Raw genomic sequence first — 57671 nt, 5'->3', positions numbered from 1 at the left:
GCGTGCACAACAGCGGTCACTGGACCCAGGCCGGTGCCAGCGTCAGCCAGTTTGAAGCTCATTTACGTGCCGTGGCCAAGCTGCCGCTGGTGGAACCGCGAGTGAAAAACCTGAGCGTCATGGTCAACCTGGTGGGCGTAGACAAAGACGACGCCTGGCTCTCGGTACCCGGTGCCGAGCTGTACTGGTACGGCAAGGAAGTACGTCCCGGCCGCAAGGTGGGTCACATCAACTTCTGCCTCGACAACCATGCCGACACCAAGGCGGCGCTCGACCAGCTGCAGCCTATGCTACCCGGCCACTATGTGCAGGTACTGGACTGGCTGCGCAGCCAGCTCGACTAAACTCAAAAGCCCCGCACAAGCGGGGCTTTTTGTTGGTGAGTTGCGTAACGCGTGGGTATGTATCCTTGTACCTCACACCTTATATTCCAGAACGTTACCGGAACGCGAGATCTCTCAGCAGCAGGGCTATCTGCGGAAAGGCAATCAGCAAGACGGTCACCACCAGCAGGATCAGCAGGAACGGCGGTACCCCACGGATGACATCGATAAACGGACGCCTAAACACGGCGACGGCGGTAAAGATGTTACAGCCGAACGGAGGGGTGGCGGCGCCAATCGCGACCTGCAGGGTGATCAGTACGCCTACCAGCACGGGGTCAAGCCCGGCGGCCTTGATCAAGGGCGCGAAGATGGGCACCAGAATCAGGATCACCACCACCGAATCGACGAACATGCAGCCGATGAAAAAAGCGATGTTGATGGCCACCAGCGTCATGATGGGGCCCGCTTCATCCAGCCCTATTGCGGCGATAAGTTGCTGGGGGATCTGGGCGTAAGATAGAACCCAGGAAAAGGCGGCCCCGGCGGCGATCAGGATGAACACTACCGAGGTGACGGCGCTGGTGGACAGGGCGATATCAAAAATATCGCGAACCTTGATTGAACGAAAGACCACGACTTCCAGCAGCAAGGCATAAAGTACGCACACGGCTGCCGCTTCGGTGGGGCTGAAAATGCCGCCATAGATGCCACCGACCACGATGGCCGGAAACCCCAGCGGCCAGACAGCGCGGCGAATGGATACCAGGCGCTCCGCCCAGCTGGCACGGGGTTCAACGGGAATATTGTGCCGTTTGGCATACCAGATGCAGTAGAGTGAAAACAGCACTATGATCAGCAGCCCGGGCCCCAGACCGGCGATGAACAGCTCCGAGATCGAGGTGCCGGAGATGACGCCATAGATAATCATGCCGATGGATGGGGGGATCAGGTACGCCAGATCGGCGGCATTAACGATAAGGCCAATCGAAAAGGAATCGTTGTAACCGGCCTTCAGCATGCGTGGGCGCATGGCGCCGCCGACCGCAACCACAGTCGCCTGGGTTGAGCCGCACACGGCACCGAACAGGGCGCAGGCGGCGGTGACCGACACGGCCAGTCCGCCGCGGATGTGACCCATAAAGCGCATCACCACATCTACCAGCCTATCGGCCGAATGGCCCCGGGTGATGATATCGGCGGCGAGAATAAACATGGGCACGGCAATCAGGGCAGACGGTTTGACTCCGCCGATCATCTGTTGTACGACCATCTGCAGGCTCAGGTCCGGCATATAGAGAATAAAGGCCAGCATGGCCGCCGCCAGCAGCGGCATCATCATCGGGAAACCGGCCAACAGCAGCAGGATCATTACTCCCAGCATCATCATCGTCATGATTTATTCTCCTGATAGCCAAGTGGTTCACTCGTTGCTTTTACTGTCTGCTCTTGATCGGGGTTTTCAACCGTATGATCCTGTTGGTACAGATGCATTACTTCGGCAATCTCGGGGTCCAGATATTCATCCACCGTGGTGAACGAGATATAGACATGCTCATCGGACAGATTCAGGTTTCTGAATGCGGTCAATACATACTGAATGCCGGTGACGGCGAAACCGATCACCACCCAGATGTAGGTCAGGTAAAGGGGAAACTGCAGTGCAGGGGTAACCCGTCCGCGGCTGGCCAGCTTGGCGACGTACTCGAAGGCATACCAGGCGAGCATGAACATGGCCACCGCGGTCAGGGAGGCGATAACGATCATCAGCAGTTTCTTGTAGCGTGCCGACAACAGGTCATAGAGCGCAGACATGCGAATATGACGGCCCTTGCGGGTCACATACCCCAGCCCCATAAAGGTGATGATCACGATCAGGAATTCGTTGAGCTCTTCGGTGAAATAGATACTTTGCGAAAACAGGTAACGGCCAAACACATTGGCAATGGTGTTGGTGGCCATGATGATGATGCCCCAGCCAAGCACGTAGATCTCGGCTTTGCCGATGAGCTTGTCGGTAAGGGTCAACATTCTGGTCAGGGCGGTATATAAGGGCATCGGCTTGACCTCGGTCCGGGTAAGCGGAGTAAAAGACCAGCCCCCTTGCCGGGCAGGGAGCTGGCAACGGCAGGTTAATGTGTGGTCGTGTCGACCTCGGTCAGCAGTGCATCGAGCAGAACCTGTCCCCGTTCTCCGGTGATGTCGATATAGGCCGAGTGGGTGGCCTTGCTGCGTTCACGGAAGGCGGCGCGTTCTTCTGCGGTCAGCTCAATCATTCTGATATCGGGTTTGGCCGCCTTGATTTTGGCCAGCTTGTCTTCGTTGAACTGCTCGACCACGTCGTGCATGAAGTTCTGCATGCCGGCGGTGGTGTCGCGGATTAGCTGCTTGCGATTGGCGGGCAGGCTGTCATACCAGTCGGTGCCCGACATCACAGTGGTGACCAGCTCCTGCTCACCGGCCCAGATCATGTAGTCGGTGACTTCGTAAAACTTCATTTCTTCGATGGCCGGCACCGGGTTTATCTGGCCGTCGACCTGCTTGAGCTGCAGGGCACCATAGACTTCGCCAAAGGGCAGCGGAGTGGGGCTGGCACCCAGATCATCGTAAGCCTTGAGCAGAATGGGAGAGACCATGACGCGCATCTTGAAGTTATCGAAGTCGGCGGGGGTGCGAATTTCCCGGTTGGTGGTCCAGACCTGCGGGCCTTCGGAGTACATGGTGTGCAGTTTCAGGCCCTTGGCTTCAAAGTCCTTACCGAGTTCATCGTAAATCACCGGACTGGAACCCAGTAAATTGGCGGTAGCGTCCGAGTCTGAGGGCAGGGTATAAGTCAGCAGAAAAATCTGCGACTCGGGTACTATGGTGCCCAGGTTGCCCACCGAGACGTTGGCAAACTGCACTACGCTGTCGGCGACCTGTTCGACCAGCTCGGTGGGGGTACCCAGAGAGCCGAGGGGATAGATTTTGATGGTGACATCGCCGTTGGTCTTGTCTTCGATGCGCTTCTTGAACTCCTGAGCGTAGGCATCCATGATCGAACCGGGAATTTCCTCGATGGCAAACTTCCATTCTTCGGCCATGGCGAGGGCGGGGGTCAGGGCGACAGAGACTGAAAGTGCCAGTGCTTTCAGTTGTTTTTTAAATGCGGTCATGTTCATCATCTCCTTCGATTGCCAGGTTGTTTTCTTGTGACAATAATGTGAATCCATTCGTAACAATCGCAGTATTGCAAAGCGCCATGCATCCAAAAATATAAATTTTGATATGTATACATTTTAAAAATTAATGTATTTTCGGCGCAGGCCACACACTCCGGAGACGCAATGGCAAGCTACTCGATGAAACATATGCTGACCTTCTGCACCGTGGCGGAATACGGTGGCTTTGTCGGTGCCGAGTCGGTACTGGGCATGAGCCAGCCGGCGATCAGTACCCATATTCGTGACTTCGAGATTCGGCTCGGCTTTCAGCTGTGCCATCGTGGGCGCAGTGGCTTCAGCCTGACCGAGAAGGGGCAGCTGGTCTATCGCAAGTGTCGCGATATGCTGAACAACATTTCGGACTTTGAATCCGAGCTGGGCGAACTGCGCGACAAACTGACCGGAACGCTGCGGCTGGGCCTGATTGACAGCACCATTACCAATCACGACTTTCCCATCTCTGAAGCGATTCACCGTTTTTATGGCCGCAAGAACGACGTATCACTCAAATTGGTGGTGCTTCCTCCCGAAGAGCTGGAGCGGGAGCTGCTTAACGGCAACCTGCATATCGCGCTGGGCTTGTTTCATAACCGGCACAGCGGGCTGAGTTATCGGCACCTGTGCATGGAAGATCACGGTTTTTACTGTGGCCGCCGTCATCCGCTGTTTGGGCTGGCGAATGCCGACATCACCCTCGAGACCCTAAGACAATACCCGGTGTCTTCTCGTACCTATCTGCACCATGCCGAGCTGCAGGGGCTGATGAAAGCGTGGGATGTGGCCATGGTATCCAATATGGAAGCGCAGGCGATTCTGATCACCAGCGGCAGTTTTCTCGGTTTTCTGCCGACACATTACGCCAGGCAATGGGTCGAGCGCGGCGAAATGCGCGCCATCGATCATCTTGATCTGTCCTGGCAGTCGGAGTTCAGCATGGCGATGCGGGTGTCTCCCGCCCCGCAGGAGTTCGTCAGAATTTTTGCCGAAGACGTAGAAGCCACCATCAAGGCTGCCAGCCTCGGCAAGCCGGGAGAGCCCACCTGAGGCCGATGGCAGTTCATTCTGTATCATCTCATTCACATCTAACATCACAAAAATTAATATATACATAATAAATTTTATATTTTTTGATTTATGAGCCCCTGCAATACTGCCTTTCTCATTCGGCGCTCAGACCTTCATCGGCATTCGGGCGTTTTAGCAGACAAAGCACCGGTCGGTCAGGCCGTTGGTCAAACAGGGGTAGATACACTATGAGTGAAAATGCTTACGAAAAAGGTCGTTTGAACCTGCCGTTTGTTGGTTTTTGCACCTTCGGGAAGAAGAGAACCTGCGAAGACTGGGATAACATCAAGGCGGACGTTGCCTTTATGGGCGCGCCCTTCGACTGCGGTACCCAGTGGCGTTCAGGGGCTCGCATGGGGCCTCGTGCAGTCCGTGAAGCATCCACACTGTTTTCTTTCGGCCACGGTGGTGCGTATTCCTATGAAGAGGATCTGATGTACCTGGATGGCGTCGATATTGTGGATATCGGCGATGCGGACATGGTGCATACCAACACCGAAAAATCCCATGCCAATATCGAATACGGTGTGCGCAAGATACTGGAATCCGGTGCCTTGCCGGTGGTCGTCGGTGGCGACCACTCGGTCAATGCCCCTTGTATTCGCGCCTTCGAGGGCCGTGGACCCATTCATATCATTCAGATTGATGCCCATCTCGACTTCGTCGATGAGCGTCACGGTGTTCGCTTCGGTCACGGCAACCCGCTGCGTCGCGCCTCCGAGCAGGAGTTCGTTACCGGCATGACCCAGCTTGGCATCCGTAATGTCTCCTCGTCCAACCGGGCGGATCACAAGGCGGCAGAAGATGCCGGCTCTACCATACTGTCCGTGCGCGATGTACGCCGGCTGGGCGTGGAAGGGGTACTGGCGCTGATCCCCAAGGGGGTTAATTATTACATCACCATCGATATCGACGGTTTTGACCCCTCGATTGCCCCCGGTACCGGAACCCCGAGTCATGGTGGCTTCACGTATTATGAAGTGATGGAAATCCTGCAGGGAGTGGCGTTCGGTGGTGAGGTAGTGGGTATCGACTTGTGCGAAGTCGCCCCCGATTATGATCATACCGGCACCACCAGTGTGTTGGCGGCACAGGTATTGATGAATCTGATCGGTTATGTCTTCCACGGCCGTCAATTGCGTCAACAAAGCGCATAAAGAGGTTCTATGCCGGTGTAAGCACCGGCATTTTCTTTTTCTGCTGTTCGGTGCCAGTCGAATCTGCACTACATATATCTCAAACCTAGCCTCTCATCCCCAATACCGTCTTTCCCCGCTGTATCGCGCCAGCCCGACTTGTTATGCTGAGTATCCACTCTAATTGATACGGACAATCAACAATGGCAGTAGGCGCATTCACGCAATGGCTGGCCCGGCACAAGGGGCTGGGGTGGATCCTGTTTGTGGTGGTGGTGGCGCTGTTCTGGCTGTGGCGCGGCGAGGTGTATCAGGCGCGGGTGAACGAGCCCGAGATGGAAGGCACTGCCGCCCCCGGTCTGCCAGCGGTGGAAGTGACGCGCCTTGATGCCGAACCCTACCAACCCACACTGATGCTGCAGGGGCAGCTGCTGCCCCAACGTTCGCAGGTATTGCAGGCCCAGGTGAGCGGCACCGTGGTCGAGGTGCCCGAGCTGGGCGAGACCGCCGCCGAGGGCGAGTTGCTGCTTACCCTGAGTGACGACGGCCGCCGCGTGGAGCTGACCCGGGCCGACGCCGAGCTGACCTTGCGCCAGGCCGAAGTCACCGGCGCCGCGCGATTGCGCCGCAACCAGCTAATCTCCGAAACCGGCTATCTGTCGCTCAAATCCGCCACCGCCGCCGCCGAAGCGGAGTTGGCCGAGGCGCGATTGGCGGTCAGCCGTACCCGTATTGCCGCGCCCTTTGCCGGCAGCGTGGATGCCCGGCCGGTCGAGCAGGGAGACTTTGTGCAGGCGGGAGATGCGCTGCTGACGCTGGTGGACGTATCGACCCTCAAGCTGCATGCCGCCGTGCCGCAACAGCAGGTGGCCGGGTTGACGCCGGGGCTGCCGGTGACGGCGGTAATGCTGGACGGACGCGAGCTGAGCGGCCGGCTCAGCTTTGTGGCCCAGGCGGCCGACACCGCTACCCGAAGCTTCGCCCTGGAAGCCCGGCTCAATAACCCGCACGGCTGGCGAGTGGCCGGGGCCAGTGCCGGTTTGAATATCACTCTGCCGACCCGGCAAGCCTTTCGGCTGTCGCCGGCGTTGCTGGCGCTGGATGACAATGGCCGCACCGGCGTTTATCTGGTGGATGAGCAAGACCGGGCGAAGCTGGTGCCGGTGACGCTGCTCAGCATCAGCACCGATCAGGCCTGGGTCAGTGGTTTACCGCAACCGGCACGCATCATCACGCGCGGGGCCGGTTTCATGACCGATGGCGCCCCGGTGCGCATTTACGAGCCCCAGTCATGAGGGCGCTGATTGCCGCCGCTGTCTTTCGCAGCCGCGCCACCCTGATGGCCTTTGTGTTTTTGCTGCTCGGTGGGGTAGCTGCCTATCAGGCCATTCCCAAGGAAGCCAATCCCGACGTCACCATTCCCATGATGTATGTGTCGATGGCGCTGGAGGGCATCAGCCCGGAAGATGGCGAGCGGCTGCTGGTGCGGCCGATGGAGCAGGAGCTGCGCTCCCTGGAAGGGGTGAAGAAAATGACCTCTACCGCCAGCGAGGGCCATGCGTCGGTGATGCTGGAATTCGATGCGGGCTTCGATCCCAAACTGGCGCTGCAGGAAGTGCGTGAAAAGGTCGACTCGGCCCGCAGCAAGCTGCCGCAGGAAGCCGACGAACCGGTGGTGCACGAAATCAACGTTGCCCTGTTTCCGGTGTTGTCGGTGGCCTTGTCGGGGCCCTTGTCGGAAGCCGAGCTGGTGATGACCGCCCGGCGGCTGAAAGAAGAAATGGAAGGCATTCCCGAGGTGCTGGAAGTGGACATTGGCGGCGATCGGGAAGATCTGCTGGAAATACTGGTCGACCCCCAGGTGCTGGACAGCTTTGGCATCGACTACACGGCGCTGTTCAATCTGGTGTCGCGCAACAACCGGCTGGTGGCGGCGGGTAGCCTGGATACCGGCGCCGGTCGGCTGGCGATCAAGGTGCCCGGCGTGATTGAAGATCTGGACGACGTGCTGGGCCTGCCCATCAAGGTAAGTGGCGACCAGGTGGTGACCTTTGGCGATGTGGCCACCCTGCGGCGCACCTTCAAGGATCCGGCGGGGTTTGCCCGCATCAACGGTCAGCCCGGCGTGGTGTTGGAGGTCAGCAAGCGTGCCGGCGCCAACATCATCAACACCATAGAGCAGGTCAAGCAGTTGCTGGCGGAGGCGGCGCCCTTGCTGCCGCCGGGGCTGGAAGTGGACTACATCATGGATCAGTCGACCCAGGTGGAAACCCTGCTGTCGGATCTGCTCAACAACGTGCTTACCGCTGTGGTGCTGGTGTTGATTCTGATCCTCGCCACCATGGGCGCCCGCTCGGCGGTGATGGTGGGGCTGACCATTCCCGGTGCCTTTCTCGCCGGTATTCTGATCATCTGGTCCATCGGCTTTACCATGAACATCATAGTGCTGTTTTCGCTGATCCTGGTGGCCGGCATGCTGGTGGATGGCGCCATTGTGGTGTGCGAGCTGGCCGACCGCCATCTGCACCAGGGGCAGTCGCCCAAAGAGGCCTGGATTAATGCCGCCCACCGCATGAGCTGGCCGGTGATTGCCTCGACCGCCACCACCCTGGCGGTGTTTTTTCCGCTGCTGTTCTGGCCCGGGGTGGTGGGGGAGTTCATGAAATACCTGCCCGCCACCGTCATCATCTGCCTGCTGGCTTCCCTGGCCATGGCGCTGATATTTTTACCGACCATGGGCGGGGTCAGCCGGCACGGCGCACGCGCCCGCGAACCGGTGCGGGTGCCGGGGCTGGCCCGGTATCGAGCCTTGCTGAGCCGCTTGCTGCGCCGGCCGGGCCTGACCCTGGTGGCGACCCTGGTGCTGACCGCACTGGTATATGCGGGCTATGCCCGTTTCAATCATGGCGTCGAGTTTTTTCCCGACATCGAGCCCGACAGCGCCCAGCTGCAGGTGCGCGCCCGGGGTGACTTGTCGGTGTATGAAAAAGACGCCCTGCTGCGCGAAGTGGAGCAACGCCTGCGCGGCCTGAGTGAGGTAAAGGCGCTCTATGCCCGCAGCTTTGCCATGGCCGACAGCCAGATGGGCAGTGATGTGATTGGCGTGTTGCAGTTTCAGTTTACCGACTGGTATTTGCGTCGCCCGGCTTCCTCCATTAAAGACACCCTGCTGGCGCTGACCGACGACATTCCCGGCATAGTGCTGGAGTTTCGCCAGCAACAGATGGGCCCGGGCGGCGGCAAGCCGGTGGAAATTCGGCTGTCGGGTACCGACAACCGGGAGCTGGAGCAGGCCGCCGACGGCGTGCGTGCCGCCATGCAGACGCTGGGCGGCTTTATCGACATAGAAGACGACCGCAGTCTGCCCGGTATCGAGTGGCGACTCACGGTCAACCGGGAAGCGGCCGCCCGCATGGGGGCCGACGTGCTGAGCGTGGGCAATGCGGTACAGCTGGTGGCCAATGGTCTGAAACTGGCGAGCTACCGGCCCGAAGATGCCAACGACGAGGTCGACATTCGGGTGCGACTGCCGCAGCAGTGGCGCTCGCTCGACCAGCTATCCCGGCTGACGATCAATACCCCGCGCGGCCAGGTGCCGCTCAGCCAGTTTGTGACCCTGACCCCGGCGCCCAAAATCGGCACCCTGCACCGAGTAGACGGCCGGCGTACCCTGACCCTGCAGGCCGACATTGCCGAGGGCTTTCGGCTGGATGAACGGCTGGCCGCACTGGCCGACAATGCACCGAGGCTGCCGTCCGGCATCAGCCTCACGGTCGCCGGAGAAGACGCGGATCAGCGTGAAGCGGGGCAGTTTCTGACCAGCGCCTTTGGCGTGGCCATTCTGATGATGACCTTGATTCTGGTCACCCAGTTCAACAACCTGTATCAAACCGCCCTGGTGCTGTCGGCCATCGTGTTTTCTACCGCCGGGGTCTTGATAGGTTTGCTGCTGAACGGGCAGTCATTCGGTATCGTGATGGTGGGCATGGGGGTGATTGCCCTGGCGGGCATCGTGGTGAACAACAATATCGTGCTGATCGACACCTTCAACCAGTTGCGCAAGGACGGCATGAGCCCGACCGAAGCGGCGCTGGAAACCGGTTGCCTGCGTTTGCGCCCTGTGTTGCTGACCGCCATTACCACGGTGCTGGGGCTGATGCCGATGGTGCTGGGGGTTAACGTCGACCTGCTGGCGCCGAGCCTCGGTATCGGTGCCCCGTCCACTCAATGGTGGACCCAGCTGTCGAGCGCCATCGCCGGCGGCCTGGCCTTCGCTACCCTGCTGACCCTGCTGCTCACCCCCTGCATGCTGGTGCTGGGCGCGGGGAAAACAAGCCGTAAGCCGTAAGCTGTCAGCTGTAAGGGGTGTTGATGGTTGGTGCTGTGTTGTGCTTGTGGAAACCGCGTTGTTTTTTGAATGGATTCCGGGTCAAGCCCGGAATGACTCGGAGGGGCGTATAGCGCCGTGCCTACATTAGTCACTCTGGCGAAGGCCAGAGTCCATGACAGGCTGTATGGCCACCTGCAAAATGGACTCCGGCTTTTTTTCTTATAGCTTAAAGCTTATGGCTTCCAGCTTTGTTTACCCAAAGGCCGCCAATTGTTCGCTGAAGGGGGTGAGATCGCCGATGTGCCGGGCGACCCACTCCGGGTTGTAGTAGGTATCCAGGTAGCGCTCGCCGCCGTCGCACATCAGGGTGACCAGAGAGCCGCGCTCGCCCTTTTCCTGCATGCGTTTGGCCAGTTGCAGCACGCCCCACAGGTTGGTACCGGTCGAGCCGCCGGCCTTGCGGCCCAGAATATGCTCCAGCCAGTGAATGGTGGCGATGCTGGCGGCGTCCGGCACCTTGATCATCTCGTCGATCACCTCGGGCAGAAAAGACGCCTCCACCCGCGGCCGACCAATGCCTTCGATGCGGCCACCGGCCTGGCTGACCAGGCTGGCATCGCCGCTTTGGTAGCTGTCGTAGAACACCGAATTTTCCGGATCCACCACCACCAGCCGGGTGTCCAGCCCCAGATAACGCACATAGCGGCCCAGGGTGGCGGAAGTGCCGCCGGTGCCAGCGCTCATCACGATGGCCTTAGGCACCGGATGGGGCTCTTCGGCCAGCTGGCGAAAGATGCTCTCGGCAATGTTGTTGTTGCCGCGCCAGTCGGTGGCTCGCTCGGCAAAGGTGAACTGATCCATGTAATGGCCACCGCTTTCCCGCGCCAGTCGCTCGGCTTCGGAATAGACTTCGGCGGCGTGATCCACAAAATGGCACTGGCCGCCGAGGCGCACCACCTGCTCGACCTTCTTGCAGGTGGTATGGCGCGGCATCACGGCGGTAAAGGGCAGGCCCAGCAGCTTGGCGAAATAAGCCTCCGACACTGCGGTGCTGCCCGACGAGGCTTCCACTACCGGGGTGCCTTCGTTGATCTTGCCGCTGCAGATGGCGTGCAAAAACAGCGAGCGGGCCAGCCGATGCTTGAGGCTGCCGGTGGGATGGGTGCTTTCGTCTTTCAGGTAGATGTCGATGCCGTCGAGACCGGGAATGTCGAGCCGGTACAGATGGGTGTCGGAGGTGCGCAGCTGATCGCTGGACAGGGTCTTGAGGGCGGTGCGGGTCCAGTGGTTCATGGCAATGGCGTCCGTAATGAGAATATAGGGGAAGAACCGGGCGGCTCTGTGATGACAAAATTATATCCCCACTCAGGGCAAAAATTTTTCTATCTTTCCTGCTATGGTGTTATTTTTTAGAAAAATTTTCTCTTTATTAGGTTTTATCGATGGATATTTTCGACCGACAGATACTGGCCCTGTTGCAGCACAATGCCTCTTTGCCGCTGAAAGATCTGGCGGAGGCGGTCAACCTGTCGGTAACGCCGTGCTGGAAGCGGGTAAAAAAGCTGGAACAGGCAGGGTTTATTCGCGGTCGGGTGGCCCTGCTGGATGCCGACAAGCTGGGGCTGGGGCTGTCGGTGTTTGTGCAGATCAAAACCCAGCGCCACGACAGTCAGTGGCTGGCGCAATTTGCCGACACCGTGACCGCCTTTGAAGAGGTGGTGGAGTTTTACCGCATGTCCGGCGAGTGGGACTACATGCTGCGGGTGGTGGTGGCCGACATCGGCGCCTTCGATCGTTTCTACAAAAAGCTGATCACCGGTACCGAAGGGCTGTCGGACATTACTTCCAGCTTTGCCATGGAGCAGATCAAGTACACCACGGCCCTGCCGCTGGGTGAGTCGGGCAAAGCGTGAGCAGGTGCGCACTATACCTGGGTCGCCCCCTGCTGTTTGTCTGACTCAGGTCAAAAAACGGTATCAAGATCGCATATAACCGCTTGGATTTTTGCGATGCCTGCCGATACAGAATGCAATCACCATGGTGGTGTCGGGTAACAATCTTGTGATGGCAGTAATAGGCAGTGCGCTATTACCTGATAAAGGAGTACAGAATGAAGGGTAGTATGGCGAAAACGATGGACAATATCTTGCGTGCGGTGGGGTGTAAAACCATCAATCGCCAGTTTATGTTGTCCTACGCGTTGATCTTTCTGTTGGCGGTGGCAGCGGCGGTCTCACTGTATATGAGCATGGCCATCAACCCCGAGACCATTAATGCGGCGGGTCGGCAACGGATGTTGAGTCAACGCATGGCCAAAGAAGCCATGCTGGTGGCCGCAAAGGTTGAGCAGCAGGAAGTACTGAAAAAAACCATCAACCTGTTTGAACAGTCGCACCTGCGCATCGTGCAAGGCGATGCGGCGGCGGGCATGAATGCGCTGGATGATCCGGCGATTATTTCGCAAATGCAGCGGGTAGAAGCGTTATGGCAGCAATACAAGGCGCTGATCCTTCGTCATGTAGAACAAAACAGCGATGCTACCCTGCTCGCCATTCAGCAGCAGTCGCCGGTGATCCTCGGTGAAATGAACAAGGCCGTGGTGATGATGACGGAAAAGGCCAATCACACCATCCGTACCCAGTTGTTAATCGCGTTAGGCTGTATTTTACTGATCCTGGTATTGGTGGTGTTGGGCCGGGTCTTTGGCTTGCGGATGCTGATGGACAATATTCTGCGTTTGCAAAACCGTATGGCGGAAGTGGGCAAGGGAGACTTTTCTCATCGTTTTGAGGTTATTCATACCGATAATGAAGTCGGACGCATGTTCTCTTCCTACAACAGCATGCTGGATCACATCAGTGACGTGCTGCAAACCGTACAACGGGTGGCCAAAAATACCGAAAACCATATTGATAACGTGGTAAAAGCCACCGAGGATGCCGAACAGGGGGTGATTCGTCAGTATGACGATATCGGGCTGGTCGCTACGGCGATGACCGAAATGGCCGCCGCCGTGAAAGAGGTGTCCAGCAACACTTCCGAGGCGGAGAAAGCGGCCACTGATACCGGCGAGCAGGCCAGAAAAGGCGGCATTGTTGTCGGCCAGACCGAGTCTCACGCCTTGCAGATGCTGGAAAACCTGAAACAAACCGCACAATTGATCACGGCGCTGAAAGAGGAAACCCTCTCTGTTGGCAGTGTCACCTCGGTGATTGATGACATTGCCGAGCAAACCAATCTGCTGGCATTGAATGCCGCCATTGAAGCGGCCCGGGCCGGTGATCAGGGGCGGGGGTTTGCGGTCGTGGCCGATGAGGTACGCACCCTGGCGCAACGCACTCAGCAGTCGACCCAGCAGATACAGAAAATCATTCAGCAATTGCAGCTCAAGGCCGAAGAGGCGGTGGGGTCCATGACCCAGAATAATGATTTGGCGCAAAAGAGTTGTGAGCTGGCGGTGGCTGCCGCCGAGGCGATAGAGCACATTATTGCCTCGGTAGAGACGATTTCGTCGATGAATATCATGATTTCTACCGCCACCAATCAGCAAAGTGGCGTCGCCATCGACATTGATCAGCGCATCGTCAATATCTCCGATGTGGCGGGCAACACGCGAGAAGATGCCAACCGGGTGGTGGCCGCGATTGGGGAGATCCGTAACGAGATTCGGGAGCTTAACCAGCTGACACACCGTTTTCAGCTGAGCAACGCCGTTCGCTAATCGGTAATGCGGTGTTATCCATCGCAACGCCGGGCATGCAAACATGCCCGGCGGAATCAGCGCCGTGCTGGCGCAGCACTATCCCCGCGAAGAGCCTGGCCTCATAGCCACTGACTGATGCCGACTATCATCAGCGGCAGTACAAAAAACACGCCAACGATATAGGCGGCCACATAGCCCTTGTTGCGTTGAGCCTGGGTCGCCATGGCCTCGGCCATGATCACCGGTACCTGACGCAAGAACGGCAGTACATAAATCACGGCAATGGCCAGCAGATTGAACAACAGGTGCACCAGGGCTATTTGCAGCGCGACCGTGGCTGCGGCGCCGCTGATGGCGGTGGCCGCCAGCAGGGCGGTGATGGTGGTGCCGATGTTGCTGCCCAGAATGAAGGGGTAGACCTGCTTCAGGCTGAACACGCCGGTACCGGCCAGCGGTACAATCAGCGAGGTGGTGGTGGAAGACGACTGCACCAGCACGGTAACCAGGGTGCCGGAGGCCATGCCGGACACCGGGCCGCGACCCACGGCGGTATGCAGTATGTTCATGGCGCGACCCATCATCAGAGTACGCAGTACCTTGCCAATCTGGGTAACCACCATCAGGATCAGGCCGATGCCAATCAGGATCAGCGCCACGCCGGACCAGATACCGGGCAACCAGGCCACGCTGGCCTTTAGCAGATCGGAGGCCGGAGACAGCAGCACCTTCATGAAGTTCATGCCGCTCATGCTGACGCTGGCGTCGCTGACCAGCAGGCCGGCCAGAAATTCGGACGCGTTGGCCAGCGGGCGGAACAGCAGCTCCAGCGGCAGCAGTATGGCCACGGCCAGAATGTTGAAGCAGTCATGCACGGTGGCGGCAGAGAAGGCCCGTTTGAACTCCTCACCATTGCGAATATGGCCCAGGCTGACCAGGGTGCTGGTGAGCGAGGTACCGATATTGGCGCCCATGATCATGGGAATGGCGATGCTAATCGGCAGGCCGCCGGCCACCATGCCGACGATAATGGAGGTGACGGTGCTGGAGCTCTGGATAAGGGCGGTGGCCACCACGCCGACGATAAGCGCGATACCCGGGTTGGAGGCAAAGGCAAACAGCGCTTTGGCGTCGCTGCCGGCGGCGGCCTTGAAGCCGGAACCGATGGCGCCCACTGCGGCCAGCAGCACATAAATCAGGAATGATACCAGCAGCCAGGACAGCCAGCCGGTCTGAACGTGACTTTCATTTGCGGAGCCGGGAAGGGCGGTGGATTGAAGGCTCATCATGCATCCTCATCTCAAAGTTGGCGCCACTATGCCGAGCCTTTGTGACGGTTTTATTACAATGCGGCAGTTTTATGACAGTCTTGTTTCAGGTGGGTCTCTTTTGCCGACGTAAGGGATACATTCGAGTCATTAGATGAAAATAAGGGGATCTTGCTGCACTTTAGCGTACCGGCAGTGCGTTATGGTAAACGCGAGTTGGCCGAGGGACGGAGCGGCACGAGCCGATCCTCGCCGGCGGTTTAACTCTTTTAGCGCTCTCGGTTAAGCTGGGGGCCGCATCACGTCAGGGGAGGGTGACATGACACAAGAAACGGCGCAGGAGCCGAATGGTGCGTTCGGGCAGGGCTCCGAGCCTACAATGGACTTTACCCGGATCCGGCGGCACTTCGACTTTCGCAGCATCGAAATCGGTCGCTGGGTTACCCGTGCCGAGCGAGAGCGGGCGGCGCCGCGGTTTTTTCAGGCCCTGTATGATCTGATGGGCATACTGGATGGCCCCGAAATGCTGATCTCTCTGCGTGGCAGCCTCTCGCTGCAATACGGCATTGGTGGTCGTCCCGGGGTGTCGGCCCATTATAATCCGGCCACCCGCTGCTTTTCGCTGGCCAAAAACGCCGGCCCCGGCAGCATTGCCCACGAATGGTTTCATGCCTTCGATCACTACATGGCCGACAAGGCGATGCGGGGCACCGCTCCTGGTGCCTTTGCCTCCCGCGCCTGGCTGAATGAAGCGGCCACCCAGAGTCACCCGCTCAACGAGCTGCTGTTCGACTGTTTTCATACCATTTTGCTGGATGCCGACGGTGCTGGACCCAGCCCCCTGTTTACGGTGTCGGCAGCCACCGACCAACGCCTGGGCACGGTTTACTTCAGCCAGCCGGAAGAGCTGTGTGCTCGCGCCTTTGAAGCCTTTGTGCAAGACAGCGCCATTCAAAACCCGTTTCTGGTAAAAGGTACTCGCCACTCAAAAGAAGCACAGATGGGCTTGTATCCGCAGGGCGAACAGCGCAGGCGGATCAACGCCGCCTTTGAGCGCTACTTTCGTACCCTGGGCGCCGCCCTGCAACGGTGCGGCTAGCCGCTTACATCCTTTGGCCGCTGTGATATGGTGCCGCACCAGACTCGTTAGCACCCAGTATTCATTACCCGGTACTTATTACCCGGTACCTGGCAAGGACAGGCCCATGACCTCATCATTTCCGCCCCGACCAGATGGCCGAGCCCTGCGCCTGATGGTGCAGGGCACCGCATCCGATGCCGGCAAAACCACACTGGTGGCTGGTTTGTGCCGGCTGTTTGCCCGGCGCGGCGCCAGGGTGGCGCCCTTCAAACCGCAGAACATGGCGCTGAACAGCGCGGTCACCATCGACGGTGGTGAAATCGGCCGGGCCCAGGCGCTGCAGGCGGCGGCCTGTTTTTTGCCGGCCGAAACCGACTTCAACCCGGTGCTGCTGAAACCCCAGAGCAACACCCAGGCCCAGGTGATAGTGCAGGGCAGGGCGCTGTCGGTGATGGAGGCGAAAGACTTTTTCGGCCCCCAGGCCAAACACTACAAGCACCGCATGCTGGAGGCGGTGCTGGACTCGTTTGACCGGCTTCGCCAACGTCACCAGTTGGTGCTGATAGAAGGAGCGGGCAGCCCGGCCGAGATCAACCTGCGTGACAACGACATCGCCAACATGGGCTTTGCCGAGGCGGCAGACTGCCCGGTGATCCTGGTGGCCGACATCGACAAGGGCGGCGTGTTCGCCCAGCTGGTGGGCACCCTGATGCTGCTGAGCGAGTCGGAGCAGGCGCGCATCAAGGGCTTTGTGATCAACCGTTTTCGCGGTGACATCAGCCTGCTGCAAAACGGCCTGACCATGCTGGAACAGATGACCGGCAAGCCGGTGCTGGGCGTGGTGCCCTACCTCGACAACCTGCAGCTGGATGCCGAAGACGCCATGTGCCGCACCGCCACCACCAGCGCAGAAGAACGCCCGCTCAAGGTGCTGGTGCTGGTAACACCACGCATCAGCAATCATACCGACATCGATCCGCTGCGGCTGCATCCGCGGGTAGAGCTGACCCTGATGCACGTAAGCGCCGATCCGGCCGAGTGCCCGGCGGCCGACCTGATTATTCTGCCCGGCAGCAAGTCGGTACGCGACGATCTGGCCTCGCTGCAAGCGCAGGGCTGGGGCAAGGCACTGAATCGCCATTTACGCTACGGCGGCAAGCTGCTGGGCATTTGCGGCGGCTACCAGATGCTGGGCCGGCGCATCAGCGATCCGTTGGGAATCGAAGGCGAGGTGGGCGAGAGTAAAGGCCTGGGCCTGCTGCCGATAGACACCGAGTTGCGGCGGAGCAAACAGCTGCGTAATGTGGCGGGTACCCTACAGCTTGATGGTGAGCACGGCCCAAGCTGCCCGGTGCAAGGCTATGAAATTCACTGCGGCCAAAGCCGGGTGCTGCAACCGGGGTTACAGCCTTTTCGGTTGTTTGCCGCCGGGCCCGATGGCGAGCCGGGCGAGACCGGCGTTGCCGACGGTCTGCTGTCTGACGACGGCCAGGTGCTGGGCACCTATCTGCACGGCCTGTTTGACCACCCCGACGCCTGCAATCAATTGCTGGCCTGGGCCGGCCTTGAGAACAGCCAACAGGCGCAGGATAAAAACGCCATTCGGGAAGCCAACCTCAACCGGCTGGCCGACACCCTGGAACAGCATCTCAATCTGGAATTACTACAAGACTGCATGCAATAAGGAACCCCATGAGCGAAGCAAACGACAATAACCGTGATCAGGTAAAGGCCGAACGGCACCAGCAGCGGCAGCAAAAGGTAAAAGAGGTGGTCGACGCCAGAGTAGCGGCGGCAAGCGAAGAGCGTGGCGTACTGATGGTGATTACCGGTAACGGCAAGGGCAAGAGCACCGCCGGTTTTGGCACAGTGGCGCGGGCCGTGGGCCACGGCAAAAGCGCGGCCGTGGTGCAGTTTATCAAGGGTGGCTGGGAATGCGGCGAGCGCAATCTGCTGCAAAAAGTGGGCGTGCCCTTTGAGGTCATGAACACCGGCTTTACCTGGGAAACCCAGAACCGGGAACAGGACATGGTCGCCTGCGAACAAACCTGGCTGCCGGCCGAAAAAATGCTGGCCGATCCCGGCATCGATCTGGTGCTGCTGGACGAACTCACCTACATGGTGGCCTATCACTATCTGGATCTGGACCGAGTGCTGACCGCGCTGAAAAACCGCCCGCCGCACCAGCACGTGATCATTACCGGTCGCGGTTGTCACCGCGCCATCATCGAGCTGGCCGACACCGTGAGTGAAGTACAACCGATCAAACATGCCTTTGATGCCGGCGTTAAAGCCCAGCCCGGCTTTGATTACTGAGAAAAGTGTGCCGAATTAAAAAAGGCGCTACTGCATATGCAGTAGCGCCTTTTTGTGATGTTAAGCATAATGGATTATTGAGCCGATTCTTCTTTTTTTACCAGATTGAACAAGGTGTCTTTCAGATTGACACGTTTTAACTTTAACTCTTCAAGGTGACTGTCACCGGTAGGCCGGTCTGCCGCCTCGATTTTAAATACTTCATTGTCGATTTCATGATAATCATCAAATAACTTGGCGAAGTGACGATCATTCATTTTCAGGTGACGAATAGTGTGATGATGATCGGGAAATTCTTTTAATAAGCTATGTTTTTCTAAAGACATATTATATTGGCCTCGCGCTATTGGTTTGATTTATTACACTAGCAACATGACATCGCATGTCAAGCCGTGTATTGATCCAGGTCAAGAGTTTGTAGCTACAGACCAAATGCCTAAGTAATGCTGCATAACAGACATGGTTCTGTTGTTATTCCCGCGCACCCTCTGTTGTCATTCCCGCGAAGGCGGGAATCCAGGGCCTGTGGCGCAGATTTGTCAGCCTGCGCTTCTCCTGCAAAGACACTGGACCCCCGTCCCCGCCTTCGCGAGGATGACGTTCCTTAGCGAGGGTGACGAGAAAGAAAAGCTGGCCCCAGTATCCACATCAGTTATGAGATATTACTTAAGGCGGGTTAATTCAGGTTAAAAATAGTGACGCGATACCGAGGTTCTGGTATCGCGCCATCATCAAGTTCAGCTAAAAAGACCATGTGGTACGAATCACGTTAAAGCGTTGTTTAATGTGATGTTTACTCAACAATCTTCACTCCCGTACCTTTTGCATCCATGTAGCCCCAAGTGGTAAGACCAACTCCGCTTTTGTAACTGACGTTAACGACAGCATTGGCACCGACCATTCTGGCTTTTTCAATGAGAGCTTCATTAGCCTGCTCTTTCGTTGGGTCTTTATGAAAGACGGTCAACTTTTTGACAGAAACTTCAATCGGACCAATTTCTTCATAGTTTCGGTCTTTAATATCACCTTCCGAGATAATGACCTGAGAGGTTTTATCTATTGCCGATGCCGTTTGTGACGGTATATTAGAGCTGGTGCGGTAGGTGGAACACCCGGAAATGGTCGATAACCCAATGGTAAGGACTAAAAAACCAATTTTATTAAGTTTCATTTTCTCTCTCCAGCATTAACTTCGAAAGTCTGCTACTTGAAACAGGGCACAAAGGAGGGTTGTATTCATTGTTGATAGGCTACTGAACTAGTGTAAGCTCTTGGGCTAAGCTATCTGGATAGGCAGTAACTAGCTTGGTAGTAACATTAAGAGCATCTAAATTGGTCTTGATGTTGTTTATTGTACGTGGAATGAACTGGCTTGAATCACCCATAACACCACGCACTAACTCTTTGCCTAAGTTTTCAATCCCACCACTTTTAATATCAAACTGGGTGTAAATATCTACATGATAACCATCTTTGTATTGCCATAAACAAGTATAAAACTGGGTATTTTCACCATGGTTAGACATGTAGTTATCAGCTGCTTGAGCATAAACTAGAGCTCCATTGCAGGTTGGTATTTTCATATTTCCTGCTAAGGCAGCAAGGCCAGAATTTTTTCCAAATGGACTAACTAATTGGAATCTTGGAGCTTGTTCTGGCAAAGGGTGAGGAGGAAGATCTTCCACTATTTTCACAGAAGATGTATTTTCTTGAAGAGCAGTTTTGATAGCATTAGCCATCTGGCTTGGCGTTACATCATTGTTGGTTTCAATGTTGTAGATAACGTAACTTTTCTTTGTCTCCGTGGTTGGTGTCAAAGAGTTACAGCCAGCTAACGCGAGCGCAGCGATTAACGGAAGTGCTATTTTCTTCTGCATTCTTTTATCTCCTTGCGTTAAATTCCCTAATTTACAGCCGTTAGATATCTTTATTTTCCATACTGCGATCAATACTACTCAGTGGAGCCCATATGAGGCTTTATCATTATAGGCAAGATGGGACGCATAATGGAAGTGGGTAAGAGGCAGTTATCAGTGACAAGTATCAAGAAAAAATGCAGAACCGCTGTCGACACTATCAGGCGCTGCCGCTACATGGGGAAGGGCAAAGGGCCCGCTTTGCCGACCTTTCGCTTCAGGCTCGAAAAGTGCTCCTACCGTTCCGGCATTCCCACCATCCATGACGGTCAGATGAAACGGAGAACGTACATAGAGGTATTCACAGCGTATGGCAGCGCTGTTGATGCCTGCGCTGACAGTGAAGCAGGGCGGTCATTACAACATGGTAATCAAGTGGCAATGAGTTTGACGGAGTTGGGCTGGCAGTATTGCTCGCATTGGCGCTCATCCTGATATGCCTGCTAATGCCAAACATTCATGGAGATAATGATGATGATGATAAAAACTGCTCGCCGTTCACTGCTGGCCCTGACCCTGTGTGCCGCTCCTGCCTTTGCTGCGCCTGTTTTGACCACAGAAGGCGGCATTGAACACAGAGCCGATGTGTCACTGGACCTGGCCAACCAGCTGCTGGACGCCACCATGGCGGCCTGTCATGCCGACGGTCGCACTGCGGTCGCCGCGGTAGTCGACCGTGGCGGTAATCTGGTTGCCCTGCAGCGTGACGACAATGTCGGCCCGCACAATACCCTGGCGGCCCAGCGCAAGGCCTTTACCTCGCTGTCCACCAAAACCACCTCGCGCAAGCTGTCTGAAATTGCCCGTAACAACCCCGAGTCAGAGAATCTGAATACGCTGGACGAGCTGTTGCTGCTGGGCGGCGGCGTACCGCTGAAAGTGGGTGACCAGGTGATTGGCGCCATTGGCGTCGCCGGTGCCGGTGGTGCAGCCATCGATGAAGGTTGTGCCCTGCAGGCCATCGACAGCGTGCTGCCTAAAACCCTGTAAGCCCACACCATCACCACACTTTATTGACCCGGCAGTCGCGTTGGCGGCTGCCGGTTTTTATATGTTCGGCGTTATCTGGCTGCCACTATGCGGCTACCACTCGGGTTCTGCCGCCGGATCGTAACCCTTGTATTGTTCCGGCTTGCTGCCGCTTTCGGCAACCACAAAGGGATAGTGTCGATTCGGGCGTGCTTCGCCCGGTTGCTGAGGCGATGGGGAAACCTGAAAAATCCAGTCGTCGCCAAAATCAAACCAGTAGAACAGTTTCTTGCCTTCGGGCAGGGGCAATAATGACCCGATGCTGTCATCCAGCGAGTATTCTTCACCGTCAAAATGCAGGCGCTCGGCTCCGGACTCTTCGCTGGAGATAAAAAACGAATACATGTGGTCGTTATCAAAACCAACGGCGGCCTGAATGGCGTCGTGTAAATCGTGCAGCGAGCTGCTTTCTTCTATCTCCAGTTCACAGCCCCAGTCTGTTTGTGCATACATGCCTGAAACGAGACGAATGGACAAGGTGATGATCATGGCGGCCTCATGGTTTATTGAAGTAGGGGTGAAACACCGGCTGAAAAGAGTGATGTAAAAAGCCCCGCGAATGTGAGCGGCGGGGCTGGTATTACCGGACGCCGAGCCTAGGGCTGATAGGCCGGCATAGGCGCCATGATGTGCACATAGGGCGTGTCTTTCCACATTACCCAGGGGCCACCGTTGGTGTGGTCGGTGGGCAGGTCTTCCAGCATGGCGTTATCGGGCACCAGTATCATCAGGTGCGGTAGCGTCTCGCTAATCCACTCGTTGCTGTCTGTTGGCTCGGTGGCGTAAGGGTCGGTATTACTTTCGGGAGTACCGCCCTGCAGCATGTAACCGAAGCCCATGGATGTGTTGGTGAGTGGCAGCTTGTTCATCCAGGCGTGTGCCCACGCCATCCAAGTCGCATCCAGGCACATGGGGTCGTTGCCGGAGGTGGCCGGCATATCCGGAAGGCAGGTCCAGCCGTTGTCGCCTTTGCGCAACTCCGTCATGTCGGCACCTTCTTCGGCCGGCCAGTCCATTATGGTGGCGGTGGCACTGACCGAGGGTGGGGCGGCGCTCATGGCGCTGGCTATTTTTTCTTCCGGGGTGGCGGCCAGTGTGGCACCGCAGGTTGCGGCGAACATCAGGCCCAGCGCAACACGGGGAAGAGAAACCAGGTTGTTCATGGTTTGGCTCCTTAACATGGTACAGCGGGCATTAATCAGGACGATTAATGTTCTATCCATGCAGTATTTTAGGCTTAGCAGGGCGTCGACCTTCCGTCAACGCGGCTGAAAGCGGGACGCGGGCAGCTAAACTTATCAGCGAGTCAAATCTGGCCGGCGCTTGCTTGGTAAGCGGCGCCGGGTTAGCGGTTACTCGCTTGAAGCCGGCTATTCTGTTGAGTCTGTTATTTCAAGGACACCATCATGACACTTATATCCAAGGATGCCGTTGCCGGCCTGAAAAAGGCGGTGAAGGGCCGAATTGTGCTGCCCGAAGATGCCGATTATCACGAGGTTCGCAAGGTGTGGAACGCCACCATTGACCGTCACCCCAAAGTGATAGTGCGCTGCGCCGAGGCGGAGGATGTGCCACCGGCCCTCGATTTTGCGCGCCGGCACAAGCTGGATATCTCGGTGCGCGGTGCCGGCCACAATATTGCCGGCAATGCGGTGTGCGAGGGCGGCATCATGATCGACATGTCGACCATGACCGGGGTGCAGGTTGATGCGGTCAATAACATAGCTCTGGTGGAGCCGGGTGCCCGGCTGAGCGATGTGGATCTGGCCACCCAGCAGCATGGGCTGGCCACGCCGCTCGGCATCAACTCCACCACCGGCGTGGCCGGTTTGACCCTGGGCGGCGGCTTCGGCTGGCTGACCCGGCAACACGGCATGACGGTAGATAATTTGCTGGCGGTCGAGCTGGTGACCGCCGAGGGAAGTCGCTTCGGGCCAGCGAGCAGGAAAACAGTGATCTGTTTTGGGCGGAGCGCGGGGCGGGCGGTAATTTCGGCATCATTACCCGTTTTGAATACCGGCTGCATGCGGTGGGGCCGGAGATCACCGCCGGGCTGCTGGTGTTTCCCATGGCGCAGGCAACCCAGGTGTTGCAGCAATACCGTGATTACATGAACGGTGCACCCGAACGGCTCAATGTGTGGGTGGTGATGCGCAAGGCGCCGCCGTTGCAGTTTTTTCCCGAGCCGATACACGGGCAGGAAGTGGTGGTACTGGCCATCTTTTACGCCGGGCCGCTGGCCGAGGCCGAGCCGCTGATAGCGCCGCTGCGAGACTTTGGTACCGCCCACGGCGAGCATATTGGCGAGCAGCCTTATGTGCAGTGGCAGCAGGCGTTTGATCCCCTGCTGACGCCGGGAGCCAGAAACTACTGGAGCGCGAGTTTTTCAAGGCCTCGGCGCCGTTTGCTTCTGCCGGTGTTTACATTAACTTCATGACCGAAGAAGAAGGTGAGCGGGTAAAAGCAGCCTATGGCGATAATTATGCGCGGCTGGTGCAGCTGAAGCGCCAGTATGATCCCGACAATTTGTTTCACCTGAATCAGAACATTGCTCCCTGAGCGGGTGTTCGCGGTGGTTGCTCTGCTCGTGAAAGTGCCGCCGGTGTGATGCCGGCGGCACATTTACAACCAATTAAAACTTGCAGCACTCTGGCTGATAATGATGCAATCTGCCACTATAGTCATGCCATTGCTTACAAGGATGTAGTGCATGCTGATGTCATTGCTTGATAAAGGAAAATTGGCGATTTTGCTGTTGGGCCTGTGGTTGCCCGGTTGGGGCGCCAGTGCGGGCACCCTGCAGCAGGCTCTTCAGCATGGCGATATACGTTGTGGCGTGTTTCCGGACGACCCCGGGCGCAGCGCCATCGACAACGAGGGGGTCTGGCGCGGTTTCTACGTGGACTTTTGCCGGGCGACCGCCGCAGCCCTGTTCGGTGATCCGAAGCGGGTGCAGTACATAGAGGTAGACGCCACCACTCGCTTTACCAGCCTGCAGCAGCGCCAGGCCGATGTGGTGATGTACAGCTCCACCTGGACGCTGGGCCGCGAACACCGCTATCAGGTCGCGTTTCCGGCGATTTATCTGTTTGATGGCCAGGGCCTGATGGTCCGTGAGCAGGCCGATATTCACGAATTGGCCGATCTGGCTGGCAAAACCGTCTGTGTAACCGAAAACACCACCACCCACCGTAATCTGGTCAACCTGCTGGCGCGCGAACGGCTCGATGCCCGTATCCTGTTTTCCAACGGCGACAGCTTCTTTCGCGGCCATTGCGATGCCTACAGTGCCGACCGCATCAATCTGGCCATCAACCGCGCTCATCGCGCCGACAATCCCGCCCGTTACCGTATTCTGCCGCTGACCTTCACCCGGGAGCCTATCGGCCCCATGGTCAGAAACGATGACGCCGAATGGTCGCGGGTGATTCGCGCCGTGGTGCATGCGCTGATCCTGGCCGACGAAAAAGGCATTACTCAGGCCGAGGTGGCGGCTTTGCGCGGCAACAGCAGTGATGCAGAGGTTCGCAACCTGCTCGGCGACAGCGGTGACCTTGGCCAGCAATTGGGATTGCCGGCCGACTGGGCCTATCAGGCCATTCGCAGCGTCGGTAATTACAGCGAGATCTATCGGCGGCATTATGGTCCCGACACGGCCATCAATGTGGAACCCGGTCTCAACCAACCCTGGTCGCGGGGCGGCCTGTTGTTTGCGCCGCTGTTTCAGTGAAGGAGCCAACGACCTTGCTGCCCGTTTTTCGCCGCCGGCCTCGTTACAGCATTGGCAGTAAACTGACCCTGATTATCGGTGCCGTGTTCGGCCTCTACCTGCTGTCGGTGACGGTGATCGGTTATGTCATGTACAGCCAGTATCGCGGTTTCAGCACCCTGGCCAGCAGTCACTTTGACCGGGCCATGACCGCCGCCGAGCTGACTCGGGATGCAGAAACCATTGCTGCCGAAGTGTTCGAAATGCTGGTCAGCAGCGAGCGTTCCATCAATGCCGGCAATCGCCGCGCCGAAAATCTGGCCAGCATTTATCAGGCCACCCGTCAGCGTCTGGATGCGGTTGATGCCAGTGATGTAGTGGATGACCAAACCCGGGCCGAGCTGGATCGTTGGCAACAGCCCTTTTTCAGCAGCCTTGAGCGACTGGATACGCGGCTGGCAGCCGAGCAGTCGTTGCAGGCCGCCCACCTGAATCGCATCGATGAACTGTTTCTGTTGCTGCAGCAGTTGCCACCGGTGGCAACGACGGCTTCCTTGCCCGCGGCAGATCAGCGCTTTGTCGGTCATGCCCTGGCGGCCCTGAGTTATGCCGCCGCCGCCCTCAGTGCCGAGCGCCCGGGGCAAATTGCCCGCTTGCACGGTGCTTGCCAGCAACAATTGCAACAGCTGGCGGCCTTGTCGCTGGTCTCTAAAGATTTTATCGAGCTGCGTAAACGATTGAACCGTACCCTGCCGAGTATCTTCACCAGCCGACGTCCCTTGCTTCAACATGGGCGGGCCACCCTGGCCACGGCCAGACAAACCCGGGTGCTGGCGCAAAAACTGACCAGTACCACCTTCAACTATCATTTGCAGTTAAAAGCCGCGGCGCAGCAGGCCATTACCGTTCATCAACGCATGATCCGCCGTTCGCTGTTCGGCCTGCTGCTGGCCTCGCTGGCGCTGATCACCATTACCGTGGGGGCCGTTGTTTATATTCGACGGGCCATAGTGTTGCGTATCAATCGGCTCAGTGCCGCCATGCATGCCCATCAGCAGGGGCATGACGGGCCCATTCCCTGTGAAGGGCACGATGAAATCAGCCTGATGGGCTCGACTTTTGCGGTGTTTGTCGAGGCGCGCCGGCAGGCGGAGCAACAACTGGAGCAGGCCAACCTGCATCTGCAGCAGATGAACGCCGAACTGCACCGGCTGAGCGAGATTGACGAGCTGACCCGGATAGCCAACCGGCGGCGCTTTGATCAGCATATGGCGTCGGTGTGGCGACGGGCACTGCGGGAGCAAAGCCCGCTTGGCCTGATCATGGCAGATATCGACTTCTTCAAGCGGTTCAATGATGAATATGGCCACCAGGCCGGTGACGAGTGCTTGTACCGGGTGGCGCAGGCACTGGCCGGTGAATTGCACCGGGAAGGGGACATGGTGGCCCGTTACGGTGGCGAGGAGTTTATTTTGTTGCTGCCGGGGCTGAGCTTGGCACAGACCGAAAAGCTGGCGCGCCGTTTGCTGCGGGCGGTGCGGAGCCTGCAGATCCCCAATGACCAGGCTGAGGGTCATATGGTGACCATCAGCCTGGGGGGGGCGTCGGTGGTGCCCACCACGCACGATCGCATCGAGTCACTGGTCAGCCGTGCCGATCAGGCCTTGTATGCGGCCAAAAGCCGAGGGCGAAATCGGTTTTGCTCGGCGGTGGCGGATGATCAAAACGTCATGGTTGGTGGCACCACCTGACGACCGGGTCAGTCCCGCCCCGTTTGGGGCGGGAGTTCGCCGTTATGCGGTTTGAACCTGCAGGCGAGCGCGTTGCAGGCGCGACAGCAAGACCACCAGTACCAGTTGGGTGGCGATGGCAGCCAGCAGCACCAACGGGCTTTCTACCCAACCGGCCACCACAAAGCCCGCCAGCGCAATGCCGCCGTTGAGCAGGGCGTAGGGCAGTTGGGTGCGGAAGTGTTCAAACTGATCGCAGCCCGAGCCGGTAGACGACAGTATGGTGGTTTCCGAAATCGGCGAGCAGTGATCGCCGAACAGACCGCCCGAGAGCACGGCGCCGATGCAGGCATACAGCGGGGCGTCAATGGCCACGGCGGTGGGGATCACCAGCGGCATCATGATGGCAAAGGTGCCCCAGGACGAGCCGGTGGCGAAGGAGATCACCGCCGACAGCAAGAAAGCCACCGCCGGTACCAGCCAGGCAGGAAAACCGGCCTGGGCCTGTTCGGCAATGTAGGCGGCGGCGCCCAGATCCTTGCCCACGCTGCTCAGGGTCCAGGCCAGGATCAGCACAATGGCGACCTGCATCATGTTGCCCATGCCCTTGAGGTACACGGCAATGCCATCGGTCACCCGGCGTACGCCATAGCTGGCCATCAGGGTGATCAACGTCATGGCCGCCATGAAATAGGCGGTAGACAGGGCGGCACGAAACACCGAACCCGACACTTTCTCGAACGGAAAGCCCAGCGGCCCTAGCATGGCGATTAACACCCCGGCCATCACCAGCAGTGGCGCCCATACAAACGAGGCCCGGGCGTTGTCGTGACTGAACAGGGCTTGCTGCTCTTGCGGGCCGGCGGCAATTTCACCCCGTTCGGCGGCGCGCTCGGCTTCGGCCATGGGGCCAAAGTCCAGTTTCTTGAAGGCGATCAGCGGCACTATGGCCACCGCCAGCACGGCATAGAACTGGAACGGAATGGCGGCAATAAAGGCTTCCCAGTCGGTCAGCGGCAGCGCAAGGGCGGTAAATTCCTTTTGCAGCAGACCCATGATGTACACGCCCCAGCCGATAAAGGGCACCATAATCGCCACCGGCGAGGCGGTGGAGTCGATGATGAAGGCCAGTTTCTGGCGCGACAGCTTGAGCTTGTCGAACAGCGGCCGAAATACCGGGCCGACGATCAGCGGCGTGCCGAGATCGGAAAAGAAGATGACGATGCCGCCCAGCCAGGCTGCCACCTGGGCCCGGCACTTGGTGCTGACCCAGTGGGTGACCTTGCGGGCAAAGGCCTGGCCGCCACCGGACTGTTCCATCAGCGCCACAAAGCCGCCGATAAATACCAGCAACACCAGTACGCCGGCGTTATAGCTGTCGGTCAACTGACCGACCAGGTGGTCTTTGACCAGAATGCCGAAGTTGTCGAGCGGGTGCAGCCAGTCGTTCAGCATCACCACGCCACTGGCGACACCGGCAAACAGGCCAATCACCACGTTGCGGGTGCCGAGCGACAGCACCAGGGTGATAACGATGGGGATCAACGAGCTGATATGGGGTTGGTCCATTACCGGTTCCTTCCTGAAGGGGTTCGACGCCGAGGGGGCAGGCCCGGCAGACGAAGATGAATAAGTAAATGAAGCGCGGGACTTTAAAGAAGGTCGGTCGCGGCCGCAACCGGATAATGGTTTTTTAATAGTGAAATATGCACAATAGGCGACATTTTAATCTGATAAAGGCTTTTTTTGCCCGTTAAAATTAATCAAATGAGTCCTTTTATGGTGTTTTTATTCACTCGGTGCCGAGCGCAGTGTCACTCTGGGGACGGGGTGTTTGCGCAGTAAATGCACCGATCATGTCACGCGAAGGTTATGTGTATTTTTGAATATATATTTTTTAAAAGTGGCTAAAAACTCATTTATTACCAAACCCCCTGGCTGTGATATAACAGTTACATCTAAAACCCTGTCGGAATTCACTCGTTGGACAATATAGAACACCTTTTTCTGCTGACCGGGGTTTTGCTGTGTTTAAGCGTGCTGGCGACCCTGTTGTCGGCGCGTTCCGGCATCCCCATTCTGCTTATCTTCCTGCTGATCGGCATGCTCGCCGGTGAAAGCGGACCCGGCGGCATCGAGTTTGAAAGCTATTCGATGGCCTATGCCGTCGGCAACCTGGCGCTGGCCATCATACTGCTGGACGGCGGCATGCGCACCCGCATGGAAACCTTTCGGGTGGGGCTGAGGCCGGCGCTGAGTCTCGCCACCCTGGGGGTGGTGATCACCAGCGGCATGACCGGGCTGCTGGCGGTGTATATTCTGGATTTAAGCTGGATGCACGGCCTGCTGCTGGGCTCCATTGTCGGCTCGACCGATGCGGCGGCGGTGTTTTCGCTGCTTAGCGGCAGGGGAATGCACCTTAACCAGCGGGTAGGGGCCTCGCTCGAAATCGAGTCGGGTACCAACGATCCCATGGCCATTTTTCTGACCCTGACCCTGATTGGCCTGATCACCGGCGAGATGCATGGTGCCGGGGATACCCTGCTGTTTCTGCTGACCCAATTCGGCATCGGCGCCATTGCCGGGGTGCTGGGGGGTCTGTTGCTGGTGCAGCTGATCAAGCGGGTGGGGCTGGCCTCGGGTCTGTATCCCATTCTGGTCACCGGTTTTGGCCTGGCCCTGTTTGCGCTGACGGCGCTTTTTGCGGGCAGTGGCTTTTTGGCGGTGTATCTGGCGGGTCTGGTGGTGGGCAATGCCCGCCTGCGCCACATGGAATCGATTTTGCCGGTGTTCGATGGTCTGGCCTGGCTCAGTCAGATTGGACTGTTTCTGGTGCTGGGGCTGCTGATTTCGCCGGCGGACATGTGGGCGATGGCGCTGCCGGCCAGCCTGATTGCGCTGGCGCTGATTTTTATTGCCCGGCCGCTGGCGGTGCTGGTGGCGCTGGTGCCCTTCTTTCGTTTCAATGCCCGCGAGCTCGGCTTTATCTCCTGGGTGGGGCTGCGTGGGGCCGTGCCCATCGTGCTGGCTATTTTTCCGTTGATGGCGGGCATTCCGGAAGGGGCCATGATCTTCAATGTGGCGTTTTTCGTGGTGCTGATCTCCTTGCTGGTGCAGGGCTCTACCCTGCCGCAGATGGCCCGCCTGCTGCAGGTGGAAGTGCCGCCCGAACCCGCGCCCCGGCGCCGTTCCATGCTGGGTATTTTTGAAGAAGACGACTTCGAAATGTTTCTTTATACCGTCAGCAGCGAGTCGATAGACGGTGTGGTGGTGCGTAAGCTGACCTTTCCGCCGCACTGTAGGGTGGCGGCGGTGTTCAGAGGCGAAAACCTGCTGCCGGCTTCGGGCAGCACCCGGCTGGCGCTGAACGATGTGCTCTGTGTCATCGGGCGCAGCAATCACCTCAAGACCCTGAACAACATGTTTGGTGGTGATCTGGATGCGGCGCGCAGCAAGGCGCGCGCCTTCTTTGGCGACTTCATTCTGGATGCGAATGCCCGCATGGGGGACGTGGCGCTGATGTATGGCGTGGACGTGGACGAAAGCGAAGCCGGTTTAAACCTGGGTGAGTTCATGCTGGTCCACAGCAACGGCCACCCGGTAGTGGGGGATCACTTTGTGCGTTACGACATGGTGTGGACCGTGGCCGATGTGGACGGCGATCAGGTGCTCAAGGTGGGCTTGCGCGAGCATGAAATAGACAATGTCTGAGGTGGTTGCCGGCGTCAGTTCTCTGCCGGGGTTACCGTGTGCGAGGCGGGTGCCAGCGTGAGGCGCTCGGCCTGAACAGGTGTCGCCTCGGGCGCCATGTATCGGCCGGGTAACCCGTCGGCTGCAAGATCATCAAAGCCGCCTTTGGCGCTTACCTGCCGATAACCCAGTGTCTGTAATGCTTCGCTGGCCTGCTGCGCGCGGTTACCGCCACTGTCATACAGGTTCAGGGGGGTGTTTTTGTCCGGGTAGCGGGTGCTGACGTCCCGGGCAATACGGGTATGGGGAATATGAATGGCCTCTGCCAGGTGTTGCCGGGCGTACTCTTCGGGGCTGCTCACATCTATCCATACCGGCTCGGCGGCCAGCAGCGGCAGCGCCAGGCCCAGCAACAGACTCGGCAAGAGTAGGGTGACTCGGTTATTCATGGGGTAAATACCTCTGTTTCAATCACGGCAAGTGTAAAACAGAAGTGGTCGGTACATGGGGGTGGAAAGGGCCGTAGCCGACAGAACCCGGCACAGCGAAAAGAAATCCCCCGCAAGCGCGGGGGATGAGTCATCAAGACAGCAGGTAAGACAGAATTTCCACTACCTGTTCCGGGTGGCGACAGGTGGCCTTGGCGGCCTCGTCCACTTCTTTCAGGGCGTGGTCGTGCTCGGCATCGTGCAGGGTGATGATGGGCTTGCCGGACGCGACGGCAAAACCGGCGTCAAAGGCGGCATTCCACTGCTTGTATTTGGGTCCGAAACGAACCACCACCATATCGGCCTGCTTGATGTGGGTCGAGGTGCGAATGCTGTTGATGCCGGAGGCCTTGCGGTCACGCCAGAAGTTATCTTCTTCGGCGCCCAGAATATTCACGCCCACCATGTCGCTGGTGTCGTGATCGGTAACAGCCGAGTTGAACTCGACGGCCAGACCCTGGGCCTTGGCACCCTCGATAATACGCTCACGCCAGTCGCTGTGGATTTCGCCGGACAGATACACGTTCCAGATTTTCTGACTCATTATGTATTCCTTTTTGTTCACAAAGGTAATTTAAATAAAATACAGTTGTTAAAGGTTAACGCATTTTTACGCTAAAATCAGCCCTCGGGTGATGCCGGTGCCACCAGCTTGAGCAATTTGCCGTTGCTTGCATCGGTGAGTACATAGATGCCCCCATCACGGGCCTGTACCAGGGTACGAATCCGGCTGCCAAGTTCATCCAACAGATGTTGTTCCTGAGTGACCTGCTCGCCGTCCAGCGTGAGCCGCACCAGCTTGCGGGCCTTGAGGGCGCCGATAAAGAGCGAGTCCTGCCATTGGGGGAACTGGCTGCCGGTATAGAACAGCATGCCTGAAGGGGCGATGGAGGGCACCCAGACCCAGATTGGATCTTCCATATCCGGATGGTGGCTGCCCTGGCCGATGGCGCCGCCGCTGTATTCCTGGCCGAAGGTCACCACCGGCCAGCCGTAGTTGGCTCCGGGCTTGATGATGTTCACCTCATCGCCCCCGCGCGGACCATGTTCCTGCGCCCAGAGCACGCCGCTCTGCGGATGAATGGCGGCACCCTGTATGTTGCGATGGCCATAGCTCCAGACGGCGGGCAGGGCATAGCGGCGCTCGACGAACGGATTGTCTTTGGGCACTCGACCGTCGTCGTGCAGGCGAATGATCTTGCCCAGATGATTGTCGAGCTGTTGGGCCATGTCCCGCGAGTGATAACGCTCGCCGGTGGTAATGAACAGATAACCCTGGGGGTCGAAGGCCAGGCGCGAGCCGAAATGGGCGCCACCCGAGGTTTTGGGATATTGCTCGAAGATGCTTTGGGTGTCGATCAAGCGGTTGCCGGTCAATTTGGCCCGCGCCACGGCGGTGCCGGCACCCCCGGGACCTGGCTGACTGTAACTGAAGTACAGCCAGAGGTTGTCGGTAAAGTCAGGATGCAATGCCAGGTCGAGCAAGCCGCCCTGGCCACCGGCTTTGATGTCGGGCAGGCCGTCGATGGTGGTCCGGCTGCCATCGGCATTCAGGCGCAGCAAGCGGCCCCGGCGCTCGCCGATCAGCAGCTCGCCATTGGGCAGCTCAACCAGTCCCCAGGGGTGGTGCAGGCCGTCGGCCAGGGTTTCAATACGGTATTCGGCGGCGGTCAGCGGCGTGGCCAGCAGACCCAGTAACAGCAATAGCGTGCGCATAAGGTTCTCCCCTTCAATGACGGGATAACTATAGCGGGATTGGGGAGGGGAGACACTCTGCCCCTAAAGGCAGAGTGCTTGGCTGAAATCTTACTCGAAGTAGGAGCAGCAGTAATCCACCAGGCTGTGGATCTTGAGCTTGAAGATGGCGTTGGCCGGTACGTTGAACGACTCGCCGCCCTTGATGGCCTGCCAGCTGTCGCTGCCCGGCAGTTGTACTTCCAGCTCGCCGGCGAGAATTTCCATCAGCTCGGCGGCGGCGGTGTCGAAGGTGTACTCGCCCGGCAGCATGATACCCAGCGTCTTGCGGCTGCCATCGGCAAATTTGACCACCCGGCTGGTGACTTTGCCGCCGTCGTAGACATTGGCTTTCTTGATGACGGTGACGTTGTCGAATTGAGTCATGATACTTCCTGTAATGATGAAAAAAACGGGGCCACGTTTATAGCACAGGGGCAGCGCTTTGAAACCGATTTTTTGTCGGTGCGGGCGACGGCCTTGCTGGTGGAAAGACAGGTCAGGGTTGTCGGGTCTAGTGTCTGTCCGATAATGTGGCCAGGCGTTACCGTATCGCCATACCAACAACAAAAACAGACATCAATCAGGGAAGGCTATGGAAACATTAACAGAGGTGGTGAGCAAAACCCCGTTATTGACCGGCGGCTCGGCCGAGCAAAAGCGGGAAGAAATTCGGCATTACTTTCATCAGACTTATACGCTGTACGAGAGCCTGTTCGATTGCATCAACAGCGACGAGGCCTATTACCTGCGGCCAGAGCCACTGCGGCACCCGCTGATCTTCTACTTTGGTCATACCGCGGTGTTTTTCATCAACAAGCTGCTGTTGGGTAAATTTCAGGACGGCCGGCTGAACGAGCGGCTGGAGTCGATGTTTGCCATCGGGGTGGACGAAATGTCCTGGGACGATTTGAACAGCGCTCATTATGACTGGCCCACGGTGGCCGAAACCCGTGCCTACCGTGCTCGAGTGCGAGAGGTGGTCGACCGGCTGATCAGCGAGATGCCGCTGACCCTGCCCATTACCCAGGATTCACCGGCCTGGATCGTGCTGATGGGTATAGAGCATGAACGCATTCATCTCGAGACCTCGTCGGTGATCATGCGCATGTTGCCGTTGTCCTACCTGAATGCGCAGCCGTTGTGGGCCGCCTGTGCCGAGTCTGGCCCGGCGCCGCAAAACAGTTTGCTGCCGGTGGCGGGCGAGACCCTGACCCTCGGTAAACCGGCGGCGGCGGCCACCTATGGCTGGGACAACGAATACGGCCAAAAGGCCGTCGCGGTACCCTCGTTCAAGGTGGCGAAACACCTGGTCTCCAATGGCGAATTTCTGGCTTTCGTGAACGCAGGCGGCTATGGCGAACCTCGATTCTGGACCGAAGAGGGCCGGAGTTGGCTGTCCTATACCGGAGCCACAATGCCGCGGTTCTGGTCGCACCGTAACGGCGAATATGTGCAGCGTAACCTGTTGCAGGAAATGCCGCTGCCGCTGGACTGGCCGGTGGAGGTGAATTACCTGGAAGCCAAGGCCTTCTGCAACTGGAAGGCCGAGCAGAGCGGCAGCCACATACGACTGCCGACCGAGGCGGAATGGACCTTGCTGCGCAACCGGCTGGAGGCGGATCAGCCCGACTGGGAAACAGCCCCCGGCAATATCAACCTGGAGCATTTCGCCTCGTCCTGCCCGGTGAACCGCTTCGAACATGAGGGCCTGTTCGATGTGGTGGGCAACGTTTGGCAATGGACCGAAACGCCGATAGACGGCTTTCCCGGCTTTGACGTGCATCCGCTCTATGACGACTTTTCTACCCCGACCTTCGACGGCCGCCATAACCTGTTCAAGGGCGGATCCTGGATCTCGACCGGTAACGAGGCGACCCGTTATTCCCGCTATGCCTTTCGCCGGCATTTCTTTCAGCATGCGGGCTTTAGATACATTGAATCCGATAGCGCAGAGGTACCCGTGGAACCTGTAAATACCTATGAAACCGACGCTTTGGTGGCCCAGTACCTGGAGTTTCACTATGGCGATCACTATTTTAATGTGCCCAACTATCCGGTGGCCTGTGTACAGGCGCTGATGGCGCTGGCGCCGAGTCTCAACCGGGGCCGGGCGCTGGATCTGGGCTGCTCGGTGGGGCGCGCCAGTTTCGAACTGGCCCGTCATTTCGCCCAGGTGGATGGCATCGATTTTTCTGCCCGCTTTATTCAGCACGGTTTTCAGCTCAAGGAAAGCGGTCAGACCCGTTTTGCCATTCCTACCGAAGGCGAGCTGGTGGAGTTCAAGGAAACCAGCCTCGAGGAGCTGGGCTATGCCGGCCTGGCCGACAGAATTGATTTTGTGCAGGGCGATGCCTGTAACCTCAAGCCGCGTTTCACCGGTTATGATCTGGTTTTCTGTGGCAACCTCATCGACCGGCTCTACGATCCGGCGCTGTTTTTGAGTCAGGTACACGAGCGGCTGAATGCCGGCGGTTACCTGGTGCTGACCTCGCCCTATACCTGGCTGGAAGACTACACCCCCAAGGCCAAGTGGCTGGGCGGCATCAAGGTCAACGGCGAGAACTTCACCACTCTGGATGGCCTGAAAGCCGCGCTGATGGAACGCTTCGAGCTGGTGGGGCAGCAGGATATTCCCTTCGTGATCCGCGAAACCCGCCGCAAGTTTCAGCATACCCTGGCCGAGATGACGGTGTGGCAGCTGAAATAAGCTGACTCTGCAGCCCTGACGCCCGGCACCAGATGTACGGCTGGGCGTAGGGTCGAATTTATTCGACCAGAGGGAGAGGCAGTTCGGTGCCTCAGCCACAAAAAAAGCCGGTCTTGCGACCGGCTTTTCTGGGCGTTATACCCGAGTGCTATGGATTTTCATCCTTGCCATTCGGCTTACCCTTTCAATTGCTGGCTTCCATCTTCATGTTGCCATCACAGGGCTCGCTCTCGGTGTCACCGTTCATTTCCCGCTCAATCTGTTCACGCTCACGCGCTTCGTCTTTCAGCGACTTCTTAGGCAGAACCATGTTCAGGGTAAAGGCGACGGTCGCGGCCACGATAACCGGTGAGCCGATCAGCATGCGAGCGGTGTCGGGCAGCAGGGCAATGGCTTCGGGTACCGTGTTGATACCCATGGCCAGCGCTACCGACAGGGCGGCGATGGTGATGTTGCGGGAAGACAGTTCGTCTTTCACCAGCAGCTGAATACCGGTCATGGTGATCATGCCGAACACTATGATGGTGGCACCACCCAGAACCGGGTAGGGGATGGTGGTCATGGCGGCGCCAAACTTGGGCAGCAGACCGGCCAGAATCAGGAACACGGCGGCAATACCCAGCACATAGCGGCTGATGACCTTGGTCATGGCCACAATGCCCACGTTCTGACTGAACGAGGCGGTCGGCAGGCCACCGAAGAGGGCGCCCACCAGGGTGCACAGACCATTACCCAGCAGGCCACCGGACAGCTCGTGGTCTTTCATTTCGCGACCCATGCCGCCGATGGCGGTGGCTGACAGGTCACCGATGGTCTGTACCGAGTTGACGATACAAATAACCACCATGGAGATGACGGCAGAAGTATGGAACTCGATGCCCATGGCAAAGGGAGTCGGAATCATCACCCAGGGCGCGTCGGCCAGACGGGTAAAGTCGACCATGCCAAAGAAGAACGACAGGGTATAACCCACCAGAATACCGACAATAATGGCGGCCAGGCGGAAATAACCTTTGGCAAATTGTGAACAACACAGCACCACGGCCAGGGTGGTCAGACCCACCAGCCAGTTCTGGCCGCTGCCGAAGCCTTCGGCGGCGGTGTTACCGCTGCCGGCCATGTATTTGATGGCGATGTCATACAAGGACAAACCGATAACCAGTACCACGGTGCCGGCCACCACGGGCGGGAACAGATGACGTATCTGCTTGATGAAGATACCAACGATAATCATGGCGATACCGCCGGCAATCTGGGCACCCAGAATACCGGGAATGCCGTAGACACTGCCGATGGCAATCAGGCTGGGCACATAGGCGAAACCCACGCCGAAGATGGTCGGCATGCCGGCACCGAGACGGCCGACCGGGTAAAGTTGCAGCAGGGTGGACACACCGGAGAAAAACAGGGCTATCTGTACCAGCAGCATGGTTTCCTGGGCGGTGGCACCGGCTACGCCGGCCACGATGAGTGGGGGCGTGACGGCGCCCATGATCATTGCCAGTATGTGCTGGAACGAGAGCGGCAGCGCCTTACCGAAAGAGGGCTTGCCGTAGTAATCGAATACTGACTTGCTTTGATTGTGTTTCATTGCATAAGTCCTGAGTGTTTCTCAAGTAGGTTTTTGCTACCTTCTCACGCTGTTATTGTTGTTGTGCGAGAGCAGCTTGCATCACCGGTATCGACAGTATGCCGCCGGTAGCCCTGTTGAACACCTGGTTGTGTACATGGTTGCGTTTCGCCATCGAATACAAGCGTCACACACCATTCTGAACACAACCGGGTATCCACCTTCATAACCGAAGCTATGTTCTACGCCGTGCTGAGTTAAACTCTAGGTGCAATGTATACATTTTTGTAAACACCAAATCAACATTTTGTTTGTTTTTGTGCGCAATGCCGGGGAGCAGATCTCAGTTTTATGAAGTTTTTATTGTATTCAATCAATAAATGCGGCGGCGGATCCCGGTACGTTCCAGGATTTTGACCGAGATCTCTTCCACCGAGTGATAGGTGGTGTCGATAAAGGGGATGGCTTCCATGCGGAACATGCGCTCTACCTGATCCAGTTCGTAACGACACTGCTCGGCGGCGGAGTAGCGGCTGTCGGCTCGACGGCGCTGGCGGATTTCCTGCAGCCGGCCGGCGTCGATGGTCAATCCGAACAGTTTGTGACGGTTTCTTTTGAGTGCCGGGGGCAGATTCAGCCGACTCATGTCCTGATCGATAAAGGGGTAATTGGCGACCCGAATACCGAATTGCAGGGCCAGATACAGGCTGGTCGGGGTCTTGCCGCAGCGGGATACGCCAACGAGGATGATATCGGCTTCGTCATATTCCTTGGTGGTGACGCCGTCGTCGTTATCGAGCGCGTAGTTTACCGCATCGATACGCGAATCGTAATGTTTCTTGTTATCTATGCTGTGGGTGCGGTGAGTCCGGGGCTCGGCCTTGACACCGAGTTGTTGCTCGATGGGAGCCACGAAGGTGTTGAGAAAGTCGTAACACATGGCATCGCTGCTGGTGATGATGTTGCGCAGGGTATTGTCGACAATGGTGTGAAATACCAGGGGCTGCTTGCCGCTTTGATGATAACTGTCGTTGATTTTGGCTTTTACCGCCCGGGCCTTGCCTTCATCTTCCACAAAGGGGATGGTAAATTGCTCGAAAGGCAGGGGGAACTGGCTCAGTACTGCATGGCCGAATACTTCGGCTGTGATCGCCGTCCCATCAGAAACATAAAAAACCGTGTGCATGGGACCTCCAGATCTCACTTTTGGGTATTGGCGCAGGTTAAACGTTTACCCGCTTTTTGACGCCATTGTAGAATCATTCGGTGTCAAGGCCCAGCCGCACCATAAAATAATCAGGGCTCTGCATGAATACACACGATGCAGAGCGAAATACGCACCCCCAAGAACATTTTTGTTGGAGACGTGGCAGTGAAGGAATATGTGATTTGGTACCAACAGCTCGGTATGCACGATGTAGATCGGGTAGGCGGAAAAAATGCCTCTCTGGGCGAGATGATTAGCCAGCTGTCCGGAGCCGGAGTGTCGGTTCCCGGCGGTTTCGCCACCACCGCCTTCGCCTTTAACGAGTTTCTGGAGCAGAGCGGACTCAACGCAAAAATTCATGACCTGCTGGATACCCTGGACGTGGACAATATCCAGGCCCTGGGTGATGCCGGCAACACCATTCGTCAGTGGGTAATCGATACGCCTTTTCAGCCCGAGCTGGAAGCGGCCATTGCCGGTGCCTATCACGAGCTGACCGGCCAGGCCGGCGATCAGGCCTCCTTTGCGGTGCGCTCTTCCGCCACCGCCGAAGATATGCCCGACGCCTCTTTTGCCGGCCAGCAGGAAACCTTCCTCAACGTACGTGGCCTGGACGCCGTGATGGTGGCCATCAAGCACGTATTTGCCTCCCTGTTTAACGACAGAGCCATTTCCTACCGGGTTCATCAGGGCTACGACCATCGCGGCGTGGCGTTGTCGGCCGGCATTCAGCGCATGGTGCGTTCCGACATCGCCGCTTCCGGCGTCATGTTTACCCTGGACACCGAGTCCGGCTTCGATCAGGTGGTGTTCATTACTTCCTCTGTCGGTCTGGGCGAAATGGTGGTGCAGGGCGCGGTCAACCCGGATGAATTCTATGTGCACAAACCGACCCTCAAGGCCGGTCGCCCGGCGGTGGTGCGCAAGACCCTGGGTTCCAAGCTGCAGAAGATGATCTACGCCGATGGTGTAGAGCTCGGCAAGCAGGTGGAGATCAAGGAAACCAGCCGCGAAGAGCGCCGCCATTTCTCGCTGACCAACATTGAGGTGATGGAGCTGGCCAAACAGGCGGTGATTATCGAAAAACACTACGGCCGCCCGATGGACATCGAGTGGGCCAAAGACGGTATCGACGGCCAGCTGTACATAGTACAGGCTCGTCCCGAAACCGTGCGCAGCCGCCAGGATGCCAATGTACTGGAGCGTTTTGCCCTCAACGAAACGGGCAAGGTTATCGCCGAAGGCCGCTCCATTGGCCACAAGATCGGTGCCGGCACCGCCAAGGTGATTGCCTCTATCGAACAAATGGACGACATCAAGCCCGGTGACGTGCTGGTGACCGACATGACCGATCCGGACTGGGAGCCGATCATGAAGCGGGCCGCCGCCATCGTGACCAATCGCGGTGGCCGTACCTGTCACGCGGCCATTATTGCCCGCGAGCTGGGCATTCCGGCGGTGGTCGGTTGTGGTGACGCCACCCAGCGTATTCAGGATGGTCAGCAAGTGACCGTGTCCTGCGCCGAGGGCGATACCGGCTTTATCTACGACGGTCAGCTCGAGTTCAAGGTCAACACCTCCGAAGTCGGCTCCATGCCGGTGTCGCCGGTGAAGGTGATGATGAACGTGGGTAACCCGGACCGGGCCTTCGACTTTGCTCAGCTGCCCAATGCCGGTGTGGGTCTGGCACGACTGGAGTTCATTATCAATCGCATGATTGGTGTGCACCCCAAGGCGCTGCTGAATTACGACACCCAGAGCCCCGAGCTGAAGCTGAAGATCGACGAAGTCATCGCCGGCTACGAGAGTCCGCGCGAGTTCTTCGTGGCCAAGCTGGCCGAAGGGATCTCTACCCTGGCGTCCGCTTTCTGGCCGGAGCGGGTGATTGTGCGCATGTCCGACTTCAAGTCGAACGAGTATGCCAACCTGATGGGCGGTGACGCCTATGAGCCGGATGAAGAAAACCCCATGCTGGGTTTCCGGGGCGCCTCTCGCTATATCTCCGAAGACTTCCGCGACTGTTTCGCCATGGAGTGCGAGGCGATGAAGCGGGTGCGCAACGACATGGGTCTGACCAACGTCGAAATCATGATCCCCTTCGTGCGCACCCTGACCGAAGCGGCTTCCGTTATCGACATTCTGGCGGAAAACGGCCTCAAGCGTGGCGAAGCCGGCCTCAAGGTGATCATGATGTGCGAACTGCCTTCCAACGCGCTGTTGGCGGACAAGTTCCTGGCCTACTTCGACGGCTTCTCCATCGGCTCCAACGACATGACCCAGCTCACCCTGGGACTGGATCGGGACTCGGGACTGGTGGCCGGCTCGTTCGACGAGCGGGACGAGGCGGTGAAGGCACTGCTGTCGATGGCCATTCAGGCGGCACGCAAGGCCGGCAAGTACGTGGGTATCTGCGGCCAGGGGCCGTCGGATCATGCCGACTTCGCCGCCTGGCTGGTGGAGCAGGGTATCGACTCGGTCTCGCTCAACCCGGACACGGTGATCGACACCTGGTTGTATCTGGCCGAGCACTCGGTAAGCAAATAAGCTTACCCGGTAAAAATGTTAAAGGGCGCTTCGGCGCCCTTTTCTGTGACAGGGAATAGGGATTAGGGACTTGGGATTAGGTCGTGTGTGTATCATGTCCCCATTCCCCATTCCCCATTCCCCATTCCCCATTCCCCATTCCCCAGTCTTGCGCTTCTCGCCCACGGCGTTAAAATGCACCCCGCTTTTACTCCCGGTCGCAGCCTACCCGGACAAAACAAGGACACAATATGAAAGCATTACTGATCTGCTCCGGCGGATTCGACTCCGTGACCCTGGCTTATCGGCTGGCGGCGGAGCAATCCCTCGGTGCTCTGCTGACCTTCGATTATGGTCAGCGCCACAAGAAAGAAATCGATGCCGCCCGCCTGTGCGCCGAGCGACTCGGAGTACCGCATCTGGTGATGGACATCGGTCACATCGGCCGTCAGCTGTCCGGCTCGGCACTGACCGACGACATCGACGTGCCCCACGGCCACTACAGCGAAGAAAACATGAAACTGACGGTGGTGCCCAATCGCAACGCCATCATGCTCACCATCGCTTTCGGCGTGGCCGCCGCCCGTGGTCTGGACACGGTGGCACTGGCGGTACACGGCGGTGATCACTTCATCTATCCCGACTGTCGACCCGACTTTATTCGCCTGTTTGGCGAAATGCAGGCCCGGGCGCTGGACGGCGTGGCCGAAGTGGCCCTGTTCGCCCCCTACGTAGACAGTGACAAGACCGACATCGCCCGCGATGCGGCGCGCTTTACGGTACCGGTGGCCGACACCTGGTCCTGCTACGAAGGCGACGAACTTCACTGCGGTCGCTGTGGCACCTGCGTGGAGCGTATCGAAGCCATGACCCTGGCCGGGGTGGAAGATCCGACTCCCTATCTGGATAAAGAGTATTGGCTCGAGGCCGTGGCGAGGGTGGAAAAATGTACACCATAAAGAAAGAGTTTCACTTTTCCGCCTCCCACCAGCTGCACCAGATGCCGGACTGGCATCCCTGTGCCCGGCTGCACGGCCACAACTACGTGGTGGTGATTGAGCTGCAGAGCGAGGGGCTGGATCAATACGGCTTTGTGCGGGATTACCTTGAGCTGAAGGCGTTCAAGGACTACATCGATGACAAGCTCGATCACCGCCATCTCAACGAGGTGCTGGGCGACGAGTGCACCACCGCCGAACGGCTGGCCCGTCACCTGTTCGACTGGGCCCGGGTCCGCTGGCCGGAAGTAAGCGCGGTGGCGGTATCGGAAACCCCCAAAACCTGGGCGGAGTACCGGCCATGAGCATCGCCATCAGCGAGATCTTCGGCCCCACCATTCAGGGTGAAGGGGCGCTTATCGGCGTGCCGACCCTGTTTGTGCGTACCGGCGGCTGCGACTTTCGTTGCAGCTGGTGCGACACCCTCTATGCGGTAGAGCCGCGCTTCAAGGCCGACTGGGCACCGATGAGCGCCGAGGCCATTATGGCCGAGGTGAAGCAATTGAGTGGTGGCCAGCCGCTGCTGGTGACCCTGTCTGGCGGCAATCCGGCGCTGCAACCGCTGACCGAGCTGCTGGAACAGGGCCATGCCGAGGGCTACACCTTCGCCATGGAAACCCAGGGCAGCAAGGTGCAAGACTGGTTTGCGCTGCTCGATCATCTGACCCTCAGCCCCAAGCCGCCGTCGTCCGGCATGGCTTTCAACCGCAGCCGATTCGAGGCCAGCCTGGCTGCCGCCGGCGAGCAGACGCGAGTCAGCCTGAAGCTGGTGATCGCCGACGAGGCCGATTATCAATGGGCGAGGGCCGTGGCCGCCGATTATCCGCAACTGCCGCTGACCCTGCAGCCGTGCAATCCGAGCCCGGCTACCCCCGAGCAGCCGGATCTGGAAACCGACACCGCGTCGCTTAATGCCCGCCTGCGCTGGCTGGTGGACAAGGTGACCGCCGATCGCTGGTTCAACGCCCGGGTACTGCCCCAACTGCACGTACTGATCTGGAATAACGAACGCGGGGTGTAGCGCTCCGCCCCCTGTTTTCAATTCTGCTGGATCTGTAGTGTGAAAGAGGCAACAGGGTTGCCTCTTCCGACACGCTTCAGGTACGTCTCTGTAACGCTCAGCACATGACATCCTGTCATGTGACGGTCGGCAGAGGCAATCCCTGTTACCTCTTCTCTATGCCGCAGTCGCCTGATGGAAACACAGGAGATGCCGGAGCTTTAAGGGAGGAAAAAGGGTCAGCTCTGCTAACCCGAGGCACCCTGGTTGCCTGTTGGTGGGGTCTGCAGGCAACTCGGTGTTCCGGGAGAGGCAACAGAGACGGCCTCCCACGACCGTGAAATGCCATGGATGGCATTTCCGAGCCCTCAGGGATGAGTTTATGGCGTGTCGTGGGAGGCGGCTGTGTTGCCTCTGAGCTACGGCATTATTTACCCTCTGAAACGACGACTCAACAGCACATACCGCTTACGGTGACGAATTTCCCCCGCATATCGGGCAGTCGGGTGCTTTGGGCAGGGCCAGTTCCCGGGTGCCGAGGTTGAGGCCGTCGACCAGCAGCAGCTTGCCTTTGGGCGAACGGCCCATGTTGGCCAGCAGCTTGATGGCTTCCAGCGCCTGCAGGGAACCCATCACGCCCACCATGGGTGCCAACACGCCGGCCTCCACACAACTCAGGGTGCCGGTACCCATCAGCCGGCTCAAACAGCCGTAACAGGGTTCGTCGTCGGCATAGGTAAAGACGCTGAGCTGGCCTTCCATGCGAATTACCGCCGCCGACACCAGGGGGACTTTGGTGGCAAAGCACAGCCGGTTAACCCGTTGGCGGGTCTCCAGGTTGTCGGTGCCGTCCAGTACCAGCTGATGTTGGGGGATAAGCCGGGTGAGCAGGGCATCGTCGGCGTCGCAGGCGTGGGTAACCACCTCGAGATAGGGGTTGGCGGCGCGCAGGCTGTCGGCGGCGGAGTCCACCTTGAGCCGGCCGATATCACCGTCCTGATGCAGTACCTGGCGCTGCAGGTTGGACAGCTCGACCCGGTCGTGATCGACCAGAGTGATATGGCCTACTCCGGCTACCGCCAGATACTGGGCGGCGGCGCAGCCCAGACCACCGGCGCCGATGATCAGCACGGCGGCATTTTTCAATGCTTCCTGCCCCTCTATATCGAACTGGCGCAGCACTATCTGGCGGTTGTAGCGCAGCCATTCGTCGTCGTTGAGTGGCTGCATCACCAGTACAAGCCGTCAATCAGCTCCAGGGTGACCATGTCGCCCTCACTCACGTTGCCTCTGTCCTGCTCCAGATGCAGCAGGCAGTTGGCCTCGGCCATGGCGCTGAAGACCGCCGAGCTCTGGGCGCCGGCGGCCACGACGCCCAGGCTGCCGTCGGCCTGGGTGCTGACCGTGCCACGCTGAAAGTCCATGCGGCCGGGACTTTTCTTGAATGGCATCAGCGCCTTCGCCTGCAGCAAAGGCGTGGGCTTGAGAGTTTCACCGGCCAGGGTGGCCAGAGCCGGGCGTACCAGCAGGTGAAAGGTGACGGCGGCCGATACCGGATTGCCGGGCAGGCCGAAGAAGGGACAGTTGTTGATGTGGCCGAAGGCGAAAGGCTTGCCGGGCTTGATGGCCAGTTTCCAGAAACCGATGCGGCCCACTTCTTCCAGCACCTGCTTGGTATAGTCCGCATCGCCCACCGACACGCCACCGGAGGTGATCAGCGCATCGGCTTCGGTGGCGGCCTTGATAAAGGCCTGACGGATCAGCGCAGGATCGTCCTGGATAATGCCGTAGTCGATGACCCGAATGCCGAGCCGTTCGAGCATGGCGCCGACACCGATGCGATTGGAGTCATAAATATCGCCGGGGGCGAGCAGCTCGCCCGGGCTTTTCAGCTCGTCACCGGTCGACAGCAGTGCCACCGTCAGCTGACGTTGCACATAGATCTGCTCCAGCCCGAGCGACGACAGTACCGACAGCACCCGGGCGTTGATGCGGGTGCCGGCGGCAAAGACCCGTTCACCCTGGGCCAGATCCTCGGCGGGCAGACGTACATGCCGGCCCTCGGTCACCGGACCCCGGGGATAGATGATGTTGTGCTCCGAACGGCAATTTTCCTGCATCACCACGGCATCGGCGCCAAGTGGCAGGGCGGCACCGGTCATGATGCGTACGCATTCACCGGGCCCAATGCTGCCGTTGAATGGATGCCCGGCCAGACTGGTACCGATCAGGGTGAGGGCGGCCTCGTCGGTGACATCGGCGGCGCGCAGGGCGTAGCCGTCCATTGCCGAGTTGGCGAAAGAGGGCACGTCGAGGGGGGAGAGAATATCGTCGGCCAAAATCCGGTTCAGCGCCTGTTCCAGCGAAACGGGGGTGCTGTCGGTTATTGCCTCGAGACGAGAGAGCATCTCGTGTCTGGCGTCGAGATAGGGACGCAGTCCGGGTTGGCTGTCGCAATCATGAATGGCCATCTTGGGTTACCTGTTGTGGGGACGGTTGAGCTCATTATTCCAGTTTAAAATGTTTTTTGTCATCTTTCTCTGCAGGTTAGGAAATGAATCCATCATTCACACCAGACCATAAATGCACTACCATTCCAGCAGTTTTTTACCGCTTTTTATTTATTCAACGGAGCCTGTCATGACCGCTTTGAGCGACGCCGCCATTCGAGTTCGTTCTGCCCTCGAGGCCAGGGGACTGGAAACCCCGATGAAAAGTAATAACCTGACTCTGGATGAAAAACAGTCGCGCATTACCGGCTTGATGACCGAGATGATGGACGTGCTGGGCCTGGATCTCGAAGATGACAGCCTGGCCGAAACCCCGCAGCGCATCGCCAAGATGTATGTGCGTGAAATTTTCTCCGGTCTGGATTACAGCTACTTCCCCAAAATCACCCTGATCGAGAACAAGATGAAGGTGGATGAAATGGTGCAGGTGCGGGACATTACCCTGACCAGCACCTGCGAGCATCACTTCGTGACCATCGACGGTACGGCTACCGTGGCCTATATTCCGCGCAGCAAGGTGATTGGGCTGTCGAAGATCAACCGTATCGTGCAGTTTTTTGCCCGTCGCCCGCAGGTGCAGGAACGACTGACCCAGCAGGTGTTGGTAGCGTTGCAGGCGCTGCTGGAGTCGGATGACGTGGCGATCAGCATTACTGCCACCCATTATTGTGTGAAGGCCCGCGGCGTGATGGATGCCACCAGCGCCACCACCACCACTTCGCTCGGTGGTATTTTCAAGAGCCGTCCCGAAACCCGTCAGGAGTTTCTGATGGGTGTAAAACGTTGATCGTCACTCGTTGATTGTGGTTCGTTAACCATGGTTCATCAAGAACAAGGGCGCCGGGTGCGCCCTTTATTTTGCCTGTTTGAAGCAGTCTTCCATGTATTCCACAAAGCACTTTACCCGACTGGGCAGAAAATGCCGGTGCGGGTAGAGCAGGTTCAGGCTGACCGCCGGTAGTTCAAACTCTTCCAGCAGCGGCACCAGGGTTCCCTGCTGCAGATAATCTTCCACGATAAAGCGGGGCTGCATGATCACGCCCATGCCCTGACTGGCGGCCAGGGCCAGTGCCCGACCGGTATTGGCACGCATGGCGCCTTTGGGCCGCACCTGATAATGGTGCCCCTGTTGCCGATAGCTCCATTGCGGTTCGCTCAGGGTATAGAGCAGGCAGTTATGGTCGGCCAGCGCCGAAGGATGAGAGGGAGTGCCGTGCCGGTCCAGGTAGTCGGGCGCGGCACAGGTGAGCAGTGGTATCTGTGCCAGGGGGCGGGCAATCAGCGACGAGTCGGGCAGGGCGCCGATGCGCAGCGCCAGGTCGAAGTTTTCTTCTACCAGGGCCACCAGACGGTCGCTGTATTCCAGAATCAGCTGAATATCCGGGTAGCGGCGGTGAAACTCCGCCAGTAGCGGCGCCACCTTGAGGGTACCGAAGTCCATGGGCACAGAGATACGAATAGGGCCACTGGGTCGGCGACTGTGATCCGAGATCATGGCGTCGGCCTGCTCCAGCTCGGCCAGAATGGCATGACAGCGTGCGTAATAGAGCTGGCCGGCTTCGGTGACGCTGACCCGTCGAGTCGTGCGCATCAGCAGCCGGGCGTTGAGATGCTGCTCCAGCAGGCCCACCTGTTTCGATACCATGGCGACCGACAGCTCCAGCTGCTGCGCGGTTTTGGTAAAACTCTGCAGCTCTACCACCTTGCAAAAGGTCCGGATGGCGGATAATTGATCCACGTTTTATGCTTCCTTATACCAATTCCATGAACATTATTTATCATCTTCAATTTCTTTGTTCTCTTTGAAATACCGGCGTGCCAACAGACAACATTATTAACTAAAAGTTGATAATGTTTTAGTTAAGCTATAATTGTTCTCGTTTGCAAGGCATCCTACTATCTAGTCCAGACGCATCATATGGCGCCATCTGCGCCTGATTTAGGCAGAAACGGAGATTGTTATGAACATGAAAAAAGTAGCCCTGCTGGTTTCCTCCCTGGCACTGGCCGGGCCGGTGATGGCCGCCGATTACAAGGTGGATCCCGCTCATACCACGGCCGTTTTTGAAGTGAGTCACATGGGCTTCAGTACCCTGCTGGGGCGCTTCAACACCCTGGAAGGCGAGTACCAGTTCGACGCGGAAAACCCGGCTGCCGCCAAGGCCAGCTTTACCATAGAGGCCGACAGCGTCGATACCAACCATGAAGAACGGGACAAGCACCTGCGCAGCCCGGACTTCTTCGATGTGCGCCAGTATCCGACCCTGAATTTTTCCAGCACCGGTTATGAAGGTGACAAAGACAGCGGCAAGCTGAGTGGCGACCTGACCGTGCACGGCGTGAGCCAGCCGGTGACTTTTGACGTCGATTTTGTCGGCGAGGGTGAAGATCCCTGGGGCGGCTATCGTAACGGTTTCAATGCCGAAACCACCATCAAGCGCAGTGACTTCGGCATGAGTTATGGCCTGCCCGGCGTGGGTGACGACATTCATATCAAGCTGTTTGTCGAAGGCATTCGTCAGTAAATTAGGAGGTTAGCATGGGCGTGGATCTGCTGCTGCAGACACTGCTGCCGGCCTTGTTTGCGGGCGCCATCGGTTGGTGGCGCCCGCCTGCATTCTGGTGGCTGGCCGGGGTGGCGGTATGGATCACCATGGGCTGGGCATCCGGCTGGTATCTGTTACCGACCAAGGGCACCCAGTGGTTGCCGTTTGCCCTCTGGGCGGTGGCCTTGGCCGAGCTGCTACCGAGCCTGTGGCGTCGAATACTGACTCCCGTGCTGGTCAGTGGGGTGTTTCTGCTGGCATTATGGCCCTTGCTCGGTCGCTATCCAGAAGCGCTGTTCGGCCTGCTGGTGTTCTGGCTATGGCAGGGCTGGCGAGAGTGGCGCGGCGGTAGCGACCGGGTCGGGTTGGGCTTTGCCGCCGGCGGTGCCGCCTTTGCCATTACCGTGGCCATTGGCGGCAGCTTGCTGCTGGCCCAGCTCGCCGGGTCTCTGGCGGTGCTGGCCGGCATCTTGTGGTTGAGTGGCCTGAATCGTGCCGTGTCCGACCGTCAGTTTACCGGTGCCTATGTGTTGCTGCTGACCCTGTGCTGGCAGTTTATTCCCATGGATTGGTGGCTGGTGGCCCTGGCGTTGATACCGCCTCTGGTAGAGCAGGGGCTTCGCCATAAAGGGGCCGGGTGGTCGGCACTGGCGGCGGTGGTGTCGGCGTTGCTGGTGGGGGCGCTAAGCCTCTGGCTGGTGTGGCCGCAGGACTCGTTATACTGATAGTCATGTTATAAAAAGGGGTCGGCGTCATTTATCGACGCCGACCCCTTTTTCGTTCCGAGACTTTTTATTTTGAGAGAAGGAAAACCATGAAACCGAGAGTGGAAATTCGCTACTGTTCCCTGTGCCGCTGGCTGTTGCGCTCGGCCTGGCTGGCGCAGGAAATATTGTCGACCTTCAATGACGAGGTGGGCGAGGTGGCCCTGATCCCGGGTGAAAAAGGTCAGTTCCAGATCCTGGTCGACGGCACCCTTATCTGGTGTCGGGTGGCCGACGAGGGCTTTCCCGAAGCCAAAGAGGTTAAACAGCGGTTGCGGGATCATATCGCGCCGGACAGAGACCTGGGCCACAGTGACCGTTAACCCCGTAATCCGCCCCCGCGCGATGGATTGGCTATGATTTTAGTATCGGGTCGAATGCGGGACAGCAGCCTGTCACCCGCATCATAACGTGAATTCCAATCCGTCCCGATGACGGTGCCATGGCACCACGCATACGGTTTGATGAAGGGAATCACTATGACCAATCATGTTTCGGTCAGCCTTGACCATATCACCCCCTTGTATGCCGATGCCGGGGGACGCAACGGCAAGATGGCTCTGGTGTGTGAAGGGGGCGGGCAGCGGGGCATTTTTACCGCCGGGGTGCTGGATGTCTTTATGGAAGCCCGTTTCGACCCCTTCGATATTTTGATCGGCACCTCGGCCGGTGCACAGAACCTGTCCGCCTTTGTCTGTGATGCCCGGGGGTACGCCCGCACCTTGATTGAGGAATATACCACCCGTACCGATTTTTTCCGGCCGCTGCACTTTGCCCGTGGCGGTGACCTAGTGGATCTGGACTGGTTTTTCGACGTCCTGACCCATGGCCTGCCGCTGGATATTCACACCGGTCGCAAGCGGCTGAACGGGCGCGAGCTGCTGTTTTGCAGCACCCGTACCGGGGATTACCAACCCCATTATTTTCACCCTGGCGAGAGCGACTGGATGCTGGGGTTGAAGGCGTCCAGCGCCATTCCATTGTTTTACCGGGCCGGGGTGGAGTGGCAGGGCGAACGCTATGTGGACGGTGCCGTCGCCGACGCCATTCCGGTGCGCGAGGCCTATCGCCGCGGGGCGCGCACCATAGTGGTGATCCGCACCGTGCCCCAGCACAGCCGCTTCAGTCCACATTGGGCACGCAAGCTGGAAGGCTGGATAGGCCGGGAACGGCTGGGCGATCTGATGCAGATAGTGGAGGCGCATGAACGCTGCTTCAACGACTTTCACGACTTCATCCATTGCCCGCCGAAGGATGCGCAGATCATCGAGATTTTTCCACACCAGCCGTTGCAAAGCCGGGTGCTGGGATCGAGTCGGGCGCAGCTGGAACAGGACTATGAACTGGGGCGTCATTACGGTCTGCATTTTCTGCATACCCTGGGCTCGTTACTGGAGATACGGGCGGTGCAATAAAATGGCTGCAAGTGGTTTCATACGCTGGTCAGCGCCCGAGTCTGTGTGTAGACTCGGCTCCCGTTTTTCAGGACAAGCCATGCCCATGGCCGTTGCTATTAATGTTGCGGTGATGCTTGCTGAAGTCGCGGGCGCTCGATACCCTCCGAGCGTTGCAAAATTATCGTACCGGGCCTTACCCAGGCCCGGATCTTCTATGACCCTTACAATCAAAGGGGACAAAGAATATGGCTGAATGGTCCGCAAACGACGCGCTCAAAGTATATAACCTGCCTTACTGGGGCGCGGGCTTCTTTCATCTGGACGATCAGGGACGGGTGGTGGTTACCCCCGATAAAACCCGGCCCGAGGCAAAAGTGGTGGTGTCCGAGGTGGTCGAGCAGCTCAAGGCCGAAGGCTATGCCGCGCCGGTGCTGTTGCGTTTTCCCGATATTATCAAAAGCCGCATCGATGCCCTGTTCAATGCCTTTAGCGGCGCCATCGAAGATTACGGTTACGAAGGCGATTACCTGACCGTTTATCCGATCAAGGTCAACCAGCAGCGCGGTGTGCTGGACGCGGTCACCAAGGCCTACAAAGACAAGCCGCGCCTGGGGCTTGAGGCCGGTTCCAAGCCGGAGCTGCTGGCCGTGCTGGCGCACAGTCATGAAACCGAGTCGGTGATCGTCTGTAACGGTTACAAAGACAAGGAATATATTCGTTTGGCGCTGATGGGCACCAAGATGGGCCATCAGGTGTACATCGTCATCGAGAAGCTGTCCGAGCTGACCATGGTGATGGACGAGGCCAAACGCCTCAACGTGGCCCCTCGCCTCGGTGTGCGGGCCCGATTGGCCTCCCAGGGTGCCGGCAAGTGGCAGTCCAGCGGCGGTGAAAAGTCCAAGTTTGGTTTGAGCGCGGCTCATGTGCTCAATCTGGTCAAGCAGTTGCGCGATGCAGAGTGTCTGGACTGGCTGCAGCTGCTGCACTTTCATCTGGGCTCCCAGATTGCCAATATTCGTGATATTCAGAAAGGCGTGCGTGAATGCGGCCGTTTCTATGGCGAGCTGCGCCGCATGGGCGTACCGGTCGACATCGTCGATGTGGGCGGTGGTCTGGGCGTGGATTACGAAGGAACCCGCTCGCAGAGCTATTGCTCGGCCAACTATAACCTGCGCGAATACGCCAACAATGTGGTCTGGGGTATCGGGGATGTGTGTCGCGAATTCGAACTGCCTTATCCGCTGATCATCAGTGAGTCCGGCCGGGCCATTACCGCGCACCATGCCATGCTGATAGCCGATGTGATCAGCACAGAATCGGCCAAACCCCAGGCGGCGAAAGCGCCGGCCGACGACGCCGCCTTTCTGCTGCAGAACATCTGGGAAACCTGGGAAGACCTGTGCCAGGAAGATCCGCCATTGCTTGAAATCTACCACGATACCGTGGCCGAGCTGGCCGATGTGCACCAGCAGTACAACATGGGGCTGATGACCCTGGAAGACAGAGCCTGGGCCGAGGAAATGCACCTCAACATCTGTCTGGGCATCAAGTCACGGCTGGATACGGTTAACCGGGCGCACAGACCCATTATCGACGAGCTGAACGAGAAGCTGGCAGACAAGTGTTTCGTCAACTTCTCCCTGTTTCAGTCGCTGCCCGATGCCTGGGGTATCGATCAGATCTTCCCGGTATTGCCGCTGGATGGTCTGGACAGAGCGCCGACCCGTCGCGCCGTGATCCTGGATATCACCTGTGATTCGGACGGTGCCATCGATCAGTACGTGGATGGCCAGGGGGTGGAAACCACGCTGCCGATGCCGGAGTTTATTCCCGGTCAGCCCCAGTATCTGGGCTTTTTCCTGGTGGGCGCCTATCAGGAAATTCTGGGCGACATGCACAACCTGTTCGGTGATACCCACAGCGCGGAAGTGTCGGTAGACGAGCAGGGCAAGGTGGTGGTCAATAACGTGAAAGCCGGCAATACGGTAGCCGACATGCTGCGTTATGTGGACATAGATCCGTCGGTGATCAACGCCCGTTACGAGGTATTGGTGAATCAGCCGGATCTGGATGAAGAAACCCGCGCCATGCTGATGAAAGAGCTGACCGCCGGTCTGGAAGGGTACACTTATCTGGAAGAAGAGCTTTAAACTTTATAAGCCGTAAGCCGTAAGCCGTAAGCCGTAAGCCGTAAGCCGTAAGCCGTAAGCCGTAAGCCGTAAGCCGTAAGCGGTAAATGACCAGCGGGAAGTCGACATCGACTTCCCGCTTTTTTATGCCTGGGTGACCGGCCGTGCCTATAGGCCGAGATCCTTCACACTTTCCATGACCACGAAGGTACTGGTTTGCACCACATGCGGCAGGGTGGAGAGTTTTTCACCCAGCACCATACGGTAAGAAAGCATATCGTTGGTGCGTACCTTCAGCAGATAGTCGTAACCCCCGGCGATCATGTGGCATTGCTCGACTTCTCCGATCTTGCGGACGGCCTTGTTAAAGGCGGTCAACGCCTTGCTGCTGGTATCGTTGAGGGTGACCTGCACAAAGGCGATATGATTCCGCCCCAGCTTGCCATGATCGACCAGCGCCGTATAACCGGTGATATAGCCCTGTTCCTCGAGGCGGCGCATGCGCAGCTGGCAGGGGGTCTTCGACAGGCCGACGCGGGAAGCCAGCTCGGTAAGTGTCATCCGGGCATCTTCCTGGAGTTCCTTGATGATCTGCAGATCAGCTCTATCCAGATTTCCTGTTTTTTCCGTCATTTTTGGTTTTTATTCCCATTGGTTTGTTTAAATATATTCCAATATTCTACATACGTTTGTTTATTGGTGAAATGGGCTATTGGTTTCATGCCAATATGAATAAAGATTTGATCATTTTTAAACCCGAGCTCAGAGGCAACACAGCCACCTCCCACGACACGCCATAAACTCATCCCTGAGGGCTCAGGAAATGCCGTCCATGGCATTTCATGGTCGTGGCAGTCGATCTCTGTTGCCTCTTCTCGAGCACCGAGGTGCCTGTAAACGACGCCAACAGGCAACTCCTTGGCATCAGAGAGGATAAAGGGATCTGCTCCGCCGACCCTCCGCGCCAAGGATGGTGCGGCGGAGCCTCCAGGGAAGGATTCACGGCGTGTCGGCGGAGTGGGGCCTTTGTCCGATCTTTGCAGAGCAACCAAATAGAGCAGTTATTTAATCCCTTTGATTCCAGAGCGATGGCCGTGTGTTTTAACCGTCGCAGTGATGCCGAATGTTGCGCGGATCACCGATCGAGGGCGCTGATCGGTTCCTGTGCGATGACAGCTTTCCGGGCTAGCGGTTCAGCTAGCCTGATAACGCCCGAGAGCAGGCGTCTTCATACTCGAAATCCGGTACTTCTCCGGAGACTGTCGTGCCTTGCCGGGACCGGCTTTGGATGGCGAGGTTAGTCTATTTTCCTGTCATTTATATTTTTATGGTGAAAAGTTAAAAATTAATATTAATAAATAGTCATAAAGTAATGCTTATGGATTTCATATAGGAAATGTGACTCTCTGTTTGTGGGTAGAATGGCGGCAACAAGACTGCATACACCAAGGGAGTAGGTCGGATGAAAGAACAAGCACAATCGATGGCGTCCAGCCGGGAACAGATGCGTAGCCACTATCTGGCCGATGAGGCCACCGTCGTCAAGGCGTTGGCGGCCAGTGCACAGGTATCCCCCGATGAGCGTGCCAGCATCTCCGCACGGGCGATCGCGCTGGTTAAGGATGTGCGTGCCAACGCCACGCCAACCATCATGGAAAAGTTTCTTGCCCAGTATGGCCTGACCACCAAGGAAGGCGTGGCCCTGATGTGTATGGCCGAGGCCCTGCTGCGGGTGCCGGACAAGAGCACCATCGACGAGCTTATCGAAGACAAGATTTCATCCGGCAACTGGGCCGAGCACCGTGGCCGCTCCGGCTCCTCGCTGATCAACAGCTCCACCTGGGCACTGCTGGTGACCGGCAAGCTGCTCTCTCCGGTCGACCGCAAGGGGTTGGCGAGCACCCTGCGCGGCATGGTCAAGCGCCTCGGCGAGCCCGTGGTGCGCACGGCCGTGGCTCAGGCCATGAAGGAAATGGGGCGCCAGTTCGTTCTGGGCCGCAATATCGAAGAAGCACTCAAGCGTGCGAAAAATTATGAAGCGCGGGGCTATACCTATTCCTACGACATGTTGGGAGAGGCTGCTCGTACCGACGGGGATGCGCTGCGCTATCACCGCGCCTATTCCGATGCCATCAAGTCCCTGGCACCGCACTGTGGTCACCAGGAAATTCGCAAGAACCCGGGTATTTCGGTCAAGCTGTCCGCACTGCACGCTCGCTACGAATTTGGCCAGAAAGATCGGGTCATGAACGAGCTGGTGCCCCGGGCGCTGGAACTGGCCAGACAGGCCAAAGCCGCCAATATGGGCTTCAATATCGATGCGGAAGAAGCCGATCGCCTGGACTTGTCTCTGGATGTGATCGAAGCGGTGCTGTCCGATCCCTCGCTGGCGGGCTGGGACGGCTTTGGTGTCGTGGTGCAGGCCTTCGGCAAGCGGGCGGCGCATGTGCTCGACTGGCTGTATGCGCTGTCCGAAAAGCTGGACCGACGCATCATGGTACGCCTGGTCAAAGGTGCCTACTGGGATGCGGAGATCAAGCGCGCCCAGGTGATGGGCCTGACCGACTTCCCGGTCTTCACCCGCAAGGTCAACAGCGATTTGTCCTACATTTCCTGCGCCAGAAAACTGCTGGCCATGACCGATCGCATCTATCCCCAGTTCGCGACCCACAATGCCCACTCGGTATCCGCCATTCTGGAACTGGCTCAGGGACGTGACTGCTTCGAATTCCAGCGTCTGCACGGCATGGGCGAATCGCTGCATGATGCGGTGCTCACCAAACAGGGAACCCGCTGTCGTATCTATGCGCCCGTGGGGGCCCACCAGGATCTGCTGGCCTATCTGGTACGCCGTTTGCTGGAAAACGGTGCCAACAGCTCTTTCGTCAACCAGATTGTCGATACCCGCATACAGCCCGAAGACATCGCCCGCGACCCCTTCGATACCGTCGCGGCCATGGGGGATGCGGTGTCGAGTAAAATCATTGCCCGCCCGGCGGATCTGTATGGTGCCGAGCGCCTCAATGCCAAGGGCTGGGACATCACCGACCCGGTGGAAGTGGCCGAGATCGAAGAGGGCCGTGGCCGCTTCAAGCGCCATCAGTGGACCGGCGGCCCCGTGCTGGCCTGCGCGGTGCAGGGTGGCGAGGTGCAGGAAGTGCGCAACCCGGCCAGGCCGTCCGATCTGGTGGGTCATGTGGCCCAGGCTTCGAAGGACGATATCGAAGGCGCCATTCGCGAAGCACAGGCGGGCTTCCAGACCTGGTCCGCCCTGTCGGTAGAAGAGCGAGCCAGCCGCATTCGCCGTGTGGCCGACTTGTTTGAAGAGCATGTCCACGAGCTGTTCGCCCTGGCGACCCGGGAAGCGGGCAAGAGCCTGCTCGATGGCGTAGCCGAAATTCGCGAAGCCGTCGACTTTGCCCGTTACTATCCGAATGAAGCGGTACGTAATCAGGAGTTCGGTGCCGGGCGCGGTGTGATTGCCTGTATTTCGCCCTGGAACTTCCCGCTGGCAATCTTTGCCGGTCAGGTACTGGCGGGGCTGGCGGCAGGTAATGCCGTTATCGCCAAGCCGGCCGGCCAGACCGCGCTGATCGCCACTCGGGCCGTCGAGTTGATGCATGAAGCCGGTATTCCCAAGGGCGCCATTCAGCTGCTGCCCGGCGGCGGCAGCACCGTCGGTGCGGCGCTGACCTCGGATCCGCGTATTGCCGGTGTCTGCTTTACCGGCTCTACCGCCACGGCCCAGCACATCAACAAGGTGATGGCCGAGTCAATGGCGCCGGATGCGCCCCTGGTGGCGGAAACCGGCGGCCTGAATGCCATGATCGTGGACTCCACCGCCCTGCCGGAGCAGGTGATACGCGATGTACTGGCTTCTTCGTTCCAGAGTGCCGGTCAGCGTTGCTCCGCCCTGCGCATGCTCTATGTGCAGAAGGACATTGCCGATCACCTGCTGGAGATGCTGTTCGGCGCCATGGACGAGCTGAGCGTGGGTGATCCCTGGTTGCTGTCTACCGATGTGGGTCCGGTGATCGACGACAACGCCAAGCAGGGTATCGAAGCCCATTGCAAGAAATTCGCCGCCCTGGGGCGGGTGCTCAAGCAACTGCCGGTACCGGCCGAGGGGCGCTTTGTGGCACCGACGGTGATTCGGCTGGAAGGCATTCATGAGCTGGAAGAAGAAATCTTCGGGCCGGTACTGCACGTGGCCACCTTCGAGGCGGACGAAATCGAGCAGGTGGTCGATCAGATCAACGCCCAGGGCTTCGGCCTGACCTTCGGCCTGCATACTCGGGTCGACAAGCGGGTTGAGCGCATCGTCAACCGGGTCAAGGTGGGTAACATCTACGTCAACCGCAATCAGATCGGCGCCATCGTCGGCTCTCAGCCCTTTGGTGGCGAGGGGCTGTCGGGCACGGGTCCGAAAGCGGGTGGCCCCCAGTATGTGCGCCGCTTCATGAAAACCGGCGCGGTAGCGACGGTGGACGCCGCCGGGGCAGAAACGGTGACTGCGGATCAGCTGCAGCGGGCGATCACCCGACTGGACGTGAAGGCCTGGTCTGTGGCCCGGGATCGGGCGGCGCGGCTGCAGCCGGTTTTTGGTGCCGTGCCCGCGGCCCTCGATGCCGCCCCGGAAGAAATGCCGGGACCGACCGGGGAGCTGAACCGGCTGTCTTGCCGTCCTCGTGGTGTTGTGCTCTGTCTGGGGCCGGATCTGGCCTCGGCCATGAAGCAGGCCGGCGTCGCCCTGTCGCAGGGCAATGGCGTGGTCGTGGTGGCGCCGGGCGCACCAGCGGCACTGGCCGGCCTGGCCGGTATTCCCGTGCTGGGGCTGGATGGGCTGTTGCAGCCTGCCGCGCTGGAAACCGTTGGTGGATTTGAAGCACTGGTCAGCGCGGCTGCCGAGCCGACGCTGCGGCAATATCGTGTTGCTCTGGCGAAACGTGACGGTGCCCTGTTGCCGCTGCTGACCGGTCAGGATGCGCCCGAGCGCTTCGTGATCGAGCGCCACCTCTGTGTCGACACCACGGCAGCCGGCGGCAACGCCAGCCTGATAGCGGCATCCGAGTAAGCGTTATCGCGTATCTGGCGATCACTCCCCGACTGCTATGTCGGGGGTGATATGACATGCAAACAGCTCGTTTGAAGGGGCTGGTATTAGCATCTGATACCAACCCCAGTAATGATCTGGTCATGTTGAGGCCCCAGACCAGAGGCAACAGAGCCACCTCCCACGACACGCCATGAACCCATCCATGGGGGCTCGGAAATACCGTCCTTGGCATTTCACGGTCGAGGGAGTCGTTCTCTGTTTCCTCTTTTGGAATACCGAGTTGCCCGCAGACAGGCCAACAGGCGACTTTGTAGCATCAGGGAGGACAAAGGGATCTGCTCTACCGACCATCACATGACAGGGACGTCATGTGCTGAGCGTCACATGGATGTGCTTGAAGCGGGTCGGTGGAGGAGACCCTTTTTCCGACATTGATACAGAAATTAAATAGACCACTTGTTTAATGTGAACGGCTATGTATGAGTTAACTGTGTCTGTGCCAATAAGATGCTGTTTTCATTCGGGTTAGTGTGAGTTTCAAAG

General features: G+C 58.3%; 50 protein-coding genes (1 of these 50 running past the window's edge). 29 read left to right on the top strand and 21 right to left on the bottom strand.

Annotation, left to right across the window (positions count from 1 at the left end; genetic code table 11):
* Window positions 1-344 carry the final stretch of a 5-(carboxyamino)imidazole ribonucleotide synthase gene (gene purK / locus ABD827_RS17250; protein ID WP_344965929.1) on the top strand. Its footprint begins 724 nt before the window's first position, so only the last 344 of its 1068 coding nucleotides appear in the window; the start codon falls outside the window, past its left edge; its stop codon occupies window positions 342-344.
* Between the two features lie 94 nt (window positions 345-438).
* Here purK and ABD827_RS17245 read toward each other — a convergent pair whose 3' ends face one another.
* From ABD827_RS17245 to ABD827_RS17235, 3 genes are all read right to left on the bottom strand, one after another.
* The gene (locus ABD827_RS17245) at window positions 439-1719 is read right to left on the bottom strand and encodes a TRAP transporter large permease (protein WP_344965928.1); all 1281 of its coding nucleotides are present in this window, start codon (window positions 1717-1719) and stop codon (window positions 439-441) included.
* Window positions 1716-2381, bottom strand: coding sequence for a TRAP transporter small permease (locus ABD827_RS17240; protein ID WP_344965927.1), 666 nt, complete (start codon window positions 2379-2381; stop codon window positions 1716-1718). Before ABD827_RS17240 ends, ABD827_RS17245 begins: the two co-directional genes overlap by 4 nt.
* Before the next feature lie 74 nt (window positions 2382-2455).
* Window positions 2456-3478 (bottom strand): TRAP transporter substrate-binding protein, encoded by a 1023-nt coding sequence (locus ABD827_RS17235; RefSeq protein WP_344965925.1) that lies wholly within the window; start codon window positions 3476-3478, stop codon window positions 2456-2458.
* Between the two features lie 186 nt (window positions 3479-3664).
* Here ABD827_RS17235 and ABD827_RS17230 point away from each other — a divergent pair, with 186 nt between their 5' ends.
* From ABD827_RS17230 to ABD827_RS17215, 4 genes are all read left to right on the top strand, one after another.
* Complete coding sequence (locus ABD827_RS17230; protein WP_344965924.1) at window positions 3665-4570, top strand: LysR family transcriptional regulator; 906 nt, start codon at window positions 3665-3667, stop codon at window positions 4568-4570.
* 209 nt (window positions 4571-4779) lie between these two features.
* Window positions 4780-5748 carry an agmatinase gene (locus tag ABD827_RS17225; protein ID WP_344965923.1) on the top strand — a complete coding sequence of 323 codons (969 nt, stop codon included), beginning with the start codon at window positions 4780-4782 and terminating at the stop codon, window positions 5746-5748.
* Window positions 5749-5930: 182 nt separating this feature from the next.
* Entirely contained in the window at window positions 5931-7022 is a 1092-nt protein-coding gene (locus tag ABD827_RS17220) for an efflux RND transporter periplasmic adaptor subunit (RefSeq protein ID WP_344965922.1), read from the top strand.
* Window positions 7019-10075, top strand: coding sequence for an efflux RND transporter permease subunit (locus ABD827_RS17215; RefSeq protein ID WP_344965921.1), 3057 nt, complete (start codon window positions 7019-7021; stop codon window positions 10073-10075). The genes ABD827_RS17220 and ABD827_RS17215 overlap by 4 nt, the downstream gene beginning before the upstream one ends.
* A gap of 234 nt (window positions 10076-10309) precedes the next feature.
* Here the strand turns inward: ABD827_RS17215 and ABD827_RS17210 are convergent, their stop codons facing one another.
* Window positions 10310-11350: a PLP-dependent cysteine synthase family protein gene (locus ABD827_RS17210; RefSeq protein WP_344965920.1), complete on the bottom strand. Its 1041-nt coding sequence runs from the start codon at window positions 11348-11350 to the stop codon at window positions 10310-10312.
* 149 nt (window positions 11351-11499) lie between these two features.
* Here ABD827_RS17210 and ABD827_RS17205 point away from each other — a divergent pair, with 149 nt between their 5' ends.
* Both ABD827_RS17205 and ABD827_RS17200 read left to right on the top strand, forming a co-directional pair.
* On the top strand, window positions 11500-11970 hold the full coding sequence (locus tag ABD827_RS17205) for an Lrp/AsnC family transcriptional regulator (RefSeq protein WP_344965919.1): 471 nt from the start codon (window positions 11500-11502) through the stop codon (window positions 11968-11970).
* A gap of 197 nt (window positions 11971-12167) precedes the next feature.
* Window positions 12168-13778, top strand: a complete 1611-nt coding sequence (locus ABD827_RS17200) for a methyl-accepting chemotaxis protein (RefSeq protein WP_344965918.1) — start codon at window positions 12168-12170, stop codon at window positions 13776-13778.
* Between the two features lie 101 nt (window positions 13779-13879).
* On the opposite strand, the gene ABD827_RS17195 is transcribed toward ABD827_RS17200, so the two are convergent.
* Window positions 13880-15043: a Na/Pi symporter gene (locus tag ABD827_RS17195; protein WP_344966010.1), complete on the bottom strand. Its 1164-nt coding sequence runs from the start codon at window positions 15041-15043 to the stop codon at window positions 13880-13882.
* A gap of 301 nt (window positions 15044-15344) precedes the next feature.
* Between ABD827_RS17195 and ABD827_RS17190 the strand changes: the two genes are divergently transcribed.
* From ABD827_RS17190 to cobO, 3 genes are all read left to right on the top strand, one after another.
* A complete protein-coding gene (locus ABD827_RS17190) occupies window positions 15345-16124 on the top strand; it encodes a CLCA_X family protein (protein ID WP_344965917.1) in 780 nt (259 codons plus the stop codon).
* A gap of 106 nt (window positions 16125-16230) precedes the next feature.
* The gene (locus ABD827_RS17185; protein ID WP_344965916.1) at window positions 16231-17790 is read left to right on the top strand and encodes a cobyric acid synthase; all 1560 of its coding nucleotides are present in this window, start codon (window positions 16231-16233) and stop codon (window positions 17788-17790) included.
* An 8-nt stretch (window positions 17791-17798) separates the two neighbouring features.
* On the top strand, window positions 17799-18422 hold the full coding sequence (gene cobO / locus ABD827_RS17180; protein ID WP_344965913.1) for a cob(I)yrinic acid a,c-diamide adenosyltransferase: 624 nt from the start codon (window positions 17799-17801) through the stop codon (window positions 18420-18422).
* Window positions 18423-18496: 74 nt separating this feature from the next.
* Here cobO and ABD827_RS17175 read toward each other — a convergent pair whose 3' ends face one another.
* From ABD827_RS17175 to ABD827_RS17165, 3 genes are all read right to left on the bottom strand, one after another.
* Window positions 18497-18748: an HP1242/YdcH family protein gene (locus ABD827_RS17175; protein WP_298716263.1), complete on the bottom strand. Its 252-nt coding sequence runs from the start codon at window positions 18746-18748 to the stop codon at window positions 18497-18499.
* A 467-nt stretch (window positions 18749-19215) separates the two neighbouring features.
* Window positions 19216-19593, bottom strand: a complete 378-nt coding sequence (locus ABD827_RS17170) for a heavy metal-binding domain-containing protein (RefSeq protein WP_344965912.1) — start codon at window positions 19591-19593, stop codon at window positions 19216-19218.
* A 79-nt stretch (window positions 19594-19672) separates the two neighbouring features.
* The gene (locus ABD827_RS17165) at window positions 19673-20299 is read right to left on the bottom strand and encodes a hypothetical protein (protein ID WP_344965911.1); all 627 of its coding nucleotides are present in this window, start codon (window positions 20297-20299) and stop codon (window positions 19673-19675) included.
* A gap of 510 nt (window positions 20300-20809) precedes the next feature.
* Between ABD827_RS17165 and ABD827_RS17160 the strand changes: the two genes are divergently transcribed.
* Window positions 20810-21328, top strand: coding sequence for a GlcG/HbpS family heme-binding protein (locus ABD827_RS17160; protein ID WP_344965909.1), 519 nt, complete (start codon window positions 20810-20812; stop codon window positions 21326-21328).
* Between the two features lie 93 nt (window positions 21329-21421).
* On the opposite strand, the gene ABD827_RS17155 is transcribed toward ABD827_RS17160, so the two are convergent.
* Entirely contained in the window at window positions 21422-21856 is a 435-nt protein-coding gene (locus ABD827_RS17155) for an IS1096 element passenger TnpR family protein (RefSeq protein WP_344965908.1), read from the bottom strand.
* Between the two features lie 107 nt (window positions 21857-21963).
* Window positions 21964-22530 carry a hypothetical protein gene (locus tag ABD827_RS17150; RefSeq protein ID WP_344965907.1) on the bottom strand — a complete coding sequence of 189 codons (567 nt, stop codon included), beginning with the start codon at window positions 22528-22530 and terminating at the stop codon, window positions 21964-21966.
* Between the two features lie 243 nt (window positions 22531-22773).
* Here ABD827_RS17150 and ABD827_RS17145 point away from each other — a divergent pair, with 243 nt between their 5' ends.
* The 5 genes from ABD827_RS17145 to ABD827_RS17125 all read left to right on the top strand — a co-directional run bounded on the left by ABD827_RS17145 (window position 22774) and on the right by ABD827_RS17125 (window position 26827).
* A complete protein-coding gene (locus tag ABD827_RS17145; RefSeq protein ID WP_344965906.1) occupies window positions 22774-23481 on the top strand; it encodes an FAD-binding oxidoreductase in 708 nt (235 codons plus the stop codon).
* Window positions 23436-23804: a hypothetical protein gene (locus ABD827_RS17140; protein WP_344965905.1), complete on the top strand. Its 369-nt coding sequence runs from the start codon at window positions 23436-23438 to the stop codon at window positions 23802-23804. Before ABD827_RS17145 ends, ABD827_RS17140 begins: the two co-directional genes overlap by 46 nt.
* Window positions 23801-23926, top strand: coding sequence for a BBE domain-containing protein (locus ABD827_RS17135; RefSeq protein ID WP_344965904.1), 126 nt, complete (start codon window positions 23801-23803; stop codon window positions 23924-23926). Before ABD827_RS17140 ends, ABD827_RS17135 begins: the two co-directional genes overlap by 4 nt.
* Before the next feature lie 151 nt (window positions 23927-24077).
* Complete coding sequence (locus ABD827_RS17130) at window positions 24078-25097, top strand: amino acid ABC transporter substrate-binding protein (RefSeq protein WP_344965903.1); 1020 nt, start codon at window positions 24078-24080, stop codon at window positions 25095-25097.
* Window positions 25098-25111: 14 nt separating this feature from the next.
* Window positions 25112-26827: a diguanylate cyclase domain-containing protein gene (locus tag ABD827_RS17125; protein ID WP_344965902.1), complete on the top strand. Its 1716-nt coding sequence runs from the start codon at window positions 25112-25114 to the stop codon at window positions 26825-26827.
* A gap of 42 nt (window positions 26828-26869) precedes the next feature.
* On the opposite strand, the gene ABD827_RS17120 is transcribed toward ABD827_RS17125, so the two are convergent.
* Entirely contained in the window at window positions 26870-28375 is a 1506-nt protein-coding gene (locus ABD827_RS17120) for a Na+/H+ antiporter NhaC family protein (RefSeq protein WP_344965901.1), read from the bottom strand.
* A 414-nt stretch (window positions 28376-28789) separates the two neighbouring features.
* On the opposite strand from ABD827_RS17120, the gene ABD827_RS17115 reads away from it, so the two are divergent.
* Window positions 28790-30517, top strand: coding sequence for a potassium/proton antiporter (locus ABD827_RS17115; protein WP_344965900.1), 1728 nt, complete (start codon window positions 28790-28792; stop codon window positions 30515-30517).
* Window positions 30518-30531: 14 nt separating this feature from the next.
* Here the strand turns inward: ABD827_RS17115 and ABD827_RS17110 are convergent, their stop codons facing one another.
* The 4 genes from ABD827_RS17110 to ppnP form a co-directional block, all read right to left on the bottom strand.
* On the bottom strand, window positions 30532-30945 hold the full coding sequence (locus tag ABD827_RS17110) for a rhodanese-like domain-containing protein (RefSeq protein WP_344965899.1): 414 nt from the start codon (window positions 30943-30945) through the stop codon (window positions 30532-30534).
* Between the two features lie 133 nt (window positions 30946-31078).
* Window positions 31079-31528, bottom strand: a complete 450-nt coding sequence (locus ABD827_RS17105) for a YtoQ family protein (RefSeq protein WP_344965897.1) — start codon at window positions 31526-31528, stop codon at window positions 31079-31081.
* A 77-nt stretch (window positions 31529-31605) separates the two neighbouring features.
* Window positions 31606-32700, bottom strand: coding sequence for a PQQ-dependent sugar dehydrogenase (locus tag ABD827_RS17100; protein WP_344965896.1), 1095 nt, complete (start codon window positions 32698-32700; stop codon window positions 31606-31608).
* Window positions 32701-32790: 90 nt separating this feature from the next.
* Window positions 32791-33105, bottom strand: a complete 315-nt coding sequence (gene ppnP, locus ABD827_RS17095; RefSeq protein ID WP_298716301.1) for a pyrimidine/purine nucleoside phosphorylase — start codon at window positions 33103-33105, stop codon at window positions 32791-32793.
* A 208-nt stretch (window positions 33106-33313) separates the two neighbouring features.
* Here ppnP and ovoA point away from each other — a divergent pair, with 208 nt between their 5' ends.
* A complete protein-coding gene (gene ovoA / locus ABD827_RS17090; protein ID WP_344965894.1) occupies window positions 33314-35428 on the top strand; it encodes a 5-histidylcysteine sulfoxide synthase in 2115 nt (704 codons plus the stop codon).
* A gap of 184 nt (window positions 35429-35612) precedes the next feature.
* On the opposite strand, the gene ABD827_RS17085 is transcribed toward ovoA, so the two are convergent.
* Window positions 35613-37019 (bottom strand): uracil-xanthine permease family protein, encoded by a 1407-nt coding sequence (locus tag ABD827_RS17085; protein WP_344965893.1) that lies wholly within the window; start codon window positions 37017-37019, stop codon window positions 35613-35615.
* A gap of 352 nt (window positions 37020-37371) precedes the next feature.
* A complete protein-coding gene (ppsR, locus tag ABD827_RS17080; protein WP_344965892.1) occupies window positions 37372-38184 on the bottom strand; it encodes a posphoenolpyruvate synthetase regulatory kinase/phosphorylase PpsR in 813 nt (270 codons plus the stop codon).
* Window positions 38185-38370: 186 nt separating this feature from the next.
* On the opposite strand from ppsR, the gene ppsA reads away from it, so the two are divergent.
* The 4 genes from ppsA to queE all read left to right on the top strand — a co-directional run bounded on the left by ppsA (window position 38371) and on the right by queE (window position 42747).
* The gene (gene ppsA / locus ABD827_RS17075; protein WP_344966009.1) at window positions 38371-40749 is read left to right on the top strand and encodes a phosphoenolpyruvate synthase; all 2379 of its coding nucleotides are present in this window, start codon (window positions 38371-38373) and stop codon (window positions 40747-40749) included.
* A gap of 230 nt (window positions 40750-40979) precedes the next feature.
* Window positions 40980-41687: a 7-cyano-7-deazaguanine synthase QueC gene (gene queC / locus ABD827_RS17070; RefSeq protein WP_344965891.1), complete on the top strand. Its 708-nt coding sequence runs from the start codon at window positions 40980-40982 to the stop codon at window positions 41685-41687.
* Window positions 41675-42031, top strand: coding sequence for a 6-carboxytetrahydropterin synthase QueD (gene queD / locus ABD827_RS17065; protein ID WP_344965890.1), 357 nt, complete (start codon window positions 41675-41677; stop codon window positions 42029-42031). Before queC ends, queD begins: the two co-directional genes overlap by 13 nt.
* Window positions 42028-42747 (top strand): 7-carboxy-7-deazaguanine synthase QueE, encoded by a 720-nt coding sequence (gene queE / locus ABD827_RS17060; RefSeq protein WP_344965888.1) that lies wholly within the window; start codon window positions 42028-42030, stop codon window positions 42745-42747. Before queD ends, queE begins: the two co-directional genes overlap by 4 nt.
* A 447-nt stretch (window positions 42748-43194) precedes the next feature.
* Here the strand turns inward: queE and ABD827_RS17055 are convergent, their stop codons facing one another.
* Both ABD827_RS17055 and moeA read right to left on the bottom strand, forming a co-directional pair.
* A complete protein-coding gene (locus tag ABD827_RS17055; protein WP_344965887.1) occupies window positions 43195-43959 on the bottom strand; it encodes a molybdopterin-synthase adenylyltransferase MoeB in 765 nt (254 codons plus the stop codon).
* Entirely contained in the window at window positions 43956-45197 is a 1242-nt protein-coding gene (gene moeA / locus ABD827_RS17050) for a molybdopterin molybdotransferase MoeA (RefSeq protein ID WP_344965886.1), read from the bottom strand. The genes ABD827_RS17055 and moeA overlap by 4 nt, the downstream gene beginning before the upstream one ends.
* A gap of 169 nt (window positions 45198-45366) precedes the next feature.
* Here moeA and folE point away from each other — a divergent pair, with 169 nt between their 5' ends.
* Window positions 45367-46023, top strand: coding sequence for a GTP cyclohydrolase I FolE (gene folE / locus ABD827_RS17045; protein WP_344965885.1), 657 nt, complete (start codon window positions 45367-45369; stop codon window positions 46021-46023).
* 66 nt (window positions 46024-46089) lie between these two features.
* On the opposite strand, the gene ABD827_RS17040 is transcribed toward folE, so the two are convergent.
* Entirely contained in the window at window positions 46090-46974 is an 885-nt protein-coding gene (locus tag ABD827_RS17040) for a LysR family transcriptional regulator (RefSeq protein ID WP_344965884.1), read from the bottom strand.
* A gap of 223 nt (window positions 46975-47197) precedes the next feature.
* Here ABD827_RS17040 and ABD827_RS17035 point away from each other — a divergent pair, with 223 nt between their 5' ends.
* The 5 genes from ABD827_RS17035 (at window position 47198) to speA (ending at window position 52093) form a co-directional block, all read left to right on the top strand.
* Window positions 47198-47761 carry a YceI family protein gene (locus ABD827_RS17035; RefSeq protein ID WP_298716332.1) on the top strand — a complete coding sequence of 188 codons (564 nt, stop codon included), beginning with the start codon at window positions 47198-47200 and terminating at the stop codon, window positions 47759-47761.
* 14 nt (window positions 47762-47775) lie between these two features.
* Window positions 47776-48507: a hypothetical protein gene (locus tag ABD827_RS17030; RefSeq protein WP_344965883.1), complete on the top strand. Its 732-nt coding sequence runs from the start codon at window positions 47776-47778 to the stop codon at window positions 48505-48507.
* Window positions 48508-48596: 89 nt separating this feature from the next.
* A complete protein-coding gene (locus ABD827_RS17025) occupies window positions 48597-48869 on the top strand; it encodes an Rdx family protein (protein WP_298716337.1) in 273 nt (90 codons plus the stop codon).
* Between the two features lie 156 nt (window positions 48870-49025).
* On the top strand, window positions 49026-49961 hold the full coding sequence (locus tag ABD827_RS17020; RefSeq protein ID WP_344965882.1) for a patatin-like phospholipase family protein: 936 nt from the start codon (window positions 49026-49028) through the stop codon (window positions 49959-49961).
* A gap of 227 nt (window positions 49962-50188) precedes the next feature.
* Window positions 50189-52093, top strand: coding sequence for a biosynthetic arginine decarboxylase (gene speA / locus ABD827_RS17015; RefSeq protein ID WP_344965881.1), 1905 nt, complete (start codon window positions 50189-50191; stop codon window positions 52091-52093).
* 147 nt (window positions 52094-52240) lie between these two features.
* Here speA and ABD827_RS17010 read toward each other — a convergent pair whose 3' ends face one another.
* Window positions 52241-52705 carry an Lrp/AsnC family transcriptional regulator gene (locus tag ABD827_RS17010; protein ID WP_344965880.1) on the bottom strand — a complete coding sequence of 155 codons (465 nt, stop codon included), beginning with the start codon at window positions 52703-52705 and terminating at the stop codon, window positions 52241-52243.
* A gap of 829 nt (window positions 52706-53534) precedes the next feature.
* On the opposite strand from ABD827_RS17010, the gene putA reads away from it, so the two are divergent.
* The gene (gene putA / locus ABD827_RS17005; protein ID WP_344965878.1) at window positions 53535-57146 is read left to right on the top strand and encodes a bifunctional proline dehydrogenase/L-glutamate gamma-semialdehyde dehydrogenase PutA; all 3612 of its coding nucleotides are present in this window, start codon (window positions 53535-53537) and stop codon (window positions 57144-57146) included.
* Window positions 57147-57671 lie beyond the last annotated feature (525 nt).

Origin of the sequence: Oceanisphaera sediminis (assembly GCF_039539745.1) — a bacterium.
Lineage (GTDB): Bacteria > Pseudomonadota > Gammaproteobacteria > Enterobacterales > Aeromonadaceae > Oceanimonas > Oceanimonas sediminis.
The sequence above is the reverse complement of the archived record's forward strand: the minus strand, read 5'-3'. Positions and strand labels throughout refer to the sequence as shown.

Excerpts from the sequence above, each read along its gene's own strand:
- ABD827_RS17245 (WP_344965928.1), bottom strand. The coding sequence starts at position 1,719 with ATGACGATGATGATGCTGGGAGTAATGATCCTGCTGCTGTTGGCCGGT.
- ABD827_RS17240 (WP_344965927.1), bottom strand. The coding sequence starts at position 2,381 with ATGCCCTTATATACCGCCCTGACCAGAATGTTGACCCTTACCGACAAG.
- ABD827_RS17235 (WP_344965925.1), bottom strand. The coding sequence starts at position 3,478 with ATGACCGCATTTAAAAAACAACTGAAAGCACTGGCACTTTCAGTCTCT.
- ABD827_RS17230 (WP_344965924.1), top strand. The coding sequence starts at position 3,665 with ATGAAACATATGCTGACCTTCTGCACCGTGGCGGAATACGGTGGCTTT.
- ABD827_RS17225 (WP_344965923.1), top strand. The coding sequence starts at position 4,780 with ATGAGTGAAAATGCTTACGAAAAAGGTCGTTTGAACCTGCCGTTTGTT.
- ABD827_RS17220 (WP_344965922.1), top strand. The coding sequence starts at position 5,931 with ATGGCAGTAGGCGCATTCACGCAATGGCTGGCCCGGCACAAGGGGCTG.
- ABD827_RS17215 (WP_344965921.1), top strand. The coding sequence starts at position 7,019 with ATGAGGGCGCTGATTGCCGCCGCTGTCTTTCGCAGCCGCGCCACCCTG.
- ABD827_RS17210 (WP_344965920.1), bottom strand. The coding sequence starts at position 11,350 with ATGAACCACTGGACCCGCACCGCCCTCAAGACCCTGTCCAGCGATCAG.
- ABD827_RS17205 (WP_344965919.1), top strand. The coding sequence starts at position 11,500 with ATGGATATTTTCGACCGACAGATACTGGCCCTGTTGCAGCACAATGCC.
- ABD827_RS17200 (WP_344965918.1), top strand. The coding sequence starts at position 12,168 with ATGAAGGGTAGTATGGCGAAAACGATGGACAATATCTTGCGTGCGGTG.
- ABD827_RS17195 (WP_344966010.1), bottom strand. The coding sequence starts at position 15,043 with ATGAGCCTTCAATCCACCGCCCTTCCCGGCTCCGCAAATGAAAGTCAC.
- ABD827_RS17190 (WP_344965917.1), top strand. The coding sequence starts at position 15,345 with ATGACACAAGAAACGGCGCAGGAGCCGAATGGTGCGTTCGGGCAGGGC.
- ABD827_RS17185 (WP_344965916.1), top strand. The coding sequence starts at position 16,231 with ATGACCTCATCATTTCCGCCCCGACCAGATGGCCGAGCCCTGCGCCTG.
- cobO (WP_344965913.1), top strand. The coding sequence starts at position 17,799 with ATGAGCGAAGCAAACGACAATAACCGTGATCAGGTAAAGGCCGAACGG.
- ABD827_RS17175 (WP_298716263.1), bottom strand. The coding sequence starts at position 18,748 with ATGTCTTTAGAAAAACATAGCTTATTAAAAGAATTTCCCGATCATCAT.
- ABD827_RS17170 (WP_344965912.1), bottom strand. The coding sequence starts at position 19,593 with ATGAAACTTAATAAAATTGGTTTTTTAGTCCTTACCATTGGGTTATCG.
- ABD827_RS17165 (WP_344965911.1), bottom strand. The coding sequence starts at position 20,299 with ATGCAGAAGAAAATAGCACTTCCGTTAATCGCTGCGCTCGCGTTAGCT.
- ABD827_RS17160 (WP_344965909.1), top strand. The coding sequence starts at position 20,810 with ATGATGATGATAAAAACTGCTCGCCGTTCACTGCTGGCCCTGACCCTG.
- ABD827_RS17155 (WP_344965908.1), bottom strand. The coding sequence starts at position 21,856 with ATGATCATCACCTTGTCCATTCGTCTCGTTTCAGGCATGTATGCACAA.
- ABD827_RS17150 (WP_344965907.1), bottom strand. The coding sequence starts at position 22,530 with ATGAACAACCTGGTTTCTCTTCCCCGTGTTGCGCTGGGCCTGATGTTC.
- ABD827_RS17145 (WP_344965906.1), top strand. The coding sequence starts at position 22,774 with ATGACACTTATATCCAAGGATGCCGTTGCCGGCCTGAAAAAGGCGGTG.
- ABD827_RS17140 (WP_344965905.1), top strand. The coding sequence starts at position 23,436 with ATGGCGCAGGCAACCCAGGTGTTGCAGCAATACCGTGATTACATGAAC.
- ABD827_RS17135 (WP_344965904.1), top strand. The coding sequence starts at position 23,801 with ATGACCGAAGAAGAAGGTGAGCGGGTAAAAGCAGCCTATGGCGATAAT.
- ABD827_RS17130 (WP_344965903.1), top strand. The coding sequence starts at position 24,078 with ATGCTGATGTCATTGCTTGATAAAGGAAAATTGGCGATTTTGCTGTTG.
- ABD827_RS17120 (WP_344965901.1), bottom strand. The coding sequence starts at position 28,375 with ATGGACCAACCCCATATCAGCTCGTTGATCCCCATCGTTATCACCCTG.
- ABD827_RS17110 (WP_344965899.1), bottom strand. The coding sequence starts at position 30,945 with ATGAATAACCGAGTCACCCTACTCTTGCCGAGTCTGTTGCTGGGCCTG.
- ABD827_RS17105 (WP_344965897.1), bottom strand. The coding sequence starts at position 31,528 with ATGAGTCAGAAAATCTGGAACGTGTATCTGTCCGGCGAAATCCACAGC.
- ABD827_RS17100 (WP_344965896.1), bottom strand. The coding sequence starts at position 32,700 with ATGCGCACGCTATTGCTGTTACTGGGTCTGCTGGCCACGCCGCTGACC.
- ppnP (WP_298716301.1), bottom strand. The coding sequence starts at position 33,105 with ATGACTCAATTCGACAACGTCACCGTCATCAAGAAAGCCAATGTCTAC.
- ovoA (WP_344965894.1), top strand. The coding sequence starts at position 33,314 with ATGGAAACATTAACAGAGGTGGTGAGCAAAACCCCGTTATTGACCGGC.
- ABD827_RS17085 (WP_344965893.1), bottom strand. The coding sequence starts at position 37,019 with ATGAAACACAATCAAAGCAAGTCAGTATTCGATTACTACGGCAAGCCC.
- ppsR (WP_344965892.1), bottom strand. The coding sequence starts at position 38,184 with ATGCACACGGTTTTTTATGTTTCTGATGGGACGGCGATCACAGCCGAA.
- queC (WP_344965891.1), top strand. The coding sequence starts at position 40,980 with ATGAAAGCATTACTGATCTGCTCCGGCGGATTCGACTCCGTGACCCTG.
- queD (WP_344965890.1), top strand. The coding sequence starts at position 41,675 with ATGTACACCATAAAGAAAGAGTTTCACTTTTCCGCCTCCCACCAGCTG.
- queE (WP_344965888.1), top strand. The coding sequence starts at position 42,028 with ATGAGCATCGCCATCAGCGAGATCTTCGGCCCCACCATTCAGGGTGAA.
- moeA (WP_344965886.1), bottom strand. The coding sequence starts at position 45,197 with ATGGCCATTCATGATTGCGACAGCCAACCCGGACTGCGTCCCTATCTC.
- folE (WP_344965885.1), top strand. The coding sequence starts at position 45,367 with ATGACCGCTTTGAGCGACGCCGCCATTCGAGTTCGTTCTGCCCTCGAG.
- ABD827_RS17035 (WP_298716332.1), top strand. The coding sequence starts at position 47,198 with ATGAACATGAAAAAAGTAGCCCTGCTGGTTTCCTCCCTGGCACTGGCC.
- ABD827_RS17030 (WP_344965883.1), top strand. The coding sequence starts at position 47,776 with ATGGGCGTGGATCTGCTGCTGCAGACACTGCTGCCGGCCTTGTTTGCG.
- ABD827_RS17025 (WP_298716337.1), top strand. The coding sequence starts at position 48,597 with ATGAAACCGAGAGTGGAAATTCGCTACTGTTCCCTGTGCCGCTGGCTG.
- ABD827_RS17020 (WP_344965882.1), top strand. The coding sequence starts at position 49,026 with ATGACCAATCATGTTTCGGTCAGCCTTGACCATATCACCCCCTTGTAT.
- speA (WP_344965881.1), top strand. The coding sequence starts at position 50,189 with ATGGCTGAATGGTCCGCAAACGACGCGCTCAAAGTATATAACCTGCCT.
- ABD827_RS17010 (WP_344965880.1), bottom strand. The coding sequence starts at position 52,705 with ATGACGGAAAAAACAGGAAATCTGGATAGAGCTGATCTGCAGATCATC.
- putA (WP_344965878.1), top strand. The coding sequence starts at position 53,535 with ATGAAAGAACAAGCACAATCGATGGCGTCCAGCCGGGAACAGATGCGT.